The 57671-nt window shown below is 57.8% G+C and carries 53 protein-coding genes and 1 tRNA gene (2 of these 54 only partly in view); 26 read left to right on the plus strand and 28 right to left on the minus strand.

All coding sequences use genetic code 11. The features are described 5' to 3' along the window. The 4 genes from R3D51_15130 to R3D51_15145 form a co-directional block, all read left to right on the plus strand. Positions 1-813, plus strand: the final stretch of a protein-coding gene (locus R3D51_15130; GenBank protein MEZ5900815.1) for a 3-hydroxyacyl-CoA dehydrogenase NAD-binding domain-containing protein. Its footprint begins 1188 nt before the window's first position; 813 of the gene's 2001 nt are visible here — the last part of the coding sequence; the start codon falls outside the window, past its left edge; it ends in the stop codon at positions 811-813. 106 nt (positions 814-919) lie between these two features. Then, positions 920-2224, plus strand: coding sequence for an acetyl-CoA C-acetyltransferase (locus R3D51_15135; protein MEZ5900816.1), 1305 nt, complete (start codon positions 920-922; stop codon positions 2222-2224). 227 nt (positions 2225-2451) lie between these two features. Beyond that, positions 2452-2661: a hypothetical protein gene (locus R3D51_15140; GenBank protein MEZ5900817.1), complete on the plus strand. Its 210-nt coding sequence runs from the start codon at positions 2452-2454 to the stop codon at positions 2659-2661. A 190-nt stretch (positions 2662-2851) separates the two neighbouring features. Then, a complete protein-coding gene (locus R3D51_15145) occupies positions 2852-4165 on the plus strand; it encodes a cyclopropane-fatty-acyl-phospholipid synthase family protein (GenBank protein MEZ5900818.1) in 1314 nt (437 codons plus the stop codon). A gap of 3 nt (positions 4166-4168) precedes the next feature. Here the strand turns inward: R3D51_15145 and R3D51_15150 are convergent, their stop codons facing one another. Next, positions 4169-4612, minus strand: coding sequence for a MerR family DNA-binding transcriptional regulator (locus R3D51_15150; GenBank protein MEZ5900819.1), 444 nt, complete (start codon positions 4610-4612; stop codon positions 4169-4171). A 34-nt stretch (positions 4613-4646) separates the two neighbouring features. Continuing rightward, on the minus strand, positions 4647-6350 hold the full coding sequence (locus tag R3D51_15155) for a long-chain fatty acid--CoA ligase (protein ID MEZ5900820.1): 1704 nt from the start codon (positions 6348-6350) through the stop codon (positions 4647-4649). Positions 6351-6765: 415 nt separating this feature from the next. Between R3D51_15155 and R3D51_15160 the strand changes: the two genes are divergently transcribed. The 4 genes from R3D51_15160 to R3D51_15175 all read left to right on the plus strand — a co-directional run bounded on the left by R3D51_15160 (position 6766) and on the right by R3D51_15175 (position 9529). Then, the gene (locus R3D51_15160; protein ID MEZ5900821.1) at positions 6766-7023 is read left to right on the plus strand and encodes a phosphopantetheine-binding protein; all 258 of its coding nucleotides are present in this window, start codon (positions 6766-6768) and stop codon (positions 7021-7023) included. A 134-nt stretch (positions 7024-7157) separates the two neighbouring features. Further along, positions 7158-8402 (plus strand): beta-ketoacyl-[acyl-carrier-protein] synthase family protein, encoded by a 1245-nt coding sequence (locus tag R3D51_15165; GenBank protein ID MEZ5900822.1) that lies wholly within the window; start codon positions 7158-7160, stop codon positions 8400-8402. A gap of 125 nt (positions 8403-8527) precedes the next feature. Continuing rightward, positions 8528-8908, plus strand: coding sequence for a cyclophilin-like fold protein (locus tag R3D51_15170; GenBank protein ID MEZ5900823.1), 381 nt, complete (start codon positions 8528-8530; stop codon positions 8906-8908). 78 nt (positions 8909-8986) lie between these two features. Next, complete coding sequence (locus tag R3D51_15175) at positions 8987-9529, plus strand: sulfotransferase (GenBank protein MEZ5900824.1); 543 nt, start codon at positions 8987-8989, stop codon at positions 9527-9529. A 60-nt stretch (positions 9530-9589) separates the two neighbouring features. Here R3D51_15175 and R3D51_15180 read toward each other — a convergent pair whose 3' ends face one another. Then, entirely contained in the window at positions 9590-11419 is a 1830-nt protein-coding gene (locus R3D51_15180) for a hypothetical protein (GenBank protein MEZ5900825.1), read from the minus strand. A 265-nt stretch (positions 11420-11684) separates the two neighbouring features. Further along, the gene (locus R3D51_15185; protein MEZ5900826.1) at positions 11685-12467 is read right to left on the minus strand and encodes a sulfotransferase domain-containing protein; all 783 of its coding nucleotides are present in this window, start codon (positions 12465-12467) and stop codon (positions 11685-11687) included. A 52-nt stretch (positions 12468-12519) separates the two neighbouring features. Here R3D51_15185 and R3D51_15190 point away from each other — a divergent pair, with 52 nt between their 5' ends. Continuing rightward, entirely contained in the window at positions 12520-13908 is a 1389-nt protein-coding gene (locus R3D51_15190) for a sulfatase (protein MEZ5900827.1), read from the plus strand. A 107-nt stretch (positions 13909-14015) separates the two neighbouring features. Here R3D51_15190 and R3D51_15195 read toward each other — a convergent pair. After that, positions 14016-14091: transfer RNA gene (locus R3D51_15195), tRNA-Ile, on the minus strand. A gap of 207 nt (positions 14092-14298) precedes the next feature. Here R3D51_15195 and R3D51_15200 point away from each other — a divergent pair. Further along, positions 14299-15054, plus strand: a complete 756-nt coding sequence (locus tag R3D51_15200) for an SIMPL domain-containing protein (protein MEZ5900828.1) — start codon at positions 14299-14301, stop codon at positions 15052-15054. Between the two features lie 45 nt (positions 15055-15099). Here the strand turns inward: R3D51_15200 and R3D51_15205 are convergent, their stop codons facing one another. Both R3D51_15205 and R3D51_15210 read right to left on the minus strand, forming a co-directional pair. Beyond that, a complete protein-coding gene (locus R3D51_15205) occupies positions 15100-16020 on the minus strand; it encodes a lipid A biosynthesis acyltransferase (protein MEZ5900829.1) in 921 nt (306 codons plus the stop codon). Positions 16021-16109: 89 nt separating this feature from the next. Further along, positions 16110-17300, minus strand: coding sequence for an FAD-dependent monooxygenase (locus R3D51_15210; protein MEZ5900830.1), 1191 nt, complete (start codon positions 17298-17300; stop codon positions 16110-16112). A 251-nt stretch (positions 17301-17551) separates the two neighbouring features. Here R3D51_15210 and R3D51_15215 point away from each other — a divergent pair, with 251 nt between their 5' ends. The 4 genes from R3D51_15215 (at position 17552) to R3D51_15230 (ending at position 22371) form a co-directional block, all read left to right on the plus strand. Then, the gene (locus tag R3D51_15215; GenBank protein ID MEZ5900831.1) at positions 17552-18871 is read left to right on the plus strand and encodes a porin; all 1320 of its coding nucleotides are present in this window, start codon (positions 17552-17554) and stop codon (positions 18869-18871) included. Between the two features lie 431 nt (positions 18872-19302). Beyond that, positions 19303-19641, plus strand: coding sequence for a hypothetical protein (locus R3D51_15220; protein MEZ5900832.1), 339 nt, complete (start codon positions 19303-19305; stop codon positions 19639-19641). 349 nt (positions 19642-19990) lie between these two features. Next, positions 19991-21481 carry a cytochrome c oxidase accessory protein CcoG gene (gene ccoG, locus R3D51_15225; GenBank protein MEZ5900833.1) on the plus strand — a complete coding sequence of 497 codons (1491 nt, stop codon included), beginning with the start codon at positions 19991-19993 and terminating at the stop codon, positions 21479-21481. Between the two features lie 14 nt (positions 21482-21495). Next, positions 21496-22371: a ferredoxin--NADP reductase gene (locus R3D51_15230; GenBank protein ID MEZ5900834.1), complete on the plus strand. Its 876-nt coding sequence runs from the start codon at positions 21496-21498 to the stop codon at positions 22369-22371. A gap of 18 nt (positions 22372-22389) precedes the next feature. Here the strand turns inward: R3D51_15230 and R3D51_15235 are convergent, their stop codons facing one another. Next, the gene (locus R3D51_15235) at positions 22390-22878 is read right to left on the minus strand and encodes a hypothetical protein (protein MEZ5900835.1); all 489 of its coding nucleotides are present in this window, start codon (positions 22876-22878) and stop codon (positions 22390-22392) included. 215 nt (positions 22879-23093) lie between these two features. On the opposite strand from R3D51_15235, the gene thrS reads away from it, so the two are divergent. Both thrS and R3D51_15245 read left to right on the plus strand, forming a co-directional pair. Further along, on the plus strand, positions 23094-25037 hold the full coding sequence (gene thrS, locus R3D51_15240; GenBank protein ID MEZ5900836.1) for a threonine--tRNA ligase: 1944 nt from the start codon (positions 23094-23096) through the stop codon (positions 25035-25037). A gap of 244 nt (positions 25038-25281) precedes the next feature. Then, complete coding sequence (locus tag R3D51_15245) at positions 25282-25572, plus strand: hypothetical protein (protein ID MEZ5900837.1); 291 nt, start codon at positions 25282-25284, stop codon at positions 25570-25572. 16 nt (positions 25573-25588) lie between these two features. Here the strand turns inward: R3D51_15245 and R3D51_15250 are convergent, their stop codons facing one another. Then, entirely contained in the window at positions 25589-26491 is a 903-nt protein-coding gene (locus R3D51_15250; protein ID MEZ5900838.1) for a DMT family transporter, read from the minus strand. 60 nt (positions 26492-26551) lie between these two features. Between R3D51_15250 and R3D51_15255 the strand changes: the two genes are divergently transcribed. Beyond that, positions 26552-26752, plus strand: a complete 201-nt coding sequence (locus R3D51_15255; protein MEZ5900839.1) for a hypothetical protein — start codon at positions 26552-26554, stop codon at positions 26750-26752. 59 nt (positions 26753-26811) lie between these two features. Here R3D51_15255 and R3D51_15260 read toward each other — a convergent pair whose 3' ends face one another. Further along, positions 26812-27315, minus strand: a complete 504-nt coding sequence (locus R3D51_15260) for a hypothetical protein (GenBank protein MEZ5900840.1) — start codon at positions 27313-27315, stop codon at positions 26812-26814. A gap of 167 nt (positions 27316-27482) precedes the next feature. On the opposite strand from R3D51_15260, the gene R3D51_15265 reads away from it, so the two are divergent. Continuing rightward, positions 27483-28178 (plus strand): hypothetical protein, encoded by a 696-nt coding sequence (locus R3D51_15265; protein MEZ5900841.1) that lies wholly within the window; start codon positions 27483-27485, stop codon positions 28176-28178. A 32-nt stretch (positions 28179-28210) separates the two neighbouring features. Here R3D51_15265 and R3D51_15270 read toward each other — a convergent pair whose 3' ends face one another. Beyond that, positions 28211-28705, minus strand: coding sequence for a hypothetical protein (locus R3D51_15270; GenBank protein ID MEZ5900842.1), 495 nt, complete (start codon positions 28703-28705; stop codon positions 28211-28213). Between the two features lie 297 nt (positions 28706-29002). Here R3D51_15270 and R3D51_15275 point away from each other — a divergent pair, with 297 nt between their 5' ends. After that, the gene (locus R3D51_15275; GenBank protein MEZ5900843.1) at positions 29003-29281 is read left to right on the plus strand and encodes a cysteine rich repeat-containing protein; all 279 of its coding nucleotides are present in this window, start codon (positions 29003-29005) and stop codon (positions 29279-29281) included. Between the two features lie 71 nt (positions 29282-29352). On the opposite strand, the gene R3D51_15280 is transcribed toward R3D51_15275, so the two are convergent. The 14 genes from R3D51_15280 to rpsF all read right to left on the minus strand — a co-directional run bounded on the left by R3D51_15280 (position 29353) and on the right by rpsF (position 43437). Then, on the minus strand, positions 29353-29784 hold the full coding sequence (locus tag R3D51_15280) for a lysozyme inhibitor LprI family protein (GenBank protein MEZ5900844.1): 432 nt from the start codon (positions 29782-29784) through the stop codon (positions 29353-29355). A gap of 66 nt (positions 29785-29850) precedes the next feature. After that, a complete protein-coding gene (locus tag R3D51_15285) occupies positions 29851-30609 on the minus strand; it encodes an SDR family NAD(P)-dependent oxidoreductase (protein ID MEZ5900845.1) in 759 nt (252 codons plus the stop codon). Between the two features lie 33 nt (positions 30610-30642). Further along, a complete protein-coding gene (gene purF, locus R3D51_15290; GenBank protein ID MEZ5900846.1) occupies positions 30643-32163 on the minus strand; it encodes an amidophosphoribosyltransferase in 1521 nt (506 codons plus the stop codon). A 98-nt stretch (positions 32164-32261) separates the two neighbouring features. Further along, positions 32262-32897, minus strand: a complete 636-nt coding sequence (locus R3D51_15295; GenBank protein ID MEZ5900847.1) for a CvpA family protein — start codon at positions 32895-32897, stop codon at positions 32262-32264. 94 nt (positions 32898-32991) lie between these two features. Beyond that, complete coding sequence (radA, locus tag R3D51_15300) at positions 32992-34368, minus strand: DNA repair protein RadA (GenBank protein ID MEZ5900848.1); 1377 nt, start codon at positions 34366-34368, stop codon at positions 32992-32994. Positions 34369-34373: 5 nt separating this feature from the next. Beyond that, complete coding sequence (alr, locus tag R3D51_15305; protein MEZ5900849.1) at positions 34374-35471, minus strand: alanine racemase; 1098 nt, start codon at positions 35469-35471, stop codon at positions 34374-34376. 243 nt (positions 35472-35714) lie between these two features. After that, positions 35715-36752 carry a class I SAM-dependent methyltransferase gene (locus R3D51_15310; GenBank protein ID MEZ5900850.1) on the minus strand — a complete coding sequence of 346 codons (1038 nt, stop codon included), beginning with the start codon at positions 36750-36752 and terminating at the stop codon, positions 35715-35717. Continuing rightward, the gene (locus R3D51_15315) at positions 36724-37440 is read right to left on the minus strand and encodes a hypothetical protein (GenBank protein MEZ5900851.1); all 717 of its coding nucleotides are present in this window, start codon (positions 37438-37440) and stop codon (positions 36724-36726) included. The genes R3D51_15310 and R3D51_15315 overlap by 29 nt, the downstream gene beginning before the upstream one ends. A gap of 318 nt (positions 37441-37758) precedes the next feature. Further along, a complete protein-coding gene (locus R3D51_15320) occupies positions 37759-39267 on the minus strand; it encodes a replicative DNA helicase (GenBank protein MEZ5900852.1) in 1509 nt (502 codons plus the stop codon). A gap of 156 nt (positions 39268-39423) precedes the next feature. Continuing rightward, positions 39424-40710: a cyclopropane-fatty-acyl-phospholipid synthase family protein gene (locus tag R3D51_15325; GenBank protein MEZ5900853.1), complete on the minus strand. Its 1287-nt coding sequence runs from the start codon at positions 40708-40710 to the stop codon at positions 39424-39426. Positions 40711-40917: 207 nt separating this feature from the next. Further along, positions 40918-41487, minus strand: coding sequence for a 50S ribosomal protein L9 (gene rplI, locus R3D51_15330; GenBank protein ID MEZ5900854.1), 570 nt, complete (start codon positions 41485-41487; stop codon positions 40918-40920). A gap of 69 nt (positions 41488-41556) precedes the next feature. After that, positions 41557-42516 (minus strand): DUF2232 domain-containing protein, encoded by a 960-nt coding sequence (locus R3D51_15335; protein MEZ5900855.1) that lies wholly within the window; start codon positions 42514-42516, stop codon positions 41557-41559. A 108-nt stretch (positions 42517-42624) separates the two neighbouring features. After that, positions 42625-42882: a 30S ribosomal protein S18 gene (gene rpsR, locus R3D51_15340; protein ID MEZ5900856.1), complete on the minus strand. Its 258-nt coding sequence runs from the start codon at positions 42880-42882 to the stop codon at positions 42625-42627. 3 nt (positions 42883-42885) lie between these two features. Beyond that, complete coding sequence (gene rpsF, locus R3D51_15345; protein MEZ5900857.1) at positions 42886-43437, minus strand: 30S ribosomal protein S6; 552 nt, start codon at positions 43435-43437, stop codon at positions 42886-42888. 388 nt (positions 43438-43825) lie between these two features. On the opposite strand from rpsF, the gene R3D51_15350 reads away from it, so the two are divergent. Further along, complete coding sequence (locus tag R3D51_15350) at positions 43826-44044, plus strand: hypothetical protein (protein MEZ5900858.1); 219 nt, start codon at positions 43826-43828, stop codon at positions 44042-44044. A gap of 27 nt (positions 44045-44071) precedes the next feature. Here the strand turns inward: R3D51_15350 and R3D51_15355 are convergent, their stop codons facing one another. The 3 genes from R3D51_15355 to R3D51_15365 all read right to left on the minus strand — a co-directional run bounded on the left by R3D51_15355 (position 44072) and on the right by R3D51_15365 (position 49481). Further along, on the minus strand, positions 44072-45775 hold the full coding sequence (locus R3D51_15355; protein MEZ5900859.1) for a sulfatase-like hydrolase/transferase: 1704 nt from the start codon (positions 45773-45775) through the stop codon (positions 44072-44074). 150 nt (positions 45776-45925) lie between these two features. Next, positions 45926-47404, minus strand: a complete 1479-nt coding sequence (locus R3D51_15360; GenBank protein MEZ5900860.1) for a sulfatase-like hydrolase/transferase — start codon at positions 47402-47404, stop codon at positions 45926-45928. Between the two features lie 556 nt (positions 47405-47960). Continuing rightward, positions 47961-49481 (minus strand): leucyl aminopeptidase, encoded by a 1521-nt coding sequence (locus R3D51_15365; protein ID MEZ5900861.1) that lies wholly within the window; start codon positions 49479-49481, stop codon positions 47961-47963. Between the two features lie 498 nt (positions 49482-49979). Between R3D51_15365 and lptF the strand changes: the two genes are divergently transcribed. From lptF to rsmA, 6 genes are all read left to right on the plus strand, one after another. After that, positions 49980-51191: an LPS export ABC transporter permease LptF gene (gene lptF / locus R3D51_15370; GenBank protein MEZ5900862.1), complete on the plus strand. Its 1212-nt coding sequence runs from the start codon at positions 49980-49982 to the stop codon at positions 51189-51191. After that, on the plus strand, positions 51188-52279 hold the full coding sequence (gene lptG, locus R3D51_15375; protein ID MEZ5900863.1) for an LPS export ABC transporter permease LptG: 1092 nt from the start codon (positions 51188-51190) through the stop codon (positions 52277-52279). The genes lptF and lptG overlap by 4 nt, the downstream gene beginning before the upstream one ends. A gap of 3 nt (positions 52280-52282) precedes the next feature. Then, complete coding sequence (locus tag R3D51_15380) at positions 52283-54796, plus strand: LPS-assembly protein LptD (protein ID MEZ5900864.1); 2514 nt, start codon at positions 52283-52285, stop codon at positions 54794-54796. A 414-nt stretch (positions 54797-55210) separates the two neighbouring features. Further along, positions 55211-56431, plus strand: a complete 1221-nt coding sequence (locus tag R3D51_15385; protein MEZ5900865.1) for a peptidylprolyl isomerase — start codon at positions 55211-55213, stop codon at positions 56429-56431. A 1-nt stretch (position 56432) separates the two neighbouring features. Then, the gene (gene pdxA / locus R3D51_15390; protein ID MEZ5900866.1) at positions 56433-57524 is read left to right on the plus strand and encodes a 4-hydroxythreonine-4-phosphate dehydrogenase PdxA; all 1092 of its coding nucleotides are present in this window, start codon (positions 56433-56435) and stop codon (positions 57522-57524) included. A gap of 18 nt (positions 57525-57542) precedes the next feature. Continuing rightward, positions 57543-57671, plus strand: the start of a protein-coding gene (gene rsmA / locus R3D51_15395) for a 16S rRNA (adenine(1518)-N(6)/adenine(1519)-N(6))-dimethyltransferase RsmA (GenBank protein ID MEZ5900867.1). 774 nt of this gene lie beyond the right edge of the window; the window shows 129 of its 903 coding nt (coding positions 1-129); it begins with the start codon at positions 57543-57545; its stop codon lies off the right edge, out of view.

The raw sequence follows: 57671 nt of genomic DNA on the forward strand, positions 1-57671 counted from the left end.
ATCGTCGAAAAGCTCGATATCAAGCAGAAGCTGTTTGCAGACTTGGAGGCCAAGGTGAAGCCGGGTGCGATTCTGGCGACCAACACCTCATCCTTGAAGCTGTCCGATATCGCTGCGCCGCTGAAAGATCCTGGCCGTCTTATCGGCCTGCATTTCTTCTCGCCGGTAGCGCAGATGCCGCTCGTTGAAGTGGTTCAAGGCGACGGGACGCGCGAAGAGGAAGCCAAGAAAGGCGCTGCCTTCGTCACCGCCATCGGCAAATTCCCGCTGATCACCAAGGACGTTCCGGGCTTCCTCGTCAACAAGGTGCTCACACCTTATATGTTCGCGGCCTTCGAGCGGCTCGAGAAGGGCGAGGACAAAGAGAAGATCGACGAGGCTGTGCGGACGTTTGGTATGCCGATGGGCCCCATCGAGTTGGCCGACAGTGTCGGGCTCGACATCTGTCTGCACGTCGCCAAAATTCTAGGCGGCGGGGGCACGGAAGGGTCACGCCTGGAACGACTGGTTTCATCCGGCCGCCTGGGCAAGAAAACCGGCGAAGGCTTCTACGTCTGGAAGGATGGCAAGCCGGTGCGAGGTGAAGCAAAGTGGACGAAGGCGGAACTGAAAAAGCTGGGACGCGAGCTCGTGGAGCCGATCGTTACTGAAGCGCAGAAGGCGCTGGATGAAGGTGTGGTGGCGAGCGCCGATCTGGTGGACGCCGGTATGATCTTCGGCACCGGCTTTGCGCCGTTCCGCGGCGGGCCTTTGCACTACAAGGCAGGCCGGGACAAGTCGACGCCGCCCAAACAATCCGCTGCGGCGGAGTAGGTATGTTTTCGCATCCCCGCCAACGGCGGGCGATGGCATAGAGTTTTGGACACGTATATCTGACGCTGACTCGATTTCGAAGTTTGCGCGTAGGTGGAGAGATTGAATGACCGGAACACTGCGGCGCGTAGCAATCATCGGCGGGGTGCGCATTCCCTTCTGTCGCTCGAATACCTTGTACGCGGATCTCTCCAACCTTGACTTGATGTCGGCGGCGCTGAACGGCCTCGTCGACAAGTACAAGCTCAAAGGCGTGCACATAGATGAAGTTGTCGGCGGCGCCGTGGTGACGCACTCCAAAGACTTCAACCTCACGCGTGAGGCTGTTCTCTCCACGAAGCTCGCAACATCGACGCCAGGCATCACCCTCTCGCAGGCGTGCGGAACGTCCCTTCAAGCGGCCATGGGCTCGGCCGCCAAGATTGCCGTCGGCGAGATTGAATGCGCCATAGCGGTTGGCTCGGATACCACTTCGGATGCGCCGATCGTCTTCTCCAAGAAGTTTTCGCAGCGGCTGGTCAAGCTCGGCAGTCAGAAAACGGCGATGGACAAGCTAAAGGTTTTCAAGGGGCTGTCGCCTGCCGAGCTCACTCCTCAGCCACCATCTGTCGCCGAGCCGCGCACGGGCTTGTCGATGGGCGGGCACTGCGAGTTGATGGCTCAGCAGTGGCACATTCCGCGCGCCGAACAGGATGAGTTCGCGATTGAAAGCCACAAGAAGGGTGCGCAAGCCTACGCGGAAGGCTGGATGGATGATCTTGTCGTGCCGTATGCGGGCGTGTTCCGCGACAACAATCTGCGCGAGGATATGAGCCTCGAGAAGATGTCGACCCTCAAGAATGCCTTTGAGAAGGGGTCGCACGGCACGCTTTCGGCCGCTAATTCCACGCCGCTGACCGACGGTGCTGCCGCGGTGTTGCTCGCAAGTGAGGATTGGGCCGCCAAGCACGGTCTGCCGGTACTCGCCTACATGACCTACTCGCAGCACTGGGCCAACGATTTTGTCGGTGGCGACGGACTGCTGATGGCGCCGACCATCGCCGTTTCCAAGATGTTGGATCGTGCAGGCATGAAACTTCAGGATTTCGATTATTACGAGATCCACGAAGCCTTCGCAGCACAGGTGCTCGCCACACTCAAGGCGTGGGAGGATCCGGAATACTGCAAGAAGTATCTCGGGAAGGATGCGCCGCTTGGATCTATCGATCGCTCCAAGCTCAACGTAAAAGGGTCCTCACTCGCCTTCGGTCATCCGTTTGCAGCGACCGGCGCACGCATCATCGCAAATCTCGCCAAGTTGCTGTCCGTCCACGGCGGCAAGGGACTCATCTCGGTTTGCACAGCTGGTGGCATGGGTGTTGCGGCCATTCTCGAAAGCGCCAAGGCAAACGAGATGAGCAAAGCAGCCTAATCGAGATAAACGCACCAGAGGCATCGACTGTGCCGTCGCCTCACGGCTTCGTGTGTTTACGGATTCGTATCGCGTATTAGGCGTTGCGAGCCCTTGGCTGTCTCATTCGCCATCCTCACATGCTCAGTAAGAGGGTCGCTGTTCGCTGAGTTGGATAGTTGGCGCGCAGGGTCCTTAGCAGCGGTCCCGCACCGCTGCGATTGAACACACGCTGAGGAGACATTGCCATGAAGGAGATCATCGCTATAGCGGCCGCGCTTACCTTCGCCACGCCTGCATTGGCAGCACCTGATCTTTCGCGCGCCCCCGAGGCGCAGGTTTTCGCGCCATACCACCTGACGCAACAAATAGCCCAAGCTCCGGCCAAGCAGGCCAAGACAGCGCTGTCTTCGATGGCCGGAACCGACCTGAGTGAGTATCACCGCCATCTGGCTTGAAGTGCTGTCTGAAAATAGCCTTTTGTGGGCCCGGATGGCCGTGCGCGTTCCAGCCTGCCGGGCCTGCCCACAAACGACAGGGGCGAGCACAAATTCCCCCAACTTCGTGGCACGTTGTCTCCCATGGGCAGACACCGCTTGTAATTTGCGCTAAGCGGACGTCTGACCCGAGGGGACGCGAGCACGAAAGATGGCATCAAAAGACGACAAACAGATCGAATCCGCGCGCGCACTGGTGCGTGAATTGTCCGACAAGCTCAACCTCGACGCCTTTGTGAGGCTCTGGGACGGCTCACGTCTGCCGCTGGGCAAGGGCGCGCAGGGCGAATTCGAGATCATGATCCGCGATCCCGGCGTTATTGGCGCCATGATGCGCAGGCCGACGCTGGACACCATTATTCAGCAGTATGTCGCCAAGGGTGTCGACTTCTCCGGTGGAACTCTGGTCGACTTCGGCCATCAGCTTCAGAAAGACGGCAAGTCAGTAAAGTTGAAGCCCAAGGACCTCGCGCGGCTGGGGCTCAAGCTTGCACCCTTCATGTTTGCCAAGTCGGATGGCGCGAAAGACGCGCACGGCTTTGAGGGCGACATCACCGGCGGCAAACGTAAGACCGCTGACAACAAGGACTTCATTCAGTTCCATTACGATTTATCGAACGACTTTTACGCGCTCTTTCTCGATCCCGAGATGGTCTATTCGTGCGCCTACTACACCGATTGGTCGAACGGGGTGGAGCAAGCGCAACGTGACAAGCTGGAGATGATCTGCCGCAAACTGCGCTTGAAACCGGGTGACAGGATGCTCGATATTGGCTCGGGTTGGGGTGGTCTCGTGTGTCACGCGGCGCAGAATTATGGCGTCAAAGCACATGGCTGCACGCTGTCGGAAGAGCAGCTTGCGTTTGCGCGCGAGAAGGTGAAGCGGCTTGGGCTTGAAGATCGCGTGACCTTTGAGCTGATCGACTATTCGAATGTCACCGGAAGCTATGACAAGATTGCTTCGATCGGCATGTACGAGCATATCGGTTTGAAGAACATTCCGGCCTACATGTCGAAAGTGCGCTCGTTGCTCGCTGACGACGGTCTTTTTCTCAACCATGCCATCTCACGCAAGGCGCCCAAAGATAGCAAGGCCTGGTACAAAGGCCGCGTGCGGCCTGAGAAAAAGGCGATTGCGAAGTATATCTTCCCAGGCGGTGAGCTCGACGATGTCGGGCATTCGATCTCGGCGATGGAGCGCGCAGGTTTCGAGGTTCACGACGTCGAGGGCTGGCGTTTGCATTATGCGCGGACCTGCCAGCTATGGTGCGAGCGGCTCACGGCAAATCGCGAACAGGCCATAAAACACGTAAGCGAAGAGAAGTATCGGATCTGGGTCGCCTATCTTGCAGGCGTCAGTCTGGCCTTTTCGCGTGGCACGTTGCGTCTGTTCCAGACATTGGCCTCCAAGAGTGCCAAGGGGCCTTCTCCGCTGCCTCCGACACGCGCCGATCTTTACCGCTGAAGCTCAGCTACCTTTGAGATGCGCTTCGCAGCGTTCGACGATCTCGCGCAGGTCTGCGAGGGCGGCATCGATATCGATCCGCTTCTTTTCAAGTTCGGTTATGGCAGCGGACACTTTGTCTAGCAGAAGTCGTGTCTGGGCGAACTGACCAGGATCGCTGTCGTAAAGGGCGAGGTATTCGCCCACGTCCTCCACGGTGAAGCCGAGATTGCGTCCGCGCAGGATCAGCATCAGACGGGCACGATCGCGCTTGGAATAGTGCCGCGATGTGCCGACGCGCTTGGGTGCGATCAAACCGCGGCTTTCGTAGAAACGGATTGTGCGTGTTGTAATGCCGAATTCGCTCGCGAGGTCTGATATCGAATAGGTCTCGCGCGCGGCTGTATCACCGGGCGCCGGTTCAGCATTCAAAGAGGCGCTGCCCTTTGGCGCGCGGGGCGAACTCATGCCAGGGCCTTTATCCTTTGGAGCGGTGCGGAGCTTATGCCTGTTTGCGGGCTTCCTCGGCCATCAGCTCCTTTTTCGAGAGTTTGCCGATCATGGTCTTTGGCAGACTGTCTCGAAACTCGATCTGCGACGGCATTTCGATCTTTGAGATCTTGGATTCCAGGTGTCTGAGAATGTCAGTGGAGGTCGCACTCATTCCGGACTTGAGCTTGATGAAGGCTTTGGGAGCTTCACCGCGATATCCGTCTTTAATGCCGATAACGGTCACTTCCTCCACTGCCGGGTGCTCGTAGATCGCCTCCTCGATGCGGCGCGGGTAGACGTTGAAACCAGAGCAAATGATAAGATCCTTGATGCGATCGACGATGAAAAAGAAGCCTTTTTCATTCATCACGGCGACGTCTCCCGTGCGCAGGTAGTCGCCCATGAACTGGGCGGCCGTCTCGTTGGGTTTGTTCCAATATCCCTTCATGACCTGCGGACCTTTGACGCATAATTCTCCGCGCTCGCCTTGAGGCACCTCCTGGGAGGGATCGGTCAGGCTACGCAGCGATATCAGCGTTTGCGGCAAGGGGACGCCGATGGAGCCGGAAACGACCTCCCCGTCCATCGGATTGCAAGTGACGACGGGAGAAGCCTCCGACAGTCCGTAGCCTTCCACCACACACGAACCGGTCAGTTCCTCGAATTGCAGCTTGACCTCAAGCGGAAGGGGAGCGCCACCCGAGATGCAGAACTTCATCGACGACATGTCGAAGCTTTTCAGTTTCGGATGATTGAGCATGGCCGTGAAGATCGTAGGCACTGCCGGCATCATGGTCGGCTTTTGCTTGTGAATGAGGCCGAGGGCCTCGTCCAGCTGGAAGCGAGGCATCAGGATGATCGTGGCCGCCTTGGCGATCCCCATGTTCATCACGACCGTCATGGCGAATACATGGAAGAGCGGCAACGCTCCCAAGACCTTCTCCTCGCCTTGTTTCAGGCTGGTCGCCCATGCGTTGATCTGTGTGGCGTTCGCATAGAGGTTCGTATGGGTCAGCATTGCGCCCTTAGGCGTGCCCGTGGTTCCGCCCGTGTACTGGAGCACGGCGACGTCGTCATCCGGGTTGATGGCTACCGGCTTCAAGGTCGTGCCAGATTTTTCAACCTTTGCCCCCGCCACAATCCGGTCGGCGACGCGGGAACCGGAGATGTCTGCCACCTCCTTGCGTTTGAAGAGCTTGAACAGCAGCGCCAATGGAGGCGGCAGCAACGGAGCGAAGGGTACGACGATGGCCCTCTCCAGCACTGCGTTATCGACAAGTGTCTCGACCTTCCCAAAGAGGGCGGCAAGATCGTGAGTAATCATGATGCGCGTGTCGCTGTCGCGCGCCTGGAAGGTCAGTTCTTCAATGGTATAGAGGGGGTTGAAGTTTACGACCGTCCCACCGGCTTTCAGAATTGCGAAGTAATAGATGATGAAGGTTGGAGTATTAGGTAGAAATAGTCCAACTTTAGTACCTTTCGTCACGCCCAGGCTCTGGAGGCCGGCAGCCACGCGCTGGACTTGGTCCGCAAGGGACCCGTAGGTGGTGCTCTTTCCTTTGAAAACAATCGCGGGATTGGCGGCGAAGTCCCTAACGGCATCGTCGAGAAGGGCGGTTAAGGGACGGCCGGTGAGATCCATGCCCCAGTCCACGCCCTGGGAATAGCTGCTCACCCAGATTGGCGTGCCCGCGCCTGAAATCGTCTGGTTCATGTTAACCTCCCCTCCGGCTTGATCTTTTGTTGTGCGCAGCTGGGTCGCTGATGCAACTTCTGCGGCCACGCGATTTGCCGGCTCAATCGTCTGAATTACGAGATTGAACACTTTTTTCGCGGAGCTGACCAGAAGATGGCGGACGCAAAAACTGGAATTAACACTTCTGGGGTAGGGTGGTGCTGGTAGCTGGAAAGTGGCAGGCTAGGGGGCAAACGACACATATTCGTGGGAGGCTGAGGACGGGCTTTTCTCGCCCTGATTTGGCGCGGTTTCCCTGTGACGGCACGTAGCTGGACTTGCCCAGCATTTAAGGATATGTGACGGTCCAGCTTGTTGATTATCCGGTCTTGCAATACTTAGAGACCAAGCAGAACGCAACCTTCGGCGAGCATCGCCAAGGTGGGAGAGTGAAATGGACGAAGTCGCGACTAAGATTATCGATATTCTCAAGAAGCATATGAAGGAGCCGCGCGACGACATCACGCTCGACACCGCGCTGACGGACCTCAAGATTGAATCGCTTGATCTTGCGATGATCGTTTTCGACATCGAAGACGGTTTTGGCATTGAGATTCCGTACAATGCCAATGAGGACGTCGAAGACTTCAAGACCGTGGGTTCGGTTGTCGACCGCGTCAAGTCTCTGATTGCGGCCAAGGCCAACGCTTAATGCGTCAAGGCTTCGAGGGCATCCGCTACAGGACGCCCTCAGCCTCTTGTCTCACGGATGGATGTGAGCACGGCGCGCTGCGAGCCCTCGTGGCGCGTCCATTTGGTATTTCAAGATAAGAAAGAGCGAAGCTTATGACTAAAGCGGGCGGCGCACGTAGAGTCGTGATCACAGGTCTTGGCGCCGTGACGCCGATCGGGACGACTGTCGATGAAATGTGGGCGAGCATGAAGCAGGGCAAGAGCGGCACCAGCGCGCTCGGCGGCTTCCCACTCGACGATCTGAAAATTCTGATCGCAGCCCAGATTAAAGACTTCGACCACAAAGCCCGCCTCAAGCATTTCAAGCGCGACCGTATTATTACGCTCGCCGACCGTTACTCATGGTTCGCCGCCGTGGCTGCCGATGAGGCCATGCGTCAGTCCGGACTGGACTATCCTTTTGAGAAGCCTTATCGGGCGGCCTGCATCATAGGCTCGGGTGCCGGCGGTCTGACGACCTACGAAACCGCCTATCGCGACTTGTTCATTCACAACAAGCGCGCGACCCATCCCCTGACACTGCTGCGCATCATCGGATCTTCGGCCTCTGCCCATGTGGGCATCGAGTTCGGTATCAAGGGTCCAACCTTTGCGACCTGCTCGGCGTGCTCGACCGCAACGCACGCCATCGGCATTGCGCGCGACTATATCCGAGACGGCATCGTTGATGTGGCAATTGCGGGTGCATCCGAAAGCGTCATCAACTACGGAACGATGAAGGCTTGGCAGGCGCTTCACGTGCTCTCGCCGGAAGGCTGCTTCCCGTTCGCCAAGAAGCGCAACGGCACAGTGCTGGGCGAGGGCGCCGGCATCCTCGTGATGGAAAGCCTGGAACACGCCAAGGCGCGCGGCGCCACGATCCTCGCCGAGCTGTGCGGTTACGGTATGGCATCGGACAGTCAGGACATGGTCAAGCCGACGGTCGAAGGTCCGAGCGTCGCCATGCAAATGGCACTCGATGATGCCGGCATCACGGCCAAGGACATCGACTATCTCAACGCGCACGGCACGGCGACGGCCGACAACGACATCAATGAGACGAAGGCCATCAAAAACGTGTTTGGCGATCACGCCTACAAGGTCGCCATTTCGTCGACGAAATCGATGACGGGCCATCCGTTGGGCGCAGGTGGCGGTATCGAGGCCGCGACCTGCATCAAGGCAATGCAGGAGCAATGGGCCCCCCCGACGATCGGGCTTGATGAGCCCGGCGAGGGTTGCGACCTCGACTACATTCCAAACACGGGCCGCGCCCTCAAAATCGGCTACACCATGTCGAACAGCTTTGCCTTCGGTGGCCTCAACGCAGTGTTGGTTTTCGGTCCTCCGCCAGCCTAAATTGGCTACTTTTTGCGCAATCTGCACTTGAATGAATGCCGTCCCGATGAGAGATTATCGGGCCATCTCCCGACTTCGCTTCGGGTGTTGGCCAATTCTTTGGCGCAGATGAGTGCGGGGCCGGCATGCGCGAAGTCGTGATAAGTGCAGGAAGTATCAGCGTTCGCGCTAGGCTTCTTGATACCCCGACCGCCGCCAGGATCTGGGAGGCATTGCCTATCTATGCCTCGGCTCAGACCTGGGGTGCCGAGGTCTATTTTCAGACCGATGTCACGTCCGACCCGGAACCGAATGCCCGCGACCTCATCAAGCCGGGCGAGATTGCCTTTTGGCCCGACGGCGATGCCATTGCGATTGGTTTCGGCCCGACTCCCATTTCGCGCTCCAAATGCGAAATTCGCTTCGTTAGCCCATGCAACGTTTGGGCTGAAGCACTTGACGACGTGAAACAATTTAAGAGCGTCCACGCCGGCGAAAAGATCAGCGTCGTTCCTGCGCCAGCGTAAGTAACACCCCGAATATATCTTCAGATCGAACTCTATCATCTTTGTTGCGTAAGTGACGGCGATAGAGGGGGTGGTCCATTGCCATTGGGCAAGCAGAAGGTCTTCGGCATAGGTTTTCATAAAACCGGAACCAAGACGTTAGGTCAGGCGCTGACCACGTTGGGTTACCGCGTCAAGGGCCCGTTTGGGGCGCAAGACCCCGACATCGCAAAGGTGGCTTTGCGCCGCGCACTCGAGATTGCCCGCAGCTACGATGCATTCAACGACAATCCCTGGGCAATTTTGTTCAAGGACTTGGATGCAAACTTCCCCGGAAGCAAATTCATTCTGACTCGCAGGGCGGAGGACAGATGGCTCCGCAGTCAAATTAGATATTTCGGCGCTAAATCCACACCGATGCGTGAGTGGATCTATGGCGTGGGCTCGCCGCTTGGCAATGAGGACGTCTACCTTCGGCGCTATCGCCAGCATAATGCTGCGGTGCTGTCGTATTTTTGCAGGCGGCCTGACGACCTTCTCATCATGGACTTTGAAAGGAAGGATGGTTGGGCGCAATTATGCGGCTTTCTGCGCGCCAATCGACCCTGTGTGCCGTTCCCCCATGCCAATCCCACCCTCTAGTTGACGGGTTGCATTATGCAGCGGATCGGGCTCGCGATACTGACCCTCTGTCAGAGGATGTCAGCTTGCTGCGGTATCAATAAGGAACTTCTGCGCTATGCTCCAGTTGTGTGCAGCGTAGGCGCTCGCCAGATGGCGCTCTTCGTCAGTAAGCGAAAATTTCTTGGCCTGGTCGCCGATAAGACCCTCGATCTCCAGGATGAGATTTTCCGCCCGTTCCTTGTCGGGGACCGAGAGCTTGTAGCGATTTACGATGCGCACGATCTCGATACCGGGGCTGCGCATCGTCGTGTTCTGTCGCGGCATCGTTGGCAATTCGATGTCTATCACGCGCTTAGCAAGCGTCTCGGCAATGCTGCGATGATATGCAAACGCATGGACGCACTCTTCGCCAAACACTTCCTGACATTGAAAAATGAATCCGGTGTAGTCGAGATGCCTGCGAAACCATCGTTCGTTCATGGCCTCGGCAAATGAAATGTCGCGTCCATAAACCCGCTCAGCGACGCCAGGGAAGTTTGGGTTGGTGAGATATTGCGCATACAGAGACTCGGCAAAACTCACAGGCTCGCGGAAGCACACCCAAAGCTCGAAGTCGAAATTCTGTACGATGGCCTTGAACATGCCGACGCTTTCAGGATTGAAATCCCACCAGTGATTGAAAATCCCCTCAGTGGACATGAAGACTGTATGCGTGTTGGGCGGCATGTCGGCGAGCGCGGTTTCGAGATGCTCCGCAATGAGATTGCTCTTTTTCGAGCGCATCATGTCGACTAGTCGCTGGTGCTTGGGCATCGGCGTTTTGGATGGCTGCGGGTACCAGACACCGTGCTCTGCCAATGTTTTCCGGTTTGTCCCCAGATGCCATTGCAGGGACGAAGTGCCAGTCTTGGGCGTTCCGACGTGGAGAATGAATCGTAAGCGTCGTGAAAAGCTCGAAAGCTGGTTCCTGATCCCTTCGACTTGGGCGCTCTCTATGGCGACTATAGGAGCGGTGAATTGTTGCGCTTGATGACGCTTCAAACGCTCGAAGAACGGCACGTCGATGCTATCTGGCAAGAGTCGATTGAATTTGCCTGACGCAGGTTTGACCCGGTCATCGAGATTGTAGGCGGGATCGACGCGGCCGAACTCGTCCAGGCACCAATGGTAGTGAAGAACGCGGACCGGAGCGTTGAGATCCACCGACAGCGGCCTTCTCGGCCGATGGCACGGAAAGTTCCAGTTCGTGCTGAGCAACTCATAGGGGAGCTTCAGCGAACACAGGGCCATGCCGTAGGAGATCTGGTCGATATGCTTGCGGTGACCTGGATCGACGACAAGGTCGCTGGTCGAAAAAAGCAATTCAGCTAAGCGGCACCACTCTGCGTGAAGCTGCCGATGATAGCGCCAGGGGATGTAGAGAAATCCGCCGTTGAAATTGGATTTGAATGTCTGTCCATTGCCCCATTCGCAAAGGACGACCTCAGGATGATCGATGCCCGCGGCCTCATAGAGGCGTTCGAGAACATCAAGCGGAGGGTTGGGGGCATCGACGATCTTGCCCCAGCAAACGGACGTGTCGGGGAGGTCCAGTGGTTCGACAACTGCCAGATCGATATCGAGCAGGAAAATACCTTCGACATCGGCGCGATTGAAACTCTCCAGATCTTCGAGTTGACGAAGCTTGTTGCAGTATTTCTGGTCGAGATAGGGCTCGACTCGTCGCGCTCTGCATCCCAACTTCTCGAAATAATCCAGAACGTCCTTTTCTACGTCATCGGTGTGATGCACGAGGATGTCGGCTGCGTCTGCATTCGCCATCTTCATCAGGCCGGCGACCAAGAGCGACGCTTTGTAGGCATGATCGAGCGGGCGATCGATGAGAAAGGAATAAAGATGGCGACCCATAGAAGCCGATAGTCCCCGAGTTAGTTCCTCCGATCAATGCTATCGGTCATCGCCTTGCCGCCGTCCAGACCATTTTGGGAGGACAATCTGTTTGCTCGGAAAATCGCAACAATTGAGGAAGTGGACATAACGAAATTGGCTACGCAGGCGATTCGCGCATCGTGCGCGGTCCCTTGATTCGCGCAACGCTCGTGAGTCATCGATCGACTTCTCCCCGAAGGGACCGCCGATCACGCCGACTTTAGATCGGTCGGGGCTGGCGCAGTCAGCCGGTTTGCATTGGTTCGACGTAGGATGGATCGAGCCAATCGCTGAGGGCGATTTGCGTCAATTGCGATGTTTCTTCGATGTCGCCTGCGTAAACTGAATCGAGGTAGGCTCGTGCCGATTTAGGCATCGGTATCCTGGTAGATGGCCTCTCAGGCACGATGTACTTTGGTGACACCGACCTTTGAAGTTGATGAGCAATGCCAAGAAAAGTTTCGACGGTTTCCAGGACGTGGCCAGGCTCGCGCCACAAAGCATCGGTTCGCAGAAAGCAGATCTGCTCCTTTGGAAAAAACTCGAGAAGCTGCTTAATCTGTTCTGCGTAGAAACCACGCTCGACGAAGGAGTGGATGCGATGAATGCCCTGCGTGGCACTCATGCGTCGCCTTCCGAGATCTGAAATGGCTTCCTCAAAGCTGAGGAGTTCGCGCCTTCTCGTGTGTTCCATTTGCCAATGCGAATGCGCTCGCAAAGAAGGATGGCGGAGCAGCATGAGAAGTTTCGCGCTTGGATTGTATCGATGGAGTCGGGCGATGGCTTCTGGCCAATACGTGTAGATTGGAGTTGCCTCGCCGCGGAGCACGTCCTGTGAGTTCCATTCGAATTGGCCATGTAGGTGGTTATGGTCGGGAGAAAGCCAGTTGTTTGCTTCGTTGTCGAAGTGATGGACTTCCTTGACACGCGCCATTTGAATTGCAGTATGCTGCCGAAGGTACGTGTCAAGAGCGGTTGTTCCACCTTTTTGCACGCCCACAATGAAAAAATCGACCTTGCACCCCATTCTGCCCCTCGACGCTGTCGCACGTTCTTAGCAATTATCTATCCAGATCAGTATGACAAAGCATAGCCTCAACAGGCCGAATGTTCTTTTCATTGTCGCCGATGATTTGAACTCGTGGATAGAACCTCTGGGTCGTCATCCACAGGTTCGTACTCCAAACATCAATCGTATGGCAGAACGTGGTGTCGTGTTCAGTCGCGCCTACTGCACTGCGCCCTACTGCAATGCCAGCCGGATGTCTGTTTTTACTGGATGCTTGCCAGAGAAGACAGGAGTTTACGCCAATGAAGCGTTTTGGGAGTCGCCCATTCGGCGTCCGACGTTTGTGGAACATTTTCGCAAGGAGGGATATTATTGCTTTGGTGCGGGTAAAGTATTTCACGGCGCATTCGACTATGCGAGGGCAGGTCGCGAGCGCGCAACGAACGCGATTTGGCGCGATATTCAAAACCGCGACTTCGTTTGGGATCAATTTCATCCGAACCAAACTGAACCCATGCCGGTCAATAGACCGCTCAATGGTATGTTCGACTTCGACAACTTCGAGAATGTTTCACCTTGGAATCACCTTTTCGATTGGGGGGTGTTGCCCTCTGATCGAGAGGGAGAAATGCCAGATACCCGCACAGCGGCTTTGGCAGAAGAGTTTTTGAACAGACCACATGCTGTGCCATTTTTTTGCGCCGTGGGCCTCTATAAGCCTCATCTGCCATGGTATGTCCCACAGCGATTTTATGATCTTTACCCGCTCGATTCGGTTGCGCTTCCCTTTGTGAAGGAGGATGACCTTGATGACGTGCCCGAAATTGCGCGAAAATGGGCGTTGAGTCCGCCTGACCACGAAACAGTGACGCGTCATGGCCAATGGCGTCAGGCCGTCCAGGGATACCTTGCATCGATTTCTTACTGCGACAACATCATAGGCCGGATCCTCGCCGCATTTGATCAATCACCACATCGCGACAACACCATTATCGTTCTTTGGGGCGACAATGGTTTTCATCTAGGCGAGAAGCTGCACTGGCGTAAGTTCGTGCTTTGGGAGGAGGCGACGCGCGTGCCATTTATTTTTGTGCCTCCACCCTCATGTGGGAGCAGCATTTCGGGGGTGGCGTCGCCCGTGAGTCTGGTGGACCTCTTTCCGACCCTTTGTGACTATGCAGGGATCCCTTCGATCGATGGCACGGATGGGGTTTCCTTAGCGCCGCTTATTCGGGGAGACCGGCGGGAGCTTGATCGTCCCGCAATTATGACCTGGCAACGCGGCAATCATTCGATGCGAATATCGCAGTGGCGGTATACCCGTTATCACGATGGCAGCGAAGAGCTATACGATCAGCACGACGATCAATATGAGTGGACAAATCGCGCTAGCGATTCTCGGTTCGTGAGCGTTTTAGAAAGCATGCGCACCGAGTTTGAGCGGGCTTTGGGTAATTGACAGTTCAGTGGGGCCGACGCATTCGGGGTCTACAGTCGACAGGGGCTGTCGCTATCGAGGCGGTGCGGTCACCGTGAGAAAATCCTGAAAAGACGCGAGTGGTATCGTGGTGGGCCCGGCAGGGATCGAACCTGCAACCAGACGGTTATGAGCCGCCAGCTCTAACCATTGAGCTACGGGCCCCCCTTGGCGGGCTGAAAACTCCAAGCCATGCCAGCCCATTCGAGTATGCGAGACGCGGCCCAAACGCAACCCAAGGATTGCCTTCAATTCTCCGTCTTAGGCCTATAGCCGGGTGAGAAACGGCCCTGGCGCATTTGCGCCTTGGTGCCGCAGTCCCCCCCGCGTTCATCGGAATGCCAGTTGTGCCATCTGCCAGGGAATAGTTCGATGCCGAAGTTTGCCCCCGCCCTCGTGTTCGCCGCCGTTGTTGCGCCGGTTCTTGCCGGTAGTGCGTTACTTCATTCGTGGCCGGCGCGCGCTCAGGATGCCCCCCAGATATCATCTCAGGAAAAGTCCATGGATCGTACCGTAACCGTCTCGGCCAGCGCCATCGTTTCCGCAACACCTGACCAGGCAACGATACAAACAGGCGTGACAAGCGAAGGACCAACAGCTCGCGAGGCACTATCGAAAAATTCGGCCGACATGGCGAAGGTCGTCGCTGAGTTGAAAAAGGCCGGGATTGAACCCAAGGATATCCAGACAACCCAGTTCAACGTCGAGCCGGTCTATATCTATCCCAAGGATAGCCAGTCACCCAAGATCACCGGCTATCGTGCACACAACATGGTCGCCGTGATGGTCCGAGACCTCGATAAGCTGGGTGTGGTGCTCGACCAACTTGTGAGTGCCGGCGCCAACCAGATGAACGGCATCTCGTTTGACGTTTCGCAAGCCGAGACATTGAAGGATGCGGCGCGCAAGCAGGCCATCGCTAATGCGTTGCGTCGTGCAAAGCTCTATGCCGAGGCCGCAGGCGCGGAAGTTGGTGAGATCGTACAGATCCAGGAAGACGTGAGTTTTTCCGGATCGCGCCCGATGGCGTTCAAGCAGGCGCGCGCCGCCATGGCCGAATCCGTTCCCGTTGAGCGCGGCTCGCAGGATCTCGATGCGCGGGTAACTGCAACGTGGAGATTGAAGTGAGGGAGATTGAGGCGAGGGCGATTGAAGTCTCGCTGATGCGCGGGGCTAACTCCAGCGGCGGTTCGACCACATCCACTGCTCGGGCGTTTCGCGCACCCACTCTTCGAACTGGCGTGTCATCGCAGCCGTCACCCATTTCACGTCTTCGCTCTGGTTCGCGGTGCGGGGAACCTTGAGTTCCTTGAGTTCGATAACGAAGCGGCTTTCCGCACCCTGGCGTACGCATCGCGACATCCAGATGCGTCCACCCGTGCGGCGTGCAATCATGGCGGGAATCGTAACGGTCGGAGCGTCCTTGCCAAAGAAGGGTACGGGAAGCCCGGTGCGATCATAGAGATCACACACCACCCCCAAACGCCCGCCTTGGCGCACGTAGTCCATGATGGCGCGTGCGGTCTTTTGGCTTTCGCCATGGCTGCCTTCAACCCTGCCGCGGCCGAAGAGGCCGCCGGGATAAAGGTCCTTGCGTTGGTCGCGCAGAAACTGATCGACGTAGGGATTGTTGACGGAGCGGTAGACCGCGGCCGGCTGGGCGCCTGCCAGCGTCAGCGGCCAGATGGCCAGTTCCCAATTGCCTAGATGCAACGAGCAACCCACAATCGGGCCCAGCTTGTCGCGATATCGATCGAAGACCTTTGCATTCGCAATGGTGATGCGAGAAGGGTCTTTGATCAAACGGTCGATCTGCATCGTTTCCGCCATTACGCGACCGAGATTTTCCCAGGCGGCCAGCGCGATGCGCTCGCGTTCTGATGGTGTCATGTCTGGGAACGCGATTGCGAGATTGGCAAGCGCGCGCTTATGGCGCTTTGGGCTTAGGATCGGCGCCAGCCTGCGCCACCAGCGGGCCGAAAACGCGGTTGCGCGGTCGAGCGGAACGGCGCGCACCCCCGCTACCAAGGTGCGCAGCAATGCATATTCCAAACGGAACTGCAGGTCTCTCAAGCGCGAGGCGGGAGCCGTCATTGCGACCGGTCGGACTTTCTGTTGGTGCTTTTCCCTTAGGTCCCCTGATGGAGAATGCAGCCGCATCCGTCAAGGCGGCGACTTAGTCATTAGGGGTGCATAAGCCGGGGTGTAGCGAAAGAGGGAGTGATCCCTTCCCGCATCACCTGATGGCGCAGTGGCGCGATTGTTTTGAGTGCCAGAATGCCTGCACCGCGGGCGATATGGACCGGAAGATATTCTGAAAGCAGCGATTTGTTCATGACGTCGATCGTCCAGACCCGAGCGCTTACATCGTGTCGCCGCCGCGCTTCGTAGGCTGAGAGGACCTCGTTAGACCCAGGATCTTTTCCGCAGGCAATAGCGTCGGCGGCAAGCTCCGCCAGCGTTGCGCCGTCACGCAGCGACAGGTTCAGGCCTTGGGCCCCGATCGGCGGAATGATATGGGCCGATTCGCCTATCAGTCCGATGCGGTTGCGCCCCAACACCCGAGCTGTTTGGCCAGAAAGGGGAAAGACCCGGCGCGGAGAAAATCCACTCATTGTGCCAAGGATACCCCCGACGTGGACCTTCAGCGCCCGATTGAATTCGGTCTCCGAGAGCGCCGCCAGGCGAGCCGCTTCCTCAGGCGTGTCGACCCAGACGAGGCTCGACGCGTTGCCGGGCATTGGCACGACTGTGAGAGGGCCTGCGCGTCTATGCAACTCTGTCGAGATTTGTTGGTGCGCGCGCGTATGGGCAAAGGTCGCGACGACTGCAGCTTGCGGATACGTCCAGCGCTCGGTCTCAATTCCGGCAGCTTCGCGGGCGAGCGAATTGCGTCCATCGGCGCCAGCGACCAGGCTGGTCTCAACAACGTCGCCGTCGTGCATTTGCAAAACGGCGCGATTGCTTCCGATGTTGATGCCTTTCACTCCCGTGTTTGAGATGCGGAAGAGACGGTTCGCGGCGACGTTCTCGAGTGCCGCGGTGAGGCCACCCGTGGGGACGTTGTATCCGAAGGCATCAAGACCGATCTCGTGGGCCCAGAAGGTGACCTCCGGCGCGCGCAACAGGCCGCCGGTGGAGTCGATGAGCCGGATCGCTTTGATGGGTTCGCTTTGATCCTTGATCGCGTCCCACGCACCGATCCGACGCAGCATTTCGATCGAGCCTTGAAACAGCGCCGCGGTGCGACCGTCTTTAGGGTCGGAGATCGGTCCGACCACGGCAGTGCATACGCCAAGGTGAGCAAATGCCAAGCCTGCTGCCAGTCCTGCCGGACCCGCGCCAACGACTACCGCTTGAAGACCCTTTGTCATGCCGAATGTTTAAGCGCACTGCTGCGCCCAGCGCCAGATCTCGCTTTGGCGCAGGCTACTTAGGCGCGATTAGGCGGCAGCTGTGGCTCGGGCGCAACGATGTTGTCATACAGCCTTTAAGGACGACGGTTAATTAAACATTACGTTGGGAATGCAGAGTGGATTCGGGGTGACCGTTTCCCGGCATTTTCGGACGGTTGCATCCCGGGGGACGGGCGCAACGGGGAACAGTGAACAGAGGGGCACCGATTATGTCGGCTTCTAAATTTGGTTTAGCGCAGTGCGCGTTACTGGCTGCGCTCGGGGTTTTTGCCGGTGGGATGTCCACGGCCAAGGCGGCGGATCTGGGCGGCGATTGCTGCGCCGATCTTGAAGAGCGCATTGCTGAGCTTGAGGCGACGACGGCGCGCAAAGGCAACCGCAAGGTTTCACTCACCATCACGGGTTGGGTCAACGAGGCCGTCTTCTTCTGGGATGATGGCACCGAGCAGAACGTTTACGTCGGCACGAACTCTCTGGAACAGAGCCGCGTGAAATTCACAGGCGACGCCAAAATCAATGGCGATTGGTCCGCGGGTTATACCTTAGAACTCGGCATCAACGGTCACGCATCGAACAAGTGGGACCAGAACAACATTGGCTCTTCATCAGATGGCTCGATCAGTGTTCGTAAGAGCAACTGGTTCTTGAAGAGCAAGACGCTAGGTAAGTTGACGGTCGGCCTTGATGGCACCGCGACGTACCATCTTCTTGACGATGCCGATGGCGTCAACACTCGTAACTACTCCGATGTTCAGGCCGCGGCTGTGGCTCAGGGCGCATTCCTGCTTCGGTCGGGTGGTGCGTTCATCTCTAACGGCACCTCCAACTTGCGTTGGAGCGGCATCCTTGCTGGCGTCGATAACGGCACGGTAGGTCAGAACGGTCGCCGCAATATCGTCCGTTACGACACGCCTCAGTTTGCTGGCTTCGTCGGAACCGCCTCATGGGGTGAGGACGATATGTGGGGCGTGGCTTTGACCTACAAGAACACGCTGGGCGACTTCAAAGTCGTTGGTAAGATTGGCTACGAGCACAACGCAGACGAAGGTGTTTCGGCCTGCAACAAGCTCAAAACTGGCATGGATTGCGAATGGTGGGGTACTGCCGCGACGATCCAGCACGCTCCGACTGGCCTGTACGTTTACGGCGGCTATGCCGAGCAAGTCGACAATACCGCTAGCTTGCCCGTAACTGCCGATGACACGAGCACGCTGTGGTTCGTTCAGGGCGGCATCGAGCAGAAGTTCATTGATCTAGGTAAGACGACCATCTTCGGTGAATACCGTAAGGACAACGCTGGTTCGCGGACAGACAGCTCCTTCGGAGTCGGTAACAATCCCGTCGGTTTCGTCCAAGACAGCAATCTGAAGTTCTGGGCTGCGGGTGTCGTGCAGAACATCGACGCCGCCGCGATGGATCTCTACCTGATTTACCGCCACGCCGACGGCAGCACGACCAACTCGGTTGGCGATACGCTGGACCTTGACGCCTTCGATATGGTCATGACCGGCGCACGTATCCAGTTCTGATCCATCCCCCCGACCCGTCTGGGATGACTACAGGGGGCTGCCCGAAGGGGTGGCCCCCTGTCTCGCTTTTTGCGAGGTGAGGCTGCAGGTCGGCGACCGCTGAAGCCCCCGGTGCATAGCGCCAACGATTCCCGATTCTTATTGGTTGTGCATTTGGAGCCGTTCAGCTCGCTTGGCTGACCCCAGAGCCGGACGTTGATGTGCGGGAGCAACTAATTTGCCAAACCGATATTTCCAAATAATAACGTGTAATCAATGTGTTGCTGAGGTCTCCGTTTGAGTGTGCTCTTGCAGTACTATGACATCGAGAACACACGGAACTCAGGAAATGGCGCTCTTTTCGGTCATTTGGGGTTGCTGCCATTGTCTTTCCAAAAGCGAGGCCGCATTTTACCGGCGTGTGCGTGCTTTCGTGGCATGGCGGGGTAGACGTGAAGAAGATCGGTTTAGTCGCAACGTTGGGTGCGTTAATGCTGGCTGTCGCCGGCACAGCGTCTGTTGCGCTCGAAGAGCAAAAGGGTCCTGCCGCGCCTGCTGGCGCCGAAGCGGGCGCTGCGGTGCGTGATGCTGCACCTCCGGCTAAGACGGAAGGCACCGAAATTCGTATTCCGGGGCTGGGTAAGCTGGGCACGTTGCCGAAAATGGATTTTGGTCTGGAACTTCTTTATGGGGCGACCGAAACCGGACCGGCGACACAGGAGCCATCCAAGCTCGACGATAGCTTGCCGGATGATCTGACCATCCGCGGATCGGTCAAGCATCGGTTCTAGTGGTTCGAAAAGCTGCAAGGCTGGGATCACCACGTGGGGCGCTTTGCGCCCCTTTTATTTTGGGAACGACACGCCTCGCATTCGGCTGCCGCCTCCCAAGGTGAAGCTTGCTCCTCTCTACGCTGTGACAATCGGCGCAAGCGAGAACAGGCAACGGGCATTGACCCATATATTAGATGAATCTAATTTAATAACGGTATCGAATTGTCGCTCGTCGCTCCGCGTTTGAGGTGCGTCAAGGACTTGGCCTGCCGATGGCGCTTGCGTTTTCTGCAAGTCGTTGCGGCGATTGTTTTCTCCTCGCACGCACGATGGCGGCGGAAGCCCCCAGGGCTCTAGGAAGGGGACTATGAGCACTCACACGATCATCGAAGCAGCGCATGGCGTTGAGCGTCATGACGTCGACGCGGTCAACGCCAAGGAGGCCCGTAGCCAATATGCGGGCCGTCAGAAGATCTACCCCAAGCGTGGATCGGGCTTCTTCCGAAATATTAAGTGGGTGGTCATGGCTGTCACCATGACCGTCTATTATCTTTTGCCATGGGTCCGCTGGGATCGCGGTCCGGGTGTCCCCAACCAGGCATTCCTCATCGATATGGCGCACGAGCGCCTCTACTTCTTCTGGTTCGAACTTTGGCCGCAGGAACTCTACCTCATCACCGGCTTCCTAGTGATGTCGGCGTTGGCGCTCTTTCTGTTCACCGCCATCGCCGGTCGCGTTTGGTGCGGGTATTTGTGCTGGCAGACTGTCTGGACTGACCTGATGGTGGCGGTGGAACGCTTCTGGCAGGGCGACCGCAACGCGCGCATCCGGCTCGATAAGGAGCCTTGGAGCGGGTCCAAGATCTTCAAGAAGGTAATGACCCACGTCACCTGGCTTCTCATAGCCGCCGCGACGGGCGGCGCATTCGTGCTCTACTTCCGCGATGCGCCAACGCTGTTTGGCGAGTTCTTCACCGGCCAGGCGTCGATGACGACGTACATCTTCTTCGGCTTGCTGACGTTCTTCACCTACCTGATGGGCGGCATCGCACGTGAGCAGGTCTGCATCTACATGTGTCCGTGGCCGCGTATTCAGGGCGCGATGCTCGATCAGGATTCGCTCTTCATTACCTACCGCGATTTCCGTGGCGAGCCGCGCGGTCCTCATCGCAAGGGGCAGCCCTGGGAAGGCCGAGGCGATTGCATCGATTGCAAAGCCTGCGTCGCGGTCTGCCCCATGGGCATCGACATCCGTGACGGACCACAACTTGAATGCATTCAATGCGGTCTATGCATCGACGCGTGTAACGAGATCATGGGCAAGGTCGACAGGCCGCAGAACCTGATCGCTTACGACACGTTCCGCAGCCTGCAATCCGAAGAGAAGGGCGGGAGCCTGCAGCTTCGCCTGGTACGACCCAGGACGATGATCTACGCTGGCACTCTTGCCTTGGTTGTAAGCATCGTTTTGTTCTTCACGCTTAATCGCTCGATGCTGGGGTTGAACGCAGTAGCTGATCGTAATCCGCTCTTTGTCACGCTGTCCGATGGCAGTGTGCGCAACACGTTTACGCTGCGCGTCCTCAACAAGAAGTACGACGAACGTACATTCAAAGTAAGAATCGAGGGATTGGAAGGCGCGAAGTTGACACCGCTCAGCCAAGCCGATACGGCCAGTGAAACGACTATTGTCGCGCCTGCGGACGATACTGCGGAAGCGCGGGTGGCTGTCACCGTTCCACCAGCGTCCCTCAGTAAGCTTCCGTCAGGTGAAATCGTGCCTTTCGACTTCAAGCTGGAAGATATGACCGACAACAGCACCGTGACACGAGCTGTGACTTTCAGAAAGCCGCGTTGAGGAGCAATCGCGAGATGGATACGGAACGTTCAGGCGGACAGCTCGACGGCGATGGTGCTCTGGAAATTGATGCCAACGCTGCCTCGACCCAAGCCAAGAGGCCGGCGTCGAAGAAGACCGGCTCGCTCCTGCGCGAGCGGGTGCTTGATATCCATCACTATACCGACAAGCTGTTCAGCTTCCGCACCACACGGGCGCAGTCGTTTCGGTTTCAGAGCGGACAGTTCGCTATGATCGGCCTGGAAGTGGAAGGACGTCCGCTGCTGCGCGCCTATTCGATGTCGTCGGCCTATTATGACGAATGGCTGGAGTTCTTTTCCATCAAGGTGCCCGATGGTCCGTTGACGTCTCGCCTTCAGCACATCCAGCCCGGCGATGAGATCCTCATCAACGCCAAGCCCACCGGCACTTTGCTGCTGGGCAACTTGCGCCCGGGCAAACGCCTCTTCCTGCTCGCAACTGGAACGGGCTTTGCACCTTTCGGGAGCCTGTTGCGCGATCCGGAAGTCTACGAGTCGTTCGACGATGTGTTTGTCATCTATGGGTGCAGGGTCGCCGCCGAGCTGGAGTACGCGACGCGCGTCACGATTGAGGTGCGCGAGCATGAGCTGCTTGGCGAGATGGTCGCCGACAAGCTGCACTACTATGCGACGGTGACGCGCGAGCCCTATCATCATCAGGGCCGCATTACGGATTTGATTGAGAACGGGCGGCTATTCAAGGATCTCGACGTTCCCGCTTTAAACGCCGAGAACGATCGGGTCATGATCTGCGGCAATCCAGATATGACCGCCCAGCTGCGCTCCATGCTAGGCGCGACAGGCTTTGTCGAAGGCAGCTCCACGACGCCCGGTGAGTTCGTCGTCGAAAAAGCCTTTGCGGACCGCTGAGGGGCGAGTGCGGCTTGATTAAGCCGCCGCCATCGCCGAGGCGGCCCGTTCCAGTTTCTGGACAGCATCTTCGACGCTGAAATCAAAGCTCGGCATGCTGGCCGAGCCCTCATAGACGATGTCACGGCCGAGATCCGCGACGGTGTCGCACAGCGCCACGAAGTTGTCGAAAGCAAGCTTGGCGATAAGTTCGAACGCCATCATCTCCCAAACGTTCGACCCCTGGTGCATTTGCCCCGACATCAGGGTCTTGACCGTGATTTCGGGGCACGCATCGTTCTTAAGGAACGCACCCAGAGCCGGAGCGATCGCGGCCGGGATCGCGATGGCGCCTTCGGGCCAGCTTTGGGCATAAGCGGCGCGTTTGAAGAGCTGGTCGGTGAGGAAGTGCTCATCGAGAACCGCTTTAACGTCGGCGTCCACGACAGCCTGGACGTAACAGCACGGGCGGACCTTCCCCTGGATGAACTGCATGCGCTTCTTGATGATGAGTTTGGCCGCTGACATGTTTTGATCGTCCTGCTGGGCCGGCAAACCGGCAATAATTCTGAATGGACGTTTTACGCCCTTAAGCTTTCAGAACCGCTGATCAAATACCTGCAATTGCAGATATCCCGGCGACCCCGCTTGACAGATTGGAGGAAAGTCGCGATCTCCTCGCCCGGATACATCGACTTACGCCGCCTCGGTTTGCGGCGAGTGAGCAAAGGGAGATTTGCGTCATGACCGACGTTACGATTACGTTCCCGGACGGCAAGGCCAAGAAGGTAGCAGGCGGAACGACTGGGCTTGAGATTGCAAAAGGCATCTCGCCCTCGCTTGCGAAGCGCACGGTTGCCATGCAACTCGATGGCGTCTTAACCGACCTTAACGAACCGATCCGTAAAGACGCTGCAATAAATTTCGTCTCGCGCACGGATGCACCGGCGCTGGAGCTGATCCGGCACGATGCTGCGCATGTGATGGCCGAAGCCGTGCAGTCGCTGTGGCCCGGCACCCAGGTCACGATCGGCCCGGTGATCGAGAATGGCTTCTACTACGACTTTGCCAAGTCGGAGCCGTTCCACCCTGACGATCTCGGCAAGATCGAGAAGAAGATGCACGAGATCATCGCCAAGAACGCGCCCTTCACGAAAGAGGTGTGGAGCCGCAAAAAGGCCAAGGACACGTTCGCTGCGATGGGCGAAGGTTTCAAGGTCGAACTGGTCGACGCGATTCCGGAAGATCAGGACGTCAAGATCTACAAGCAGGGTGACTGGTTCGACCTGTGTCGCGGCCCGCATATGACGTCCACGGGCGCGATCGGCAAGGCATTCAAGCTTCAGAAGTTTGCCGGCGCGTACTGGCGTGGTGACTCAAACCGCCCTCAGCTGCAGCGCATTTACGGCACGGCGTGGGCGACTGAGGAGGATCTCAAGGCCTACCTTCATCGGCTTGAGGAGGCGGAGCGGCGCGATCATCGCAAGCTGGGTCGCGAGATGGATCTATTCCATTTCCAGGAAGAGGCGCCCGGCTCGATCTTCTGGCATCCGAAGGGCTGGACACTCTTTCAGACGCTGATTGCATATATGCGTCGTGCCCAGCAGCGTGCCGGTTATGTCGAGGTCAATTCTCCCGACATGATGGAGAAGCATTTCTGGGAGCTGTCCGGCCACTGGGAGAACTACGGTGAAAACATGTTCACCACCGTTCTGCCCGATGAGCGCGTGTTCTGCTGCAAGCCGATGAACTGTCCCGGTCACGTCCAGATCTTCAAGCACGGCCTCAAGAGCTATCGCGATCTTCCGCTGAAGATTGCCGAGTTCGGCAAGGTTCACCGCTATGAACCGTCCGGGGCGCTTCATGGCATGCTGCGCGTGCGCCACTTCACGCAGGACGACGCGCACATTTTCATCACCGAAGATCAGATCATGGAGGAGTGCCTCAAGATCAACGATCTGATGCTATCCATCTATAAGGACTTCGGTTTCGAAGACATCTTCATCAAGCTTTCGACGCGTCCAGAGAAGCGTGTCGGCGCCGATCATCTTTGGGACAAGGCCGAGAAGGCATTGCAGGATGTGCTCGACGAGGTGACCAAGCGCTCCAACGGACGCATCAAGACGGCGCTGCAGCCAGGCGAGGGCGCCTTTTACGGACCCAAACTGGAGTATGTGCTCAAGGATGCCATCGGGCGCGAATGGCAATGCGGAACGACGCAGGTGGACTTCAATCTGGCCGGTCGTCTGGGTGCCTTCTACATCGACGAGCATTCGGAGAAGAAGACCCCGGTGATGATCCACCGCGCCATGTTCGGGTCTTTGGAGCGCTTCACCGGCATTCTGATCGAGAACTTTGCCGGTCACCTTCCGTTGTGGCTCGCTCCGCTTCAGGTCGTCGTGGCCACCATCACGAGCGAAGCGGACAGCTACGCCGCCGAGGTCGCCGATGCGCTCAAAGCCGCAGGCTTGCGAGTCGAGACGGATCTTCGCAACGAGAAGATCGGCTACAAGGTGCGGGAACACTCGCTGGCCAAGGTGCCGATCATTCTTGCGGTCGGTATGCGCGACGCGGAAGCCCGCAACGTCTCGGTGCGCCGCTTGGGCAGCCAGGAGCAAAAGGTGGTGTCGCTCGACGACGCTATCGCTGCCTTCAAGAACGAGGCGATGGCTCCGGATCTGCGATAGTCCAGGGCTCGGATGCGCATTAGTCGTCGTATTATCGGATAGTTGATCCCGCTGAATGACCCGTTCGGCGGGACCAATTTGTTAACGGCCTTAGCCAACTCTGCGGGTTCTGCGCCAAAGCGCCTCTGGCGCTGATGCGTTTGGGACACCACGTAAGTGCTAATCGTCGTGCTGGCCTAGATATCGTTTACCCGTGTCGGCTAATATGGCGGAAATTGTGATCCGCACCCGCGAGGGCTCCCTGATGAAGCTTAAGTTTTTTATCATTTTGGCCGTTGCATTCGCGGCGGTTGCGCCTATGCAACCCATTGAGGCCGTTGCCAAGTCGAAGGCCAGCAAGCCGCTGACTGGCGTTATCTACGGCAAGAAGCGGCGGGTTGGCGGATACAAGTATAGCTACGCTGACAGCATCAATACGCGCAAATTCACCGATCCGGCGTTGTCTGCACAAAGTCAGGGCCAGCCCTTCGACAACGGATTCTTCTTCGCGACGCCGACGATGCCCTATGGTGGGGACGCTCCCTACATGCATTAAGGGCATGCAGGGGCGTTTATCGTCCCTCGCCCCAAGTATATAGGCCGACCCCTGCGAGAACGAGGGTGGCCCCAACTGCGTCCGCCAGTGTGAACGCTTCGCCCAGTATTGCAACGGCGAGAGCGATGGTCACTAGAGGCGAGACCGTCGAGATCATCGCGACCGATTGCGGTGAGGACCGCGCCAACCCTGCATTGATTAGAAAGGTTGGCAATACGGTTGCCACCAGTGCGCAGCCCGCGGAGAGCGCAAGGAAGCGCGGCGGGGCGGAGAAGTCGCCGTGCCCGACGACGGCCTGATGCAAAATGCAGAAGAACGACGCCGTCGCCAGCGCGATTGACGTGAACAGCGCGCTGCCCAGCATCGGCAGAATGCGTTTCGCCAAAAGATGGTGAGAAGCGAATGTTATGGCGGCACCCAAAACGAGCAGCGAGCCCCAAATGGTGTCGTGCCCGCCTTCGGGCAGGTCGGCTGCGAAGACAAAGGCAAGCCCCGCGTAGGTAATCGCCGCCGCTCCCAGTCCCGTCAGCGTGACGGGTGGGCCGCCAAGCGCGGCGCCCAGGAACATGATGAAGACGGGATAGGTGAATAGAATGAGCCGTTCCAGCTGCGCGCTGATATATTGCAGGCCGGCGAAGTCGAATTGGGAAGCGACGTAGTATCCTAGAAAGCCCGTGACACATGCGAGTGCGACCGTCCGCGCTTCGACAGGTGGCGCGCCTTCTGCACGGCGCCTCTGCAGCGCCCACCAGCCGATGGCAGCATAGAACGGCATGGAAAAGATCATGCGCCAGGCGAGCATCAGCGCGGCATCCACACGGTCCTGATAGGCGAGCTTGATGAAGATCGCCTTGGTAGAGAACAGCGCGGCGCCACACGCGGAAAGCGCATAGCCGATGTAGCGTGAGCGGGATGACATGGGCGCTTGTTTACACGGGAGTTGCAAGGCTTGTCTCGTGTGGCGGCCTGACGCTGGGTGATGCTCTTTCTGCGGCCGGTCCGGTCGCGCATTTCGGCCGTAGGTGCCGTTCTGTTCGCTATCGTCGTCGGGAGCCAGCCCATGCTCGACGCAGCGGGGAAGGATGAAATCTACATCCGAGCGATATTGCTTCCCTTTCTGGTGCTCTTCGTTGGCTGGCCGCTGGCGCGCGCACTGAAGAGGTTGCGAACAAACAGTTGACCCTCCCTGCAGCAGGGAGGGTCAATCGACACGAGAACCGGAAGCGATCACAAGAACTATTAATGCCGGGGCGGCGGGGAAACGCTGAACGCGAGGTCCAGATCATCCTGGATATTCTTTGTCGCCTGCCGCCAGTCGGCCCCGGTACTCGGCAACTCTTCGCCTGACTCGACTGTTTCAGCGTTCGCGCGTTTCTGGGCCAGCGCCGGTTGGACGATCGCCGCGCGGATGGCTGATGGCGTCGGCCGGGCAGGCAAATGACACAGGCGTGTTGCGAGAGTTTGCAATTCATCCAAGATTGTTTCCCGGCGCAACTCATGCTGCAGCGATAAATTGCGCAACTCATGCAGCATCTGATCGTCGACTCGGCGGATCGCTTCCGCAAGCGCCCGCACCAAGTTCAGTTCCGACTTGGAGTTGTTCTCAAGCCGGGACAGCATCTCCTCTACGGTCTTGGTCATTCCGGTCATGTTAGGGTCCCCCTGGATCGACATTCTGAGTGGCCCCGCAATGCTCCTGGAGGTGCGTGATTCGAGTGGCGGAAAAAAGTTCTGGTTGGCCATGGGCTTATACTCGCAGCATGGGCATTGGCCGGTTGGCCTTCTCAAAGACGGATCATCCGCCATCCATTCATCTGCGATGCATTCCTCGGCAAACGCGGCTTTCGAAAAGCGCCATGCATGGTTAGATTGAAGCCGTTGAAAGTTAGTGCTTCAGGCGGGAGGTGGTCATGCGGATCTACGTTGTCTTGTTCGTGGCGATGCTGACGTGGTGGCCAGTGACACCATCCTTCGCCGACGCTCTCGTCGCCGATGGCGTCAAGGTCGATCTGAAGATCCCGGAAGGTTATTGCAGTCTTTCGCGCGATCATCCGGCGGAGAAGCCGCACTACGATCAGCAAGACCGAATGCAGGCGAAAATCAACGCGGTGATGCTCATAGCTCTGCCGTGCGAGGAGATTGCGGATGCACGTGCGGGCAGGCCTTGGAAGCGCTGGGTCATTTGGCTGCTCAACGGTCCACCAGGCCATCACACCAAGATCCCGCCAAACATGACGAGGCAGGTCGTTATAGAGCAACTGGCCCACGCGATGCCTACAGTCGATATCGACACAATAGGCAAGGACATCGGTGGTGTCGCGGCCAAGGAGGGGCTGGGAATAAAACTTCACACCATGAGCATGATCGGCAAAGACGACGTTGCTCTTTATACCGCTCAGGCCGCCAAGGTGTCTCGCGGAGACGCCGGCCGCGAGATAGCTGTCGTAACAGGCTGGGTTGCGATGGGTGGGCGGCTATTCACCGCCAACACGTACGCGGATCTGGAGGGCGTCGCGACGGTTGAAGGCCTGCTTGCGCAGGCCAAGACAATCATCAAGAGTTCGGCTGACAGCAGTGATGTTTTAAATTCCGAAGGGACAAAATAGGCGTCGCTGAGCCTGAACTTGCGGCAGTGCGCTTATGGCGCCGGCACCACACGAAATGCAGCGTGGCAGCTGGTGCAATTTGCCATGATGTCGGCAAGTGCCGTGAGGACCTCGCTGCGCGAAGCGGATTTCTCCGCACGCTCGGCCAAAACGTCAAACTTTTCGTGGGTGTTGAGGCTCATGGCGGTGAAGGCGAGGGGCGATTTCAAAGGCACGCTCAACGGGGCACCTTGAAGCATCTCCGCTCCGGCCCGTTTGGCGTTCTCATGAACGCCGTCGAGTTTGTTGGAAGCGAGCGATTCCGTAATTCCCTGGAGTGCTTCAAGATAGGTGCGCATTCCTTCCAGCATGTGGTTGCGCTCCGACTTAGTGAGAGCGATGGGAACGCGGCCATCTTCGTCTTCGGTTTGAGGCTGAGCCGGGGTGGTAGCCGGAGGTGGCGCGGCATTTTTCGAGGCGGCGTCCGCTAGCGCGCTGCCGACAAACATGGTGCTGACCAACAGCATGACGGTTACGAGGGTGCGCATGGCGTGAACTCTCCGATTGGCCGACGATGAGGTCGTGCGATGGAATCGATTGAATTTTGAAGCCCGAGTTGTGACTGTACGTTGACGCCTGTCATTATTGCGCTGGGGCGGCAAACTCAGTTGTGCATTCAATCCGCGACAAATTTGAAAAAAGTCGTCAGAGCTGATCCGCATCAAGCGGAAAAGCTCGTCGCCAACGTTCCCCTAGATGGGTGCGCTAATGAAGAACTCTGGCGATCCGCATCGGCGATCCCAAGGTGTTGAACGTGACACCGACTAAACAGAGGAGAGATCATTATGCGTAAAGCCAATCTCCAACTTGCGGCCGCTGCGCTTCTCGCGATTGCCGCGGCGGCGTCCACAGCGCTGGCGCAGGGCCAAGGGCCGGTTGCTAACGCGTGCAAAGATGACATTCCGAAAGTCTGTGCAGGCGTGACCCACGGCGGTGGACGCATGCGTAGCTGTCTTGAGTCCAACAAGGACAAGGTCTCGGAGGCTTGCAAGACGGCGCTCGACACTTATGGTCCTGGCAAGGGCATGGGACAGGGCGCTGCTAAGGGCGCAGGCAGCAACTAATAGTCGGAATGAACCTCTGGCGCGGTATCCTGGCGGGACCAATAAATCTTCGCTCCGCCAGGAAACGACGCTTACCTTGAAGTTTCGTAGCGCTCCTTAAGCTCTTGTGTACGTGCTTTGGTCAGCTCGGTTTTGCAACCGATGATATCGGCGCTCGCACCAGAACCGCCTTGCCAGAAGAAGGCGAGATGATCGACGCACTCTGCATCGCGAAAAGCAACCCAAGCGCGTTGGCTTGCACGGAGCGCGGCTTCCCAGCTCTTTGCGTCATAAGGCTTCTCCGACGCCATCCCCGGAATGGCGGCGAGGGCAGACCGATACGCCGCATTGAGTTCCTTATCGGCGGCGTCGAACTCCTTGTCGGCACAGACGTTGATTTCGGCGGTCGACATCGCATTTTGACAATCGATCTCAGCCTGCGCGCGGGCTCTTTCGACCGGTGACAACGTCGAGGCAACACAACTCACGGCGAGGCAAAATACAGCGGTGCGCGCGCGTCTCATCTGTCTCGTCCTTCAACGGCCGCGCATGATCATGCGCGAGGTATGGCTGAGTTGCCTCTAAGGGTGTTAGGCGTCTGACGCTGGCACCGACGGCGAAGAGTGCTCTGAACTACGCCAATCTCGAAAATTGACGATCTGCCCGTTGCGTTGTGACTCCGGCGACAGCAATTCCAGGAACAGCGGAACGAGTTCTTCGGGCGTGGGCAGATTGGCAGGATCCTCACCGGGAAAAGCCTTTGCTCGCATACTTGTGCGCGTAGCACCTGGGTTGACGAGGTTGGCGCGCACGTTTGTGCTCTCGATCTCGTGAGACCAGGTCTTCACCATGGCTTCGAGCCCCGCTTTTGAAGCTGCGTAAGGACCCCAATAGGCATACTTGCCGCTGGCCGCGCCTGAGGTGACGAAAACGGCTCGACCGGCGTCCGACTTCTGTAGCAGCGGATCGAGAGAACGGATCAGCCGCCAGTTGGCGGTCAGATTGATATCGATGGTCTGTGTCCAACCATCTTCGGTCACATGCGCCAACGGCGACAGCGGCCCAAGGATGCCGGCGTTGGCCACCAGAATGTCAAGCTTCTGCCAGCGCTGGTAAATGGTCGGACCGAGCTGGTCGATCTTGTCGCCCTTCTTGAGGTCGAGCTGCAGCAACGTTGCAGAACCGCCCAGCGCCTGGATCTCATCGTCAAGGCTTTCCAGACCCGGCAGCGAGCGGGCGGTGATGATGACGTGCGCGCCGGCCTTTGCCAGTCCCAGCGCAACAGCGCGGCCGATGCCGCGTGAGGCGCCAGTGACAAGTGCAAGACGATCTTTGAACGGCGGGGTCATCAATTTGGTATCCGGAAATCGACTTCGTTTCGATTAGCCGACTTCAGCCAAAAGCGAGAGCTGCTTGGGCAAAGCCTCGCCAGCCTGGTCGGTGAGGTCGGTTGGGTACTCGCCCGTGAAGCAGTGGTCGGTGAACTGAGGCGCGCGTGCGTCTCGTGCTTCCACGCCGATGGCACGATAGATGCCATCGACCGAAAGGAATGCGAGGCTGTCGGCGCCCATGAACTGACGCATACCTTCCAGATCGAGGTTGGCTGCGAGAAGGTCCTGCTTGCGGGGCGTATCGATGCCGTAGAAATCGGGATGAGTGATTGGCGGAGAGGAGATCCGCATGTGGACCTCGCGGGCGCCGGCCTCGTACATCAACTGCACGATCTTTTTCGAAGTCGTGCCGCGGACTACGGAGTCGTCGACCAGAACGATGGAGTTGCCGCGGATCACCGAGGCGTTGGCGGAGTGCTTGAGCTTCACGCCGAGCTGACGGATGCGCTGCTCAGGTTCGATGAAGGTGCGCCCGACGTAGTGGTTGCGGATGATGCCAAGCTCGAACGGCACGCCACTCTCTTGTGAAAATCCGATGGCGGCAGGAACGCCGGAGTCCGGAATAGGGACGATAACGTCAGCTTTTGCGGGCGCTTCACGCGCGAGCTGGATGCCCATCTGCTTACGGATGTCGTAAACAGTGCGACCGCCCACGACGCTGTCCGGGCGGGAGAAGTAGATGTATTCGAAGATACATGGACGCGCTGGGCGTTTGGGGAAGGGGCGGTGGCTTTCGATCCCCTGATCGGTGATGACGACGACTTCGCCATTCTCGACTTCGCGCAGGAACTCCGCACCGACCATATCGAGGGCGCAGGTCTCCGATGCAACCACATAAGATACACCGAGACGGCCGATAACGAGCGGACGAATACCGATCGGGTCGCGCGCAGCGATCATGACGTCGTTGGTCAGGCATACCAGCGCGTACGAGCCTTCGACCTGACGGATGGCATCGACGAGCCGTTCGACGACGCGGCGCTTCTTGGAGCGCGAAAGCAGATGCAGGATGACTTCTGTGTCTGAGGTCGACTGACAGATAGCGCCGGAGGAGATCAGCTCACTGCGCAGGGTGAGCGCATTGGTGAGGTTCCCGTTGTGGGCAACGGCGAAGCCGCCTGTGTCGATGTCGGCGAACAGTGGTTGTACGTTGCGCAGCATCGCCTCGCCGGTTGTCGAGTAGCGGACGTGCCCAACCGCCATCCGGCCTTTCAGGCGCGCCAGAACTTCCGAGCGTGAGAAATTGTCCCCGACCAGTCCCATCCGCCGCTCAGAATGAAAATGGCGGCCATCGTAGCTAACGATGCCCGCCGCTTCCTGGCCGCGATGCTGAAGAGCATGCAGGCCCAGCGCTGTGAGAGCAGCAGAGTCCGGGTGGTTAAAAATGCCAAAGACGCCGCACTCTTCCCGGAGCCGGTCGTCGCCAAAGCGCGTGAAGGTCAGCCCGTCGATCTGGACGGAGGGCGGCTCGTCGTGGCCAGGTCCTTCACCGGTAACGGTCTTGACGGTCATGGGGCACCTCCCGCTGCTCGCTAGCCGCTTCTACGCCCGAAGACGCGGCTGGGGCAAGATGCCCGATCAGAAGACCCGATGGATAACGGGGGAGGGGATCAGGCTTTGCGCGCGAGGCAGATATAATAGCGCTGGTCGCCAAAGGCCAGGGCGACGAACCGTCTCTCCGTTCCCAGCGAGCCTTGCTGGTCGCCTGAGGGGGTCGCCGACGGATTGGTCAGCGAGGAGGGGGCATACTGAACGAGGATGGAACGGATCGTATTGCCGGTACTCTTGATGTAGGGGAGCGTCGCCGCGTTACGGACCCACGGGAAATGCGCTTCCTCATTGGGCTGGAACGACTCGTAGAACATGTAGGGAATTACAATCAGGATGAAGCCGCGCACCACGCCGAACAGAAAGCCCAATACGCGGTCAACCATGCCGACCCGGCTATCGAGGATGGCGTCGGAGACGCGGGCGGTGATGAGATGCACGATGATCAGAACGATCAGAGCGGCGACGAGGGCGACAACAGCGAGCGCGATCTGGGGCGGCAAGCCTGTTTGAGCGGCCACGTCAGCCGACAGTTCTTTCTTCGTGAAGAAGATCCAGGCGCCGACGCTTGCCGCGGCAATCCAGGACAGGATCGACAGTACCTCGCGTGCCAGCCCCCGGTACATTGCGAGAAGGCCCGATATGAAGCAAACCGCAAGGACTGCGGCGTCGAGGTAGGTCAGGCTGGAGCCGTCCATAAGCGGCATTCCCTCTATTGGTCGTTACCCCCCGGGCCCGCCCCACCGGTTCGGTCCGGCCCGATACGGCGTTTCCTGAATTACTTGTTAACCGTCAGTCGCATGTCAGGGCCGTTTCGGCAAGCAACTTGACGTGTGAGAGCCTTGAGAGCCGCAACTTCAATCCTGACGTATCCGCCTCGCCCGATTCCGGCAAGATTGCTTGGCCGAAGCCGAGCTTCGAAGCCTCTTTCAGCCGTGCGGTCTGCAACGAGGCGGCGCGGACTGCGCCTGACAAGGAAACCTCGCCGAAGTAGACGGCGTCTCGCGGCAGGGCAACATTCGATATTGACGACACAAGGGCGGCCGCAGCTGCGAGATCAGCTGCGGGTTCAGCTATCTTTAGACCGCCAGCGACGTTGAGATAGACGTCGTGGCCGGAAAAAGACATTCCCGCTCGCGTCTCTAGAACGGCGAGCAGCATAGACAACCTATTGGTGTCCCAGCCAACAACGGCGCGCCGCGGAGTGCCGAGCCCGGATGGTGCAACAAGCGCCTGGATCTCGACAAGCAGTGGACGCGTGCCCTCGACACCCGCAAAGACGGCTGCGCCCGGCGCCGCTGAGTCTCGATCGCCCAAAAAGAGCTCCGACGGGTTGGAGACCTCGCGCAGCCCGCCCGACACCATTTCAAACACACCGATCTCGTCGGTTGGACCGAAGCGGTTCTTCACCGCGCGCAGGATCCGGTAGGGATGTCCCCGGTCGCCTTCGAAATAGAGCACGGTATCGACCATGTGCTCGATGACCTTGGGTCCGGCGATTTGTCCGTCCTTTGTGACGTGACCGACCAGCAAGACGGCGCTGCCAGCCATCTTGGCGTATCGGATGAGTGACTGTGCCGCCGCCCTTACCTGGCTCACTGTGCCAGGCGCCGCGTCGAGAGTATCTGCCCATAAGGTTTGGATCGAGTCGATCACAACGAGATCAGGCGGCTTGCCCTCGGCCAGCGTTGCCAGAATGTTGGATAGGTTGGTCTCCGAGGCGAGACCCACGGGAGCCTCGGCCAGCCCTAGACGTTCGGCTCGTAAGCGAACCTGCGCGATCGCTTCCTCGCCTGAAAAATAAAGTGCGCGACGGCCTGCACAGGCGAGGTTGGCTGTGAGTTGGAGCAAGAGCGTCGATTTGCCGATGCCGGGCTCGCCGCCGATCAGCATCGCAGAGCCCGGGACGACGCCGCCACCGGTCACGCGATTCAACTCTTCAATTCCCGTCGAGAAGCGTGGGGCTTCCTGGGTTGATCCCTTAAGAGTTTCGAGCTGCACCACGCGGCCCTTAGCGCGGGCAGACACGCCTGAGCCAGGAGGAGGGCCAGCATCCGTCTCCTCGACAAGTGTATTCCACTCACCGCATGCTGCGCATTTGCCAGCCCACCGAGAAGCTGTCGCTCCACACGATTGGCACACGTAAGTGTTGCGCTGCGGCTTGGCCATTGGGCTCAGTTCCCCGCGTCGTTTTCGATGTAGCGCCGCGAAAAGCGCGGGCCTAGCCTGGTGAGGATCTCGTAGCCGATCGTTCCGGCTGCGTAGCCCGCGTCTTCGATCGTCAGACCTGCACCAAAGAGCACCGCATCGTCTCCCGCCGCCACCGAGCCCGCTGGGAGATCGGTGACGTCCGCGGTGATAAGATCCATAGAGACGCGGCCAACGATAGGAACCTTATGTCCAGCTACGAGAACATGACCGCACGCTTTATCGTCGTTTGAACTTGCCGAGCGGGGGATGCCATCGGCATAGCCGGCGGCAATCGTGGCGATGCGACTTGGACGTTTAGCCCGCCAGCTTGCGGCGTAGCCGACGCTCTCTCCAGGCGCCACGTCGTTGACCGCAAGGATGCGCGCTGTCACGGTCAGGATAGGGGCGACGGGGGCCGCGTTCGAGAGGCTGGCCTGACCGCCATAGAGCGCATAGCCGGGCCGCACGAGATCGAAGTGATAGGCCTTGCCCAGCATCAGACCATCGGATGCAGCCAGCGAACGCGGTTTGCCTGCAAAAAGCGTCGAGAGCGTTTCGAATGCTAGAAGCTGATCGCGGTTCTTGGGATCGACGGGGTTATCGGCGCAGGCGAGGTGGCTCATCACCAGCTTGACGTCGACACCTGTTAGAAGCTTCTGGTTGCTCGCAAGCCGGCGTGTATCGCGTGCCGTTAGCCCGAGCCGGTTCAATCCACTGTCGATGTGCAGTGCACACGGCAGCGAATGTCCCGTCCGCGTTCCCAACTGCGCCCAGCTCTCGACCTCGGAGAGTGTTGACAGGACGGGGCGCACATCTGCTTGCGCGAAGCTTTGCGCGGAATTAGGCAATAGGCCGTCAAGAGCGTAGATGTCAGCTTCAGGCGCCAGGCCGCGAGCCTCGAAGGCTTCGCTTGGAGTGGCGATGAAGAACGTGTTGCATCCCGCGCGCACCAGCGCTGGGATGACGCGTTCCGAGCCTAATCCATAGGCGTTTGCTTTGACGACCGCCCCGCACGAGGCGGGATGGACAAGATCCGCCAGCCGCTTCCAATTGCGCGCCAACTGATCGAGATTGATCGTCACGCACCCCGTCGTTCCGGTGGCTCTAGGAGAAGAGGCGGCAAAATCGCTAGATTTTGAACGAGGCATTGAGAGCGCCACTCGGCATCAACCTCCCCTTGAGATGGCTGCGATCGTACCAGACCCGCTTTCGCCCCCCTTCCCCCTGAGGCGTCGTGGAGGGCGACAAAAGAATTGAGGCGACGAGCCTCAGGGCACTACCGAAAAAGATTACTCACGGCATTACACGACTTGCAGTCCTGACGTTCAATCAGGCTTGCGAATTGCGTTTTCAGGCGACAGGCCCCTGTGAGTGCGAGTCACGATGGCTGAATTCTTCTTTTTGGCGACTGCGAAGATCATGGTGGGCTTGACAGCTCCGGTTTCCAGCATGGCGTCATTCATGACCGCGATCGTGTCTATCCACGCGCGATCAGTCTCATTTTCTGGGTCAAAATTGTGGCCGTAGCCACGTTCCACGAAAACGTCCTCGAAACCGCCGACGCCGACAAAATGCGTGAATGAGAAATTATCACAAAGCAGGGGCAGAATATCCTCTGCCCGAATTCCTTCGAATCCTGTTTTGGAGCAATCGTGGTTCAGATACGGATCGATCGTCTTGTTGAACTGATGATTGAATTTGTATTTCTGAGGAAGGATCGACCACAGCCGGTTCATAATTTCAAGCGTTTCGGGCCACCGCATGTGGCCGTTGCGGCCGATGATGTCGACAATGGGAAAGACGCCCTCTGGTTCCATATTGCGGTTGATGAACGCAAATAATTTTTCTAACTCGACGATATGGTGCAGCGTGTGTTGCGCCATGATGCCGGCAAAAGTTTCATTCGGCTCCCATTCGTTGACGTCGACAATTTTGAAGTCAAAGTAGTCCTCAAGCTTCTTTTCATGGACGAGTTTCTTTGCGCGCTCCATTCGCACGTCTGCAAGTTCGGTCGCCAAGAACTTGAAATCACGAAAGTCCGTTTTGAGTATATTTTCAGCAATGGCCACTTCGATTTGTCCATCACCGCAACCGATGCTCAAGATCTTTCTACCCGACCCTGTAGCTTGGCACGCCCCGATGAATGCCTCGCTGTAGATGTCATAGATTGATCGCCGACCAAAAACATCCTCCAGCTTTGGCTGTAGGTAGGTACGGCTCCAATACCTGTAGATATCAGGTAGCTTCTTCAATTTTTCCTTGTTGGCATATTGGAGCTTCTGTTGCTCTATGCGGCGCTCGTATTCGTTCGCGCCGCCACCGTCGTTTGCCCGTTTACGAAAGGCGCCGAGAAAATCCCGCATCTGAGAGTGTCTCCAATAATTCACTAAGATTGCTCACCAGCGAGCGACTGTCCTTGATGATTTTTTTTGTAGGAGACGACAAGGCCGCGGAAGATACGCCCAGAAACTCTAAAACCTTCTGCCGGTCGGTCCCTTCCGTGTCAACGAGGTCCTCATAAACTACCCCGATACTACGATGCTTGGCGTAAATCTCGCGCGCAATGTTTTCGCGTCGTTCGACATCCTGAAAATACTGGATAGCGTCGGTCGCGTTGGCTTTGAAAGGTTTGATCTCTGGAATGTCCTTTTCGTCATGCACGAAGGTGACGTTGGTTTGCTGAAGAACCACGCTGTGCGAGATGAATTGGTCGAGAAGATTTCTTCTAATGAGATGGATGATCTTGATGTCGGTGTCGTCGATGATGATGTCGGTATATGGTTTGTAATCGTCTTGAAGCGACTCGTCGGTTTTGTACTTGAAGCCGCACGCCGATTTTCCCTGAGTATCAAATAGAATGCTCTGGATGAAGCGCTCGGGTGAGTAGCGCATGAGGTCACCAAGGGCCTTTGCATACTCGAGGTTCTCGTTATCGTTGCCACGCTTTTCACGATATTCTCCCCATATGGGGCCAGGTAGTTCATCGTTATTAAATGGACGCAGGACCTCACCGTGGGCGAGGATGTCTGGATGCGAGCGCAGTAGCGACAATAAGAAGGTGCTTCCCGTCCGCGCGGCGCACGAAATGATAAATTTGGAATCCCTCAAGAAGAGCTTTGGTTTGGCCCGGGATCTGACATGATGGGAAGGGCCTTGTCTCTTAAGGCCCAGTTTAGGCAACCGCATTATGCGCTCCCTGGCTGGTGATCGTGTGTCCGAGTTCACTCAAGAGCGGAAGAACGGACAAATGTGCTGCCGCTTAGCCACAATACTTTGGCGGACGCAAGTGCTCGCGGTCAACTCTGACGGCAGTTTGGCGTGCCTCCGCTGGGGATTAAACGCCTACGGCTTAATTTGGGGAATGGGGCATCACCTTTCGGGCAGCATATAGTCCCTGGCGAGGTTGCCAAAGCGGGTAAACTGGCCTTCGAATGCCAGCTCCACGGTGCCGACGGGGCCGTGGCGCTGCTTGCCGATGATCACTTCGGCTTTGCCCGAAACCTGGCTCATCTTGGCCATCCAATCTGCAAATTCGGGGGTACCTTCGGAGGGCTTGGTGCGCTCAACGTAGTATTCCTCTCGGAACACGAACATCACGACGTCAGCGTCCTGTTCGATCGAGCCCGATTCACGAAGGTCGGAGAGCTGCGGCCGCTTGTCCTCGCGGGTTTCCACCTGACGCGATAGCTGGGACAGCGCGATGATTGGAACCGCGAGCTCCTTGGCGAGCGCCTTGAGACCGGTCGTGATTTCGGTGATCTCCTGAACGCGGTTGGCATCCCCCTTCTTCGAGCCAGCCAACAGCTGAAGGTAGTCGACGACGAGCAGGTCCAGGCCGTGCTGACGTTTCAATTTTCGCGCGCGTGCCGAAAGCTGAGCAATGGTGATGCCGCCCGTCTGGTCGATGAAGAGGGGAATACGTGACATCTCAGCGGCCGTCTCCGACAATCGCCGAAACTCTTGTTCGTCAATCATGCCACGGCGGATCTTTTCCGATGAGATCTCAGCCTGCTCAGCGAGAATACGTGTCGCGAGCTGCTCCGACGACATTTCCAGCGAGAAGAAGCCGACGATGCCGCCGTTGGTAACCTGGGGCAGGCCATCAGGGCCCAACTCGGTCGTGTAGGCTTTGGCAACATTATAGGCGATGTTTGTTGCGAGCGCCGTTTTGCCCATCGAGGGACGGCCTGCGAGGATGATCAAGTCGGAGCGCTGCAAGCCGCCAAGTTTGTGGTCGAGATCCGACAAGCCCGTCGACGCGCCCGAAAGATGCCCGGCACGTTGGAACGCGCTGTTGGCCATGTTGATGGCGGTCACGAGCGCGCTTTGGAAGCTCTCAAAGCCCTGGCCGTATTTATTCTGCTCTGCAAGCGAGTAGAGACGGCCTTCTGCCTCCTCGATCTGCGACCGTGGAGATTCATCGATCCCGCTATCGTAAGCGGTGTTGACCATATCCTCGCCGATGACGATCAGCGCGCGGCGGGTTGCAAGATCATAGATCGTGCGGCCGTACTCGGCGGCATTGATGACCGTCGTTGCGTTGGCAGCCAGGCGTCCGAGGTACTGGGGAACGCTGGTATTGGCATCAATCGGCTCTGCGTTCTCGAAGAACGATTTTACGGTCACGGGCGAGGCGAGCTTGCCGGCGTGAATGAGTGTGGCGAGCGTTTCGAAAATCCGGGCGTGCAACGGATCGAAGAAATGCGCTGGGGTCAGGAAGCTCGACACACGGTCGAGGGCTTCGTTGTTGACCAGGATGGCGCCGAGCAGAGCCTGCTCGGCTTCGAGATTGTGAGGGGCTTGGCGAAACGACAAGGGCTCATCGGCCTTGGCCGCTTCGCGGAGCTTTTCTGTGAGGAGGACTGCGGGATTTGCCATGAGGGGACCCTAGCCGATTCCGAATCGAGCTTCTCGCTGATTGGCGGCCGAACCGGGGCAATGTCCCCGGTTTGCACATGGCAGGGTGGGGTTTGGTAGTTTTCGATTGCATGAGGGAGAATCACTCCCGATGCGCGAGTCATGTGTTGCTGCAACTCAAGTCTTGGCTGATTTGGCTCCTGTTTTGAGCGGTTGAAGAGGGAGTTCCGGAACAGGTCTCAGTGTAACAGGAGACGTAGTCGCAAGGCGGCGCTCGGCCTCCAGCATGTAGTCGCGAGTAATGGGAACGGCGTTGATGTCCTTTACGAGCTGGACCTGGAACACCATCAGATCCTGATAACGGAAAGCTGCCTCGCAGCCCGCGAGATAGAACTCCCACATGCGCACGACCTCTTCGCCGGCAAGTTCGACGGCTTGGGCGCGGTGGTGTAGGAAGCGTTCGCGCCAAGTCCGTAGGGTATAGGCGTAGTGAAGGCGAAGGATCTCGATGTCGCTGACACGCAATCCTGTGTTCTCGATTGCCGCAGTGACCTCCGAAAGGGATGCTAACGAGCCGCCAGGAAAGATCCATTTGGCGATAAAGGGATTTGTGGGTGCAGGCCCGTCGAGGCGGCCGATGGCGTGCACGAGCGCCACACCATCTTTCTTCAGAAGTCGAGTGATGTTCTCAAAGAATGTCTTGTAGTTGGACGAACCGACGTGTTCGAACATACCGACCGACACGATGCGGTCGTACTCGCCTTTGACTGAGCGATAATCGTCGTACGCGAACACTGTCTCCCCACGCCGGGGCGGAATGTGCTCCATGGCGGAGCGCAGTTGAGATTGGGATAGGGTGATGCCCTTGACGCGCGCATCGCTCACTGTGGCAAGGTAACGCGCAAGACCTCCCCAGCCACAGCCAATATCGAGAACGTCGAGCCCGGGCTCCAACAGAAGTTTGGATGCAATGTGCCGCTTCTTTGCAGCTTGCGCGTCTTCGAGCCGCGTGATGCCGGGGGGATAGTAGGCGCAGGAATACTGCCGGTCGGTGTCCAGGAAGAGATCGTAGAAGCGCTGATCGAGATCATAGTGATAGCTCGCATTGCGGGCAGAGCGTTCTTCAGGATTGTTCTCGTTTATGCGCCGCTTCAGTCGCCGCAGTTTGGCAAACGCCTGGGCCCAGCCGGGCAGGGGATGCTTGGCCATATTCCGCATCGCAAGCTCGATGAAATCATAGATCGAGCCGCGATCCATGGTGAGCGTGCCGTCCATGTAAGCTTCGCCAGCGATGAGTTCAGGGTCGCGAACGAATTGCCACTGGGTGCGCAGGTCGGTGAAGTGGATGGCGACGTGGCGACCGCTTCCATCTCCAAAGTCGAAACTGCGATCTTGATGATCTCGGACTGTGAGGCTGCCTTCCGTGATGACCTCGCGCAGCATTCGCTTCAAAGGGGCAAACATGGACCAGCTCCGATCTCCCCCAATGCACAACACTTACAGCTAACTTAAGTTGCCGCGCGCGGGTCTGCAATTCACGAACGCGCGCTTGCAAGTCGAAGTCTCCAGAGGCCCAAAAAAACGGAAAGGCGCCGATGGCCTCGCGGCATACCGGCGCCTTCTCGTCGTTGCGAGCGGTCGTCTGGCTCAGAAGCGACCGCCGATTAACTCTTACTCGCCTTCCGCAGGAGCAGCGCCTTCTTCGAAGGCTGCTTCCGGGTTGAAAGTCTCAAGCTCAAGCTTCTCTTCCTGAACGACGGAGACGTTTTCGCCGCGGGCCTGCTTATCGGCCTCGTCCTGCGAGCGCGCGACGTTCAAGGTGACCGAGCAAGACACTTCGGGGTGCAGCTCGATGCGGCAGTCGTGAAGGCCGAGCGCCTTGATCGGCTTGTCGAGCTGCACCTGATTACGGTTCACGGTAAAACCGCCTTCGGTGATCGCCTCGGCGATGTCGCGCGTTGAGACCGAGCCATAGAGCTGACCGGTGTCGCCTGCAGAACGGATCAGCACGAAGCTCTGCTTGTCCAGCTTCGCGGAAACCGCCTCAGCTTCCTTCTTGTGTTCGAGATTTGCAGCTTCGAGCTGCGCGCGGCGGCCTTCGAATACCTTCTTGTTTTCTTCCGTGGCGCGCAGCGCCTTCTTCTGCGGCAGTAGGAAGTTGCGTGCGTAGCCGTTCTTGACGTTGACGATATCGCCCATCTGCCCCAAGTGGCCGATGCGCTGCAGCAGGATGACTTGCATGGTCTCTTCTCCTTCAAGTGTCGTTTATGCGTTTGGATCGTGGATCTGTGAGTTGGGCTTTTTCGGTTGCTATCCAGAGGGCGGGGTTGGCCCTCGGTGCGCTGCCTTGCGATAGTGAAATGCCGTCTCGGCGAGCCCAATGAGCGCCAGGATCAGCATTGCGTGCTTGGAAAGAATGAGCAGGCCGACATAGGTCGTGGCGAGGATGAATCCGCGCCAGGGCGAGCCACGAGTTACGTGATGTAGAACGGCCAAACCGAGGAGGGCAAAGGCGAGACGCAGTGCGCTTGCAACACCGTCACTGAGGAGCCACATGCGATCGCCTGTGTAACTCAAGGCCGTTGCAGCAACGAGCAATAAGGCGCTTCCCATAGGCAACTCGAGTTTGGAGAAGTCTGGCCATGGTCGGGGCAGCCGGCCAGAGGCCAGCGTCACTCGTCCGGCAAGCCACAAACTGGCGAGCAGCTTGATCATCAGCGCTAGCGCAATTGCGCCGGGCAGGCTGGTGACGAAGTAGGTTGTCAGTTCGTCAATTTGTTTGTCACCCAGGGCCTCTGCGCCACCGGGCATGCCTGCAAGCGATTTCGCGAAACTCTCAATTTCGGGACGCACTGCCTTGGTCAGGCTTTCGATGTCGGCGCCTTGAGCTGCGAGGTAGGCAAAGGAGAACAGACCGGCAATGAGGGCTGCGGTGACGACCACCCGACCGATCGGATACCAATGAGCGACGCCGTCGACTTCGCGCGACATCAGAGTCAGGCGCGTCAATGCAATGGCAGGCAAGACTTCGCTCGCGGCGTAAGCGAGAGCGGTCAGCGGCGTCGACAGGATTAGGATGAGCGCGGTGGCGGAAGCGGCGGCGACGAGCAGCGGCAGAAAGCCAAGGCCAAGGCCCGCGAGATAAAGCGGGAAGGGCGTCAACAGGAACATCAGCAGCCGCGAAAACATAGGCCCCGTGGTCGCCGATGCAAACACGGTCGCCGAGATTAGCCCGGCGGCAAGGCCAAGAAAAATGGATTGCGGTGTCATTGTCCTGCTGTCCCGCTTTCGCGGTTAGAACGGGCGGTCCCGTCCAACTGTTGTTGAAGAGAAACGAGGAGCAAAGCAGTCGGCCTGTGATGCTCCTCGCTATTCGTCTTATTTGATTACGTAAGGCAGCAGACCGAGGAAGCGAGCGCGCTTGATGGCGCGGGCCAGCTCACGCTGCTTCTTGGCCGAAACGGCCGTGATGCGCGACGGCACGATCTTGCCGCGCTCGGAGACGTAGCGGCCAAGAAGGCGCACGTCCTTGTAATCGATCTTCGGCGCCGCATCGCCCGAGAACGGGCAGGTCTTACGACGGCGCTGGAAGGGTCGCCGCGGTGCGCCGCCGCCGGAGGTCTGGATCTCGCTCATGGATTAGCCCTCCGAGCCGGTGTTGGAATCGCGCGGCCCGCGGGGGCCGCGAGGTGCGCCATCGCGCGGGGGACGATCGCCGCCCTCACGCGGAGGACGCGAGCGGAAAGTCGAGCCTTCGCCGCCGCGGTCGCCGCCACGAAATCCACCCTCACGCGGAGGACGGTCGCCACGCGGGCCGCCGAAGCCGCCGCGACCGCCGCCGAAGCCGCGCTCGGGCCGATCATCGCGATCCTGCTTGCGCATCATGACCGAAGGTTCGGTTTCCAGCTGTTCGACGCGCACGGTCATGAACCGGATAACGTCGCCGTTGATCCCCATGCGCCGTTCCATTTCGGCGACGGCGGCAGGTGCTGCGTCGATGTTGAAGAAGGCGTAATGGGCCTTGCGGTTCTTCTTGATCTTGAAGGCGAGGGTCTTAACGCCCCAATATTCCTGCTTGCTGACCTTGCCCTGACCTTCTTCGATGACGCCGATGAATTCCTTCATCAGTGCTTCGACCTGGGCTTGGGTCACATCCTGGCGTGCCAGGAAAGTATGCTCGTAGAGCGGCATACGCGTGGCCTTTCGTTTTTGACGTATTTGCAACTGGGTCTGCCAGTTGTCCCCCGAAGGCGCAAAGCCCTGTCGAGCCCGAGAAAGGCCCAATCTGGTACTCTAGAGGAGAAGACACTGAGGGACGGAATTTTCTCAAATTCCTCCGAGAGTTATGGAATAATCCATACAACTCGGCCCCCGATCAGCCTCCTACCGTCGGGTGAAGTGGCTGCTTATACGCGAAAATCGCTTTCTTGCAAGGGGGAGGAGGGGAATCGGCCAAGTGGGTATTAAACCCTGGTTTTCGTCCCGCTCAGCTCGGGCTTCCGGTCTGGTGCTAACGCGAGGTTTGCGCCGTCATCGAGGTTAGTCGATAAAGCCAATAAGCCGCGATGAAAGTAGCAAGATGACTTTTCTAGACCAAATTCCCTGGTGGGTGTTGATTGCCGCCGCCCTGACCCTCGGCTTGGCGCCGTTCGTGCCTGAACCTCACATCGTGGAGAAGTTGCGAATGCTGGCGCAGGGCACTCTGCGGCGCCCCATTGACGTGTTTGATCTCGTCCTGCATGCCACGCCGTTTGTGCTGCTTGCGGCTAAGGTCATGCGAACAGTGATGGCGCGCTGAGCTTCCTCAGGCGGGGCTCGGTCGAGCTTAGTTGACGTCAATAAGCTTCGCGTCGAGCAGCCTGCGGTGGAAGTCGAGAACGGCGGCGCGACGCTTGCAGAAAAAGTAGTGCCCCTGGCAAAGCTTCATCAGGTTCAGCCGGGCGAGATGAGAATCCGTCAAGGGCAGGCGAGCGCTGCGGGCGATGATTGAGCTGAGATAGGGCACATCAAGAATGTCGTGGTCGGGAAGTTCCAGCGGTGTGTATCCGATCGCGTCGACGACGTAATACGTGACGAGCTTTGCAGGTCTGCTTCCTCTCGCTGAAGCGCTGGGTGGGAGAAGCTTCTCACTCTCGGGCACTTCTCTCGTGATCAGTGGCTGGTGGTCGCCATAGCGTATGATTACGAATTTTTCGCGTGGGAAGCGTTTTGCAAGTTCGCTCTTAAACGCATCGTAATCCCATTTTGCGATCATCATTCTGCGCAAATACTCATTCATGTCCGCGCTGTTTTTGTTCGCTGGTTGCGGAACGTCGATCTCCGGTGACATTTTATAGTCATAGGGATGATGAGTTGCGTTGGTCAGGACATAGACCATCACGCGCTGAGCGGGCGACGTCTTGAACGTGGTGGCAAGATACTTGATGACGTTGCCATAGTAGAAGGAATCCCGTTCGAAGTAGCTCTTAGCGCCTTGCGCATCGGCATCGAAAAAGTCTTTGAACCCGATTGACTTGTAAAAGGGTCCGCTGACGACGAAGTTGGAGCGCATCGTGTAGAACGTCGCGGTTTGATATCCACAGCGAGCAAAACTCTGCGGAACGGACTCCTTTATGCGGCCGCGCATGAGGGCCTGAGCGAAACGGCCCGCCCTTCCGAATGAATAGGTGGAGATGCCCGACAACAGGCTGAACTCGGTCAGCCAAGAGCCTCCACCGTATGTTTCAACGCCGAGTTTGTGCAGCTTTCCGTCGAACGATACGAAGTAGGGGTCGAGCGCGCGATCATAGGTGATCGACGGAAAGAGCGACGGCGGAAAACCGCTCTCCTGATGGATCAGGATTACGTGCGGCGCGTTGCGAGCAACTACGCAAGGGCCCCCAAGATGGAATGGGTTGCGCAAGGGCTTTTTTGGCTGCGAAGCATCCAGAAGCGGCCCTCTTTCAACAATAGCGACCGCGTCGTCTATTGTGTGGAAGAATACGGTCAACGGAAAGCGTTCCATCGCCGAGTAGATGCGCTGGTATGGACCGCCGGACGTAAGCCATGCCGCTACCACGGCGCAGATTAGACACAAAGCAGCATGTCGAAAACCTATTTTGACGCGATCCCTGCGCCAGCCGTAGACGCCAACTACCGTTGCGAGTGTGAACCCAAGAGCGATCAGAAACGCGTAATAAGTATATCCAGAAATGAGAAAGCGGATCGTGTCCCTCGAGCCAAGGTAGAACCATATGTCATAGGCGTGTAGCGGCGCCGCCAGATACTCAAACATCTTGCGTGAAACTACGACAATGACGGCGGTTAGGGCGAGAGCGAGCAGAATCGAAAATTGAACCCGACGCGAAATCAACATAATTGTCGCCGCAATCACGCTGGTGTTGGCGAGGGTCTCGATAGGCATCAACGCATACGCGTTCTCATGCCTGATTAGGTAAATAAGGAAGATAAGCAGCGAAGCTGCGGTCAGAGCGGGGTAGACGTGCGTGCGCGTTAGCCGGATCGGCAGCGCCAATTGAAACCTGTTCACGATTGGCCCCCCGCAGTCACGTGCGTCCCGAATGAATCAGATGGGCTCAATGTTATAGATAGTCGGATGTCTGACTAGGGGAGATGCCATTACTGTTGCGTAAGAACGCAAATGCAATTCTTCCTCGGAGAGGCAGCAGAAGCCTTGCATTCAGTGAATGTCCACCAGGCCCGCATCTACGAGACGGCGTTGGAAATCGAGCACTGCCCTTTTGTCCCCACAACTGTAGTACAGGCCAGCGCAGTGGTGCATCAAATCCAGGCGCGCGGTATAATCATCCGATGCCGGAAGTCTGGCAAAGCTCGTGATAACCGAGCTCAGGTAGGGCACTTCGAGAATTTCATATTCAGGGAGGGGCGGCGGTTCCATGCCGATGGCATCAACCGTATAATAAGTAGAAAATTTGTCGGAGCGAGCCAGTTCGAAGGACTTATCCGCATTAGCCCTAGCATCGATTTCTTGAATTTCAGGCAAATCGAGCGTCAGGAAGGGCTGATGATCGCCGTAACGCACAATTAGGAACCTCTCGTTGGGAAAGTGCGCTCTTAGTGACGTCAGAAGGGCATCATAGTCGCGCTTGGCAATGAGCATTCGACGCAAATATTCGTTCATTTCTGGGCTGTTTTCCGCAGCATTCTGATGGAGGTCCAATTCTGGCGCCATAGCAGAGTTGTACGGGCTGTGTGTCGCGCTTGTGAATACATACGCGAATACTCGACGGTTTGAATGCGCGGCGTTGTCAACGAGATACTTGATAAGATTGCCATAATAAAATGAGTCGCGTTCCTTATAGGATTTTGTTCCTTGAACCTTCATATCGAAGAAGTCCTCGAATCCGATCGATTTGTAGAATGGTCCGGCAGCTACAAATGTTGACGGCATGGGATAGAAAGCTGCTGTACGGTATCCGCATTTCTGGAAATGTTGCGGAACAGTGCTCTTCAATCGCCCACGCATGAGGGATTGAATAAACGTGCGTGTCCCGCCGAAAAAAGAATAGGTCGACAGGCCTGACATCAGGGCAAATTCAGTCATCCACGAGGCGCCACCGTAAGTCTCGACACGCAGTTTGTGCATCTTCCCATCGAACGATTTGAAATAGGAATCGAGTTCAGGATTGTATTTTATTGATCTGAAAAAGGAGGGGGGAAACCCACTTTCCTGATGGATTAGGATGACGTGCGGAGCTTGCGTATCAAGTGTGCACGCTGTTTGAGGGCGGAACGGTCGAGACGTATTGGTCTGAGTTGTGGTCGAAATTTCAAAAATGGGACCTCGTTCGACGATGGACATAGCGTCGGCGATCGAGCGATAAAAGACAGTGAGTTGATAGCGGTCGGCGGAGGCATAGATCTTTTTGTATGGTCCGCCTGACGCAAGGCAGTTAGCACCTATGCTAACGAGAGCGACGCCCAGGGTGGCGATCCGCGGCAATTTCACAGTGTCGGCGCGGTATGACCTGCGAAGCAGAAGAAGCAGGGCAGTGAGTCCAAGCAAGATGGCGAAGACATATCGCGTGTAGTCCGAGACCAGGAAATCGACCGTCGCCCTTGAGCCTAGATAGAAATAGAGATCGTAGGCGAGGAGCGGTGCAGACATGAACGCATATTTCACTTCCGACGTGATCACGATGATTGCCGCAACAACGAGCGCAACCAGGACTGAAAATTGAACCCGCCGTGTCAGAAGTAGGGAGAAGCACGCAATTAAACTGGTCGAGGCAATGGCCTCGTATGGCATCTGCGGGTAGGCGTTTTCGTAGCGAAAGGCATAGAAGCCGAATGCTACGACTACGAGTAGAAGCAGCAGAGAATATCCCGTCCAGCGGGATACGGATTTGAGGAGCATTCCAAAGATAACCGCGAAATATGTTGAGTGGGAACCGGAGGTCCCAACGCCTTGGCCGGAGGTCGGCGTGATTTACAGTTATTCAGACATCAGAGCAAGTGCCGACGTCGTCGGTGTCTCAGCTATTTCGCATAAGACATATTATGGAAAGTGGCGACCAAGATGTTCTTTGTTTCAATATGAAACAGACATTAGGAATTTAGTCACAAGACCGCTGATCAAAGCGGTTTGGTACAACCTCGATGCGCCGTTCCCGGAAGTTGCAGAGCCGCCGCAAGCTGACGAAGCTTGGGACGGCCGCTTTGCAAAGGATCGTAGCCTGGGACTGGTCCAACGATTACTTCTCGTGGAACTCCGCAACGAACTTGTCTAGCAACCGCACGCCCCAGCCTGAACCCCAACTCGTGTTGATATCGCTCTTGGAGCCATCCATGGCTGTGCCGGCGACGTCGAGATGAGCCCAGGGCGTGTTGTCCTTGATGAAGCGCTGGAGAAAAGCTGCTGCGGTGCACGAGCCACCCCAGCGTCCACCGGTATTCTTCATGTCGGCGTTCTTGGAATCCATCATCTTGTCGAACGCCTTGTCGAGCGGCATTCGCCACACCTTCTCGCCGGTTGACTTGGAAGCCACCGACAGCTGTTCGGCGATCTCATCTTCCGACGCGAACATGCCAGCATACTCCTTGCCCAGCGCAATCATGATCGCGCCAGTCAGCGTCGCAAGGTCGATGATGAGTTTGGGTTTGAATTGCTCTTGTGCGTACCAGAGCACGTCGGCAAGCACGAGGCGGCCTTCGGCGTCTGTGTTGATGACTTCGATTGTCTGGCCCGACATCGAGGTGACGATGTCGCCTGGGCGCACAGCGTTGCCGGACGGCATGTTCTCCACGCAGCCGATCAGTCCGACGGCGTTGACATTGGCTTTGCGCTCAGCAAGTGCGTGCATCAGTCCAACCACGGCCGCCGCTCCGCCCATGTCGCCCTTCATGTCTTCCATGCCGGCTGCGCCCTTGATGGAAATGCCGCCGGTGTCGAAGATGACGCCCTTGCCCACGAAGCACACGGGCTTTGACGGCTTCTTGCTCTTGGAGCCGTTCCAGACCATCACCGCCATGCGCGATGGTCGTTCGCTGCCCTGACCTACACACAGGAGCGAGCCCATCTTCAGCTTCTCCATCGCCTTGACGTCGAGGATCTGCACCTCGACACCGAGCTTTTCGAGAGCTTTGGTTTTTTCTGCGAGTTCGACCGGACCGAGGATGTTGGCCGGCTCGTTGACCAGATCTCGTGCGACGTTGACGCCATTTGCGATTGCTTTGAGAGGCGCGAATGCCGTTTTGGCCTTGTCGGGATGGGCAACCTGGATGACGAGCTTCTTGAGTCCGTCCTTATCGTTCGCGTCTTCGCCGTTCTTCTTGGTGTGGTACTTCTTGAAGCTATAGTGCCGCAGCATCGCGCCTTGCGCCATGAGAGCCGCCACCTGCTCCACTTTCAGATCCTCCGGGCCCTCGATATCGACGATGATCGTAGCTACCGTGCCCTTACGCGCCTGGACGGCCGCCATGATGACGCCGCCTAGATCGACACAGGCCTGCTCCGTCAGCGCTGGGATCTTGCCCAATCCCACGACGCATAGGCGGTCGATTGCTGTTTTGGGCGGCGCGAGCACTTCGAGTGTCGATTTCATCTTCCCCTTGAAGTCTGCGGCTCCTGCCGCCTTCACCACGGCACCGGCCGATTTGTTATCGATGTCCTTTGCCTTCGGGCCAAGCTCCACTCCTTCAGCGGCTAGGATCACGCAAATGGGTTCATGATCTGCGTTGAGAGCTGCGAAGGAAATGTCGAGACGATCGGGCATCTTGGTGAGTTCTCCAAAAAACAAGGATAGCCAGGCGGGTGAAACTGGGTCGGCTGAGCCTCAGGGGTGGGTGGGTAGAAGAACAGAATGTTGTACGTCCGGCCTGTCGGTGGTGGCCGCCTCCAACGCGCCGCGTCACAAAGTTTGTGCGAGGGCAAACGCGAGGACACGGCAGATTAGATAGTTGCGGGAGCTTGGCAAGTCACGGGTTTTCACGTCGATGCCGGGCGCCTCGGGCAGAGTTGCGCAGGGGCTCTAACGTGGGGTGTGGCTTTATCCCCGACGACTGAAGTCCAAGCTGTAGCCCAATTGCTACTTACACATAACGCCTTCCAAGCAAGTCGAAATTCCGCCACCGTGCTATGGGACGCGGACGCATGAGGCGCTGTGATGGGGGCGCAGCGACGGGGGGCGCAAGGACGCCCAAGGGGGCGTCAATTCGGGATACCTGCCGCTTCGATTTATTCGGGGCTGGCTCAGACGCGGACATCGCGCGAAATGGGGATTTTTTCAAAGTACGTTTTCCGGCAAGCGGCGGGCGCATTTCTACTTATTCTTCTGTCGCTTACAGGGATCGTCTGGATCGCTCTGGCGCTCCGCCAGCTCAATGTCGTGACCTCGCAGGGGCAGGACACGATGATGCTTATCAGGATGACGACGCTGGCACTGCCCAATTTAATGGCGATCATAGCTCCCTTCTCTTTTCTGATCGCAGCCCTTCACACCCTCAACCGGCTCAATACCGATAGCGAGCTTATCGTCTTGTCGGCTGCAGGGTCGACGGTTTGGACAACGGCCAAGCCTCTGCTGATGCTGGCTTTATTCGTTTCCGCCGGGCTCGCCTTCGTCAATCATCTGGCGCAACCCTGGAGCATGCAGCTGCTCAAGCAATACATTGTTCAGGTGCGGACTGACCTTCTCACTCAGGTTATGCAGCCAGGTCGCTTTTCTAGTCCTGAGCCGAACCTGACGTTCCATATTCGCGAGCGCGCGCTGAACGGTGAATTGCTTGGGCTTCTCATGCATGACACGCGAGATAAGTCTCAGGCCCAAAGCTATCTGGCCGAGCGCGGTCAGATTGTGAAGCAGGATCCAACGGCCTACCTCGTCATGAGCTCTGGCCATATCATTCGGCGCACTGACCCCAAAGAACCTCCCCAGATCATCGCGTTCGACCGATATGCGGTGGATCTCGACCGCTTCGAGCCACAGGACGGCGGCGAAGGCGAGCTGAAGCCTAGAGAGCGCTATTTTTCCGAGCTCTACGATCCGGGCCCTGATAGCTCCTTATTCAAAACTCAACCGGGACAGTTCCGCTCCGAACTGCATGAGCGCTTCGCTAACCCCCTCTATCCATTCGCTTTCGCTCTTCTTGTCGTGGCCTTCGTCGGACAGGCTCGCTCGACCCGATCAAGCCGGATGGAAAATCTTGTCGTTGCGTTTCTCGTGGCTGCAGGGGCACGGTTGGCGGGGCTTGCCGTGAACAACTTGGTGGCAGTAAAGGCGAGCTACGTCCCGGTACTCTACGGCCTGCCCCTCGTGGCGATGCTGGCCGCCGTGTTGATCATCATGGCTGGCCAGCGCAATCAGAGGTCAGGGCCCTCAATCGGGGACCGTGTGCATAGCACCGTGGAACCGGTGATCGGAGCTGTGCGAAGCGCTTTTAATCCATTGCTGCCAAAGCGTTTTCGGTCGGGGGCGTCGCAATGAGACACTGGACGCTGACCCGCTACATCGGTGCGCGCTTCCTCCTTGGAATTTTCACGACCTTTCTCATCTGCTCGATGCTGATCTTCATGATCGACTTTGTCGAGTTGCTTCGCCAATCAGGTAAGTACGGGGAAGTCCCTGCCACAACTTTAGCCGGCATCGCGCTGCTGCGGCTGCCCGCCTATACCGAGTTCCTGTTTGGTTTCGCTATTCTGGTCGGCAGCATCGGTGCGCTTTTGTTCCTCAATCGCAAGAGCGAACTCGCCGTCATGCGTGCAGGCGGAATGTCGGTTTGGCAGTTTCTGACACCGGGCATCCTGGTTGCATTCCTGGTCGGGTTTCTAGGTGTGGTAGTCTACAATCCGATGGCCGCATCGGGGCGCGCAGAGGCCGAGAAGAAATTTGCGGAGGCCTTTGGCCGCGACGCCAATCTGCTCAAAGCCCAAGGAGGGGGCTCCTGGCTCCGTCAGGATGGGGCTGATGGCGAGTCCGTAATCGGCGCAGTGGCCGCCTCCAACCGGGGGCTCACGCTGACAGGGGTAATTGCCTTCGTTTATGATCGAGATGGGCACTTCTCGGAGCGCGTCGATGCGGCTGGGGCCGACCTCAAGGAAGGCTACTGGAGGATGCGCGATGTGTGGATTTCCAGGCTCGGCGAGGAGCCCCAAAAGTACGACTCCTATCTACTCTCAACCTACCTTACTCCAGACCGTGTCCAGGACGCCTTGGGAACGGTCTTCTCGGTGTCTGTCTTCGACCTCCCGGGACTGATCGAAGTTGCTGAAAAAGCGAAACTTTCCACCGAAAAGTTGCGTGTCCAATACGAGATGTTACTTGCACGCCCGTTGCTCTGTATTGCGATGGTCCTTTTGGCCGCAACTGTGTCTCTCAAGTCATTCCGCTCTGGACGCATCCAGACTATGGTCGGCAGTGGAATGGTCGGGGGCTTAGGATTCTTCTTGTTATCGGAAATTGCGAGACAAATCGGCGTTGCCGGTCTGGCCCCCGCTTGGGCGGCCATATGGCTACCTGTGATCCTGCTCCTGATCGTGGCGACAACGGTACTCCTGCACCAGGAGGATGGCTGAGTGATGCGTAAATCGCGGACACCGCAAGAGGGTTGCGGAACGTCACGCGGACTGGGCTGGTGGCGAGACGCTGCCGGCCCCGCATCTGTTTTTGTTTGCCTTCTCGCCTTTTTCGCGGTTGCCGTGCCCCTGTTTGCCGCCTCCAAAGCCAACGCCCAAGACCCCAGCATTCTCGGCACCCCATCGACCAAGAAGAGCTCGTTCGGCAAGACGAACGGGAGCATGTTCGGCAAGATCGACAAGCACCTCGACAAGGCTGCCCCGCTCAATCTGCAAGGCGATCAGCTGATCTACGACACCCAGGGCAATCGGGTCATCGCACGCGGCAACGTCGAAATTTTCTACAACGATTACATTCTGACGGCAGACGAGGTGGTCTACGATCAGAACGCCTCGACACTGACTGCCGTCGGCAATGTTACGCTCAAGGAGCCTCAGGGCAACATCGTGCGCGCTGACCGCTACACGCTGACCGACGATTTCCGTGACGGCTTTGTTCAGTCCTTGAGCATCGTTTCGAAGGACGACACCAGCATCACGGCCGAGCAGGCGACCCGCCGCGAGGGGAATGTCACCGAATTCCGCAATGGCCGGTTCACGCCTTGTAAGTCCGACGGCTCCACCCCGCCGCTTTGGTGTTTGAGCGCAGCGCGCATCATTCACGACAAAGATGCGCAAACGATCACCTATCAGGATGCGACGTTCGACATCTACGGACAGCCGGTCCTCTATCTGCCCTACTTCCAGCATCCCGACCCGACGGTGAAGCGAAAGTCAGGGTTCCTGACCCCCGGCTTCGGCCAATCCCAGACGCTCGGTTTCATGACCGAGATCCCGTACTATTTCGCGCTGGCACCGAACTACGATTTCACCTTCAAGCCCGGATACCTGTCGAAGCAGGGCATCATGTGGGGCGGCGTGTGGCGTCATCGTTTGGAGAACGGCGAATACACCGTGCAGTTTGCAGGCATCGACCAGAACTGGCGCGACCTGCCTGTTCCCGATGCGCCCTACACCGACAACCGGCAGGAATATAATGGCTGGCGCGGCACAGTTGAAACCAGGGGACAGTTTGCGCTGTCGAGCTGGTGGAAGCTCGGCTGGGACGTGACGCTGGAAAGCGACGACCAGTTCCGCCGCTTCTATAAATTCGACAACATGCTGCTGACCGACCGCGTCAACCAAGTCTATCTGACGGGCCAGTCAGATCGGAATTACTTCTCTGCGCGCTTGTACCACTTCGGTGGCCTGCTTCTCGACGACACGCCCCAATCGGAGAGCTACACGCACCCGATCATCGACTATAACTATGTGTTTGCTGATCCGGTCTTGGGCGGCGAGTTGAGAGTGGACAGCAACTTGCTGTCCTTCACCCGTGTCGACGGCGCGACGCTGTATAATCCCGTTACGCATGTCGCCGATGGCTACAAGAACCAGGATATCCAACGTCTTACGACGGAAATGAAATGGCGCCGCAGGCTGACAGACAGCCTCGGCATCACCTATACGCCGTTCGCCAATTTGCGCGGCGACATCTACCAGTTCAATGATTTCACCGACCCGGAATCCTTCCAGCTGAATGCAAACGGAGATCCCATCCTCTATACGGGTCAGCTGGTGAGCTCAGACACGACATTCCGCGGTATAGCCGCTGGTGGCGCCACTGTGAGCTATCCGTGGGTTGCAAATACTGCCGGCGCGAGCCACATCATCGAGCCCATTGGCCAAATCGTGTCGCGCCAGGATGCTGTTACCCAGCGCCGGCTGCCCGATGAGGACGCGCGCAGTTTGGTGTTCGACGACACCAACCTGTTCGAGGTGTCGAAGTTCTCAGGCTATGATCGTACGGAAATGGGCACCCGCGTGAACGCGGGCGTTCAATACACGTTCCAGTCCAACGACGGCGGCTATGCGCGCTTCCTCGCCGGTCAGAGCTATCACCTGACGGGTGATAACGTGTACGCAAATCCGGGCTTTGATGATCAGGGCAACCTGCTCTACTCGGCCTACAGCGGACTGGAGACGGATCGTTCTGACTATGTACTGGGCGCCTACATTGCGCCGACCGACAGCTTCCGGCTGATATCGCAAAGCCGGTTCGACCAGTCCAGCTTGGGTTTGCGTCGTCAGAGCACGGGTTTGAATTACTCATACGGCCCGCTGGATATTACGGGCGTTTACAGCTACGCAGCGGCGGATTCGTTGGTCGAACAGCAAGGCTCGCAGCAGGAAGTACAATCGGCGCTCAATGTCCAGCTGACCGATCGCTGGAGCGCTGGCGCTGGTGTGCGCTACGATATCGATGCTAGCCAGCTGTTGTCGGACTTCATCTCGGTCAAATACGCCGACGAGTGCTTCGTGCTGACCGCGACTTACTCGGAAAGCTACTATAACAGCGACACCATTCAGGACGATCGCACTTTGATGCTGCGCTTTGAACTCAAGCATTTGGGCGAGTTCAACTACGCCTCAGATACTCTCGACTTCGCGTTCGGCGGCACGGAGCGCACGAACTGATCGCGCGCAATCCTCCCAGGGCGCGAATTTGGTGCGGCTCCTTTTCCTCCTTGATCAATCGATCGGATAACAGGCCTTCTGAAACGCGGTTAACCCGTATTTCTGCGCGGTCGGGGGACCATTCGAGCGCTTTCTATAGCTGCCGGAGTACGCTATGTGCCCCCGTGAAAGCCTGAGCTAAAGGCTGTGTTCCCGGGCCCGTCACGGCGATGCCATTGTTTGTGGATAACGCGGCAGGGAGCCATTGTTTTGGATTAGGCTTCCCAAGCGGTCGAGTCGCGCTTGCCTTGTGCGCTTGGCCCGCAAGAATAGCACTTCAGCAAGACATGAGCTTCCGCCCGGCCGGAAGCTCAAAAGGCTTGGCGGTTCGGCACGTCCCGCCACCAAACATATGCAGGGTTGACCATACGGGCCATGGAATTAGCCAAACACACGCTTCGTGTCCTTGTTCTGACTGCGCTCGGCGCTCTTATTTTCGCGCCGCCACTCGCGACGCCGGCCGGCGCTCAAATGGTAATGCGCGGCCCCAACAATGAGGGCACGCCTCCAGGAAAAAGTGCCGTCAGCAAGACGGCTGCGTCTTCCAAAAAGAAATCCATCAATACGGAGCTGTCCATCGTTGCTCTTGTTAATGACGAACCCATTACCGGCTATGAAGTACGTCAGCGCGCGGAGATGCTTTCTGGCGGCGCGGTCGGCGAATACGTGAAGAACAACGTAGAAGCGCGTTGGAAGCAGATTATTACGGGCAAGAAGATCCAGGAAGAGTTCCAAGCCTATGCGCGCAAACGTCAGCCGCGCAGCAAGGAAGAGCTGGAAAAGATCCAAAAAGAGTTCGTTATATCCAAGCGCAACGCGATGCTTGCTCAGCTGCAGGCTGAGGCGCGATCGAAAACCAGCACTAAGTCCAGCAGCGAAGCCTTAGATGAACTTATCGACGAAAAGCTGAAGATGCAGGAGGCCAAGCGACTGGGGGCGACTGCAAGTCCGTCCGAGGTAGATGCCGTGATCAAGAGCATTGCCGATCGCAACAAGATGACCGTCGAGCAGCTGACGAAGAACCTTGGCGGAACGCTGGACCCCATGAAACAGCGTATCGGAACCACCCTCGCTTGGCAGGACGTTATTCGCCGCAAATTCGGCCACCAGATCGCTATCGCAAGCAGTGACGTCGATAGGTATGTTGCAGCATCGGGCGGCGGTGAGGATCAAGTCGAGTTGCAGGTCCAGCGCGTCAGGATCAACATGCCAGCTCAGATAGAACGCGGCGGTGTTGCCCAGCGCGTCACTCAAGCGGAAGCCCTGCGCGCCAAGTTTACGGGTTGCGACGCAACTGCCAAATTAGTGGCTGGGCAGCCGGGTGTGCACTTTGAGGATCTGGGCAAACGCAAGCCCGCGTCGTTCCCCGAGCCTACGCGATCCTTGCTCCTCAATGCCAAAGACAACGAGATGCTGCCTCCCTCGGTGACGGAAGATGGCATCGACATGTTCGCCGTTTGCGGTCGCGACGTAGTTAAGGCCGAGGATGCTCGGCGCTCGCAGGCTGAGGGTGAACTCAAGCAGAAAGAGTTCGATCTGCTTGCCAAGCGTTACTTGAAGGATCTTCGACAGGACGCCCATATCGAGTACCGATGAAATGAAACGCCCTAGTGCTGTTTCTGGTTCAGACTTCGACGTTGGTGCATCGGGGCGCGTTGCGCCATTGGCATTGACGATGGGCGATCCCGCCGGGATCGGGCCTGAAATTGTGCTGAAGGCTTGGATTGCGCGCGCGCTAAACGCGCTGCCGCCCTTCGTCTATTTCGGTGATCCGAACGTTCTAGAGGAACGTGCCCGGGCGCTGGGTGCGAAAGTTCCTATTGCCCCCGTGTCCGACATGGCGGCGGCGAGTGCACAGTTCGAAAGCGCCCTGCCCGTTGTTCCCATTGCCGTTGGCGTCCCTGTAGAGCCGGGAACACCCAATGCCGCGAACGCTCCGGCGGTTATCGCTGCCATTGAGCGTGCCGTTGCTGAGGTGGCGCAGGGCCAAGTCCGCGGCATCGTCACAGCGCCGATCGCCAAATCTGTGTTGTATGGAGCAGGCTTTGCCCATCCAGGACATACGGAATTTCTCGCGACGCTCGCTGGTCGTCACTGGCCTCATGCCGCGGCCCGGCCGGTCATGATGCTGGCGAGCGAGGTTTTGCGCGTGGTGCCGGCCACCATACATGTGCCGCTCAAGAGCGTGCCGGGGCTCATCACCCCTGCCCTCATCGCCGACACTGTGCGGATTACGTGGAACGCGTTGCGCGATCAATTTGATATTCCCGTCCCCCGTATAGCGGTCGCCGGGTTAAACCCACATGCGGGCGAAGACGGCAGTATCGGGCGCGAAGATATTGACATCATCGCACCCGCAATCACCGCATTACAAGCCGCCGGCCTTAGGGTGAGCGGGCCCCATTCCGCCGATACGCTCTTTCACGCCGAGGCAAGGTGCGGGTATGACGCGGCGGTGTGCATGTATCACGATCAGGCTCTGATCCCGATTAAGACGTTGGCATTTGACGAAGGCGTCAACGTCACTTTGGGGCTTCCCTTCGTTCGAACATCTCCCGATCATGGGACGGCCTTCGACATCGCAGCACACGGCATCGCGCGCGAGACAAGTCTGATTGCCGCCATAAAGCTTGCCGGCAGGCTTGCCCATCCTCGTCCCGCCAGTTGCGGCGGTGCATCCGTCGTCTAACGCTTTATATAGCCAACCATGGTCACGCACGACGACAGCCCAAATGTGCCACGCGGTACGCCGCCCGACGGCTTGCCGTCGCTTCGGTCTGTGATTGAGACACACGAACTCGCCGCCAAGAAGTCGCTTGGTCAGAACTTTCTTCTC

The sequence above is a fragment of the Hyphomicrobiaceae bacterium genome, assembly GCA_041397645.1.
Classification (GTDB): domain Bacteria; phylum Pseudomonadota; class Alphaproteobacteria; order Rhizobiales; family Hyphomicrobiaceae; genus Hyphomicrobium_B.

Coding starts and splice junctions, on each gene's coding strand:
- thrS (MEZ5900836.1), top strand. CDS start 23,094: ATGACCGACGTTACGATTACGTTCCCGGACGGCAAGGCCAAGAAGGTA.
- purF (MEZ5900846.1), bottom strand. CDS start 32,163: ATGACCGTCAAGACCGTTACCGGTGAAGGACCTGGCCACGACGAGCCG.
- pdxA (MEZ5900866.1), top strand. CDS start 56,433: ATGAAACGCCCTAGTGCTGTTTCTGGTTCAGACTTCGACGTTGGTGCA.
- R3D51_15230 (MEZ5900834.1), top strand. CDS start 21,496: ATGGATACGGAACGTTCAGGCGGACAGCTCGACGGCGATGGTGCTCTG.
- R3D51_15160 (MEZ5900821.1), top strand. CDS start 6,766: ATGGACGAAGTCGCGACTAAGATTATCGATATTCTCAAGAAGCATATG.
- R3D51_15205 (MEZ5900829.1), bottom strand. CDS start 16,020: ATGACGGCTCCCGCCTCGCGCTTGAGAGACCTGCAGTTCCGTTTGGAA.
- R3D51_15270 (MEZ5900842.1), bottom strand. CDS start 28,705: ATGCGCACCCTCGTAACCGTCATGCTGTTGGTCAGCACCATGTTTGTC.
- rplI (MEZ5900854.1), bottom strand. CDS start 41,487: ATGCAAGTCATCCTGCTGCAGCGCATCGGCCACTTGGGGCAGATGGGC.
- R3D51_15285 (MEZ5900845.1), bottom strand. CDS start 30,609: ATGACCCCGCCGTTCAAAGATCGTCTTGCACTTGTCACTGGCGCCTCA.
- R3D51_15170 (MEZ5900823.1), top strand. CDS start 8,528: ATGCGCGAAGTCGTGATAAGTGCAGGAAGTATCAGCGTTCGCGCTAGG.
- R3D51_15295 (MEZ5900847.1), bottom strand. CDS start 32,897: ATGGACGGCTCCAGCCTGACCTACCTCGACGCCGCAGTCCTTGCGGTT.
- rpsF (MEZ5900857.1), bottom strand. CDS start 43,437: ATGCCGCTCTACGAGCATACTTTCCTGGCACGCCAGGATGTGACCCAA.
- R3D51_15365 (MEZ5900861.1), bottom strand. CDS start 49,481: ATGCCCGATCGTCTCGACATTTCCTTCGCAGCTCTCAACGCAGATCAT.
- R3D51_15210 (MEZ5900830.1), bottom strand. CDS start 17,300: ATGACAAAGGGTCTTCAAGCGGTAGTCGTTGGCGCGGGTCCGGCAGGA.
- R3D51_15155 (MEZ5900820.1), bottom strand. CDS start 6,350: ATGAACCAGACGATTTCAGGCGCGGGCACGCCAATCTGGGTGAGCAGC.
- R3D51_15310 (MEZ5900850.1), bottom strand. CDS start 36,752: ATGCGGGATTTTCTCGGCGCCTTTCGTAAACGGGCAAACGACGGTGGC.
- R3D51_15275 (MEZ5900843.1), top strand. CDS start 29,003: ATGCGTAAAGCCAATCTCCAACTTGCGGCCGCTGCGCTTCTCGCGATT.
- R3D51_15320 (MEZ5900852.1), bottom strand. CDS start 39,267: ATGGCAAATCCCGCAGTCCTCCTCACAGAAAAGCTCCGCGAAGCGGCC.
- R3D51_15250 (MEZ5900838.1), bottom strand. CDS start 26,491: ATGTCATCCCGCTCACGCTACATCGGCTATGCGCTTTCCGCGTGTGGC.
- R3D51_15190 (MEZ5900827.1), top strand. CDS start 12,520: ATGACAAAGCATAGCCTCAACAGGCCGAATGTTCTTTTCATTGTCGCC.
- R3D51_15380 (MEZ5900864.1), top strand. CDS start 52,283: ATGCGTAAATCGCGGACACCGCAAGAGGGTTGCGGAACGTCACGCGGA.
- R3D51_15325 (MEZ5900853.1), bottom strand. CDS start 40,710: ATGTTTGCCCCTTTGAAGCGAATGCTGCGCGAGGTCATCACGGAAGGC.
- R3D51_15335 (MEZ5900855.1), bottom strand. CDS start 42,516: ATGACACCGCAATCCATTTTTCTTGGCCTTGCCGCCGGGCTAATCTCG.
- R3D51_15150 (MEZ5900819.1), bottom strand. CDS start 4,612: ATGAGTTCGCCCCGCGCGCCAAAGGGCAGCGCCTCTTTGAATGCTGAA.
- R3D51_15165 (MEZ5900822.1), top strand. CDS start 7,158: ATGACTAAAGCGGGCGGCGCACGTAGAGTCGTGATCACAGGTCTTGGC.
- R3D51_15260 (MEZ5900840.1), bottom strand. CDS start 27,315: ATGGCCAACCAGAACTTTTTTCCGCCACTCGAATCACGCACCTCCAGG.
- R3D51_15145 (MEZ5900818.1), top strand. CDS start 2,852: ATGGCATCAAAAGACGACAAACAGATCGAATCCGCGCGCGCACTGGTG.
- R3D51_15245 (MEZ5900837.1), top strand. CDS start 25,282: ATGAAGCTTAAGTTTTTTATCATTTTGGCCGTTGCATTCGCGGCGGTT.
- R3D51_15235 (MEZ5900835.1), bottom strand. CDS start 22,878: ATGTCAGCGGCCAAACTCATCATCAAGAAGCGCATGCAGTTCATCCAG.
- R3D51_15135 (MEZ5900816.1), top strand. CDS start 920: ATGACCGGAACACTGCGGCGCGTAGCAATCATCGGCGGGGTGCGCATT.
- R3D51_15140 (MEZ5900817.1), top strand. CDS start 2,452: ATGAAGGAGATCATCGCTATAGCGGCCGCGCTTACCTTCGCCACGCCT.
- R3D51_15215 (MEZ5900831.1), top strand. CDS start 17,552: ATGTCGGCTTCTAAATTTGGTTTAGCGCAGTGCGCGTTACTGGCTGCG.
- R3D51_15265 (MEZ5900841.1), top strand. CDS start 27,483: ATGCGGATCTACGTTGTCTTGTTCGTGGCGATGCTGACGTGGTGGCCA.
- R3D51_15350 (MEZ5900858.1), top strand. CDS start 43,826: ATGACTTTTCTAGACCAAATTCCCTGGTGGGTGTTGATTGCCGCCGCC.
- radA (MEZ5900848.1), bottom strand. CDS start 34,368: ATGGCCAAGCCGCAGCGCAACACTTACGTGTGCCAATCGTGTGGAGCG.
- lptF (MEZ5900862.1), top strand. CDS start 49,980: ATGGGGATTTTTTCAAAGTACGTTTTCCGGCAAGCGGCGGGCGCATTT.
- ccoG (MEZ5900833.1), top strand. CDS start 19,991: ATGAGCACTCACACGATCATCGAAGCAGCGCATGGCGTTGAGCGTCAT.
- R3D51_15185 (MEZ5900826.1), bottom strand. CDS start 12,467: ATGGGGTGCAAGGTCGATTTTTTCATTGTGGGCGTGCAAAAAGGTGGA.
- R3D51_15385 (MEZ5900865.1), top strand. CDS start 55,211: ATGGAATTAGCCAAACACACGCTTCGTGTCCTTGTTCTGACTGCGCTC.
- R3D51_15200 (MEZ5900828.1), top strand. CDS start 14,299: ATGCCGAAGTTTGCCCCCGCCCTCGTGTTCGCCGCCGTTGTTGCGCCG.
- rpsR (MEZ5900856.1), bottom strand. CDS start 42,882: ATGAGCGAGATCCAGACCTCCGGCGGCGGCGCACCGCGGCGACCCTTC.
- lptG (MEZ5900863.1), top strand. CDS start 51,188: ATGAGACACTGGACGCTGACCCGCTACATCGGTGCGCGCTTCCTCCTT.
- R3D51_15280 (MEZ5900844.1), bottom strand. CDS start 29,784: ATGAGACGCGCGCGCACCGCTGTATTTTGCCTCGCCGTGAGTTGTGTT.
- R3D51_15180 (MEZ5900825.1), bottom strand. CDS start 11,419: ATGGGTCGCCATCTTTATTCCTTTCTCATCGATCGCCCGCTCGATCAT.
- R3D51_15255 (MEZ5900839.1), top strand. CDS start 26,552: ATGCTCTTTCTGCGGCCGGTCCGGTCGCGCATTTCGGCCGTAGGTGCC.